This window comes from Nocardia sp. NPDC058244 (assembly GCF_042882065.1).
Lineage (GTDB): Bacteria > Actinomycetota > Actinomycetes > Mycobacteriales > Mycobacteriaceae > Nocardia.
The window spans coordinates 280855-337386 of sequence record NZ_JBHVWX010000005.1; the positions used below are offsets into that span (position 1 = coordinate 280855).

General features: G+C 68.3%; 51 protein-coding genes (2 of these 51 cut by a window edge). 17 read left to right on the plus strand and 34 right to left on the minus strand.

The genetic code is table 11. The features are described 5' to 3' along the window. The 7 genes in view from ACFVW6_RS17665 to ACFVW6_RS17695 are tightly spaced (at most 11 nt apart) and all read right to left on the minus strand, a layout consistent with a single transcriptional unit that may run on beyond the window. Positions 1-528, minus strand: the 5' end (the start) of a protein-coding gene (locus ACFVW6_RS17665) for an MlaD family protein (protein ID WP_378828724.1). It extends 540 nt beyond the left edge of the window; the window shows 528 of its 1068 coding nt (coding positions 1-528); the start codon lies at positions 526-528; its stop codon lies off the left edge, out of view. Further along, a complete protein-coding gene (locus ACFVW6_RS17670; RefSeq protein ID WP_378828726.1) occupies positions 525-1628 on the minus strand; it encodes an MlaD family protein in 1104 nt (367 codons plus the stop codon). Before ACFVW6_RS17670 ends, ACFVW6_RS17665 begins: the two co-directional genes overlap by 4 nt. Next, the gene (locus ACFVW6_RS17675; protein WP_387792110.1) at positions 1625-2617 is read right to left on the minus strand and encodes an MlaD family protein; all 993 of its coding nucleotides are present in this window, start codon (positions 2615-2617) and stop codon (positions 1625-1627) included. The genes ACFVW6_RS17670 and ACFVW6_RS17675 overlap by 4 nt, the downstream gene beginning before the upstream one ends. Before the next feature lie 11 nt (positions 2618-2628). Beyond that, complete coding sequence (locus ACFVW6_RS17680) at positions 2629-3627, minus strand: MlaD family protein (protein WP_378828730.1); 999 nt, start codon at positions 3625-3627, stop codon at positions 2629-2631. Beyond that, a complete protein-coding gene (locus ACFVW6_RS17685; protein WP_378828732.1) occupies positions 3627-4670 on the minus strand; it encodes an MlaD family protein in 1044 nt (347 codons plus the stop codon). Before ACFVW6_RS17685 ends, ACFVW6_RS17680 begins: the two co-directional genes overlap by 1 nt. 4 nt (positions 4671-4674) lie before the next feature. Next, positions 4675-5541, minus strand: a complete 867-nt coding sequence (locus tag ACFVW6_RS17690; protein WP_378828735.1) for an ABC transporter permease — start codon at positions 5539-5541, stop codon at positions 4675-4677. Beyond that, positions 5541-6395: an MlaE family ABC transporter permease gene (locus ACFVW6_RS17695; protein ID WP_378829417.1), complete on the minus strand. Its 855-nt coding sequence runs from the start codon at positions 6393-6395 to the stop codon at positions 5541-5543. The genes ACFVW6_RS17690 and ACFVW6_RS17695 overlap by 1 nt, the downstream gene beginning before the upstream one ends. Positions 6396-6750: 355 nt before the next feature. On the opposite strand from ACFVW6_RS17695, the gene ACFVW6_RS17700 reads away from it, so the two are divergent. Genes ACFVW6_RS17700 through ACFVW6_RS17725 form a run of 6 tightly spaced genes read left to right on the plus strand, consistent with a single transcriptional unit; the run spans position 6751 to position 12408 of the window. Beyond that, complete coding sequence (locus tag ACFVW6_RS17700; protein ID WP_378828737.1) at positions 6751-7956, plus strand: cytochrome P450; 1206 nt, start codon at positions 6751-6753, stop codon at positions 7954-7956. Beyond that, the gene (locus tag ACFVW6_RS17705) at positions 7956-8759 is read left to right on the plus strand and encodes an SDR family oxidoreductase (protein WP_378828740.1); all 804 of its coding nucleotides are present in this window, start codon (positions 7956-7958) and stop codon (positions 8757-8759) included. Before ACFVW6_RS17700 ends, ACFVW6_RS17705 begins: the two co-directional genes overlap by 1 nt. Next, on the plus strand, positions 8756-8977 hold the full coding sequence (locus tag ACFVW6_RS17710; protein WP_378828742.1) for a ferredoxin: 222 nt from the start codon (positions 8756-8758) through the stop codon (positions 8975-8977). Before ACFVW6_RS17705 ends, ACFVW6_RS17710 begins: the two co-directional genes overlap by 4 nt. Continuing rightward, on the plus strand, positions 8977-9528 hold the full coding sequence (locus ACFVW6_RS17715) for a nuclear transport factor 2 family protein (RefSeq protein ID WP_378828744.1): 552 nt from the start codon (positions 8977-8979) through the stop codon (positions 9526-9528). Before ACFVW6_RS17710 ends, ACFVW6_RS17715 begins: the two co-directional genes overlap by 1 nt. Beyond that, positions 9522-10772: a hypothetical protein gene (locus tag ACFVW6_RS17720; protein WP_378828747.1), complete on the plus strand. Its 1251-nt coding sequence runs from the start codon at positions 9522-9524 to the stop codon at positions 10770-10772. Before ACFVW6_RS17715 ends, ACFVW6_RS17720 begins: the two co-directional genes overlap by 7 nt. Positions 10773-10797: 25 nt before the next feature. Continuing rightward, entirely contained in the window at positions 10798-12408 is a 1611-nt protein-coding gene (locus tag ACFVW6_RS17725; RefSeq protein ID WP_378828749.1) for an acyl-CoA synthetase, read from the plus strand. Between the two features lies 1 nt (position 12409). Here the strand turns inward: ACFVW6_RS17725 and ACFVW6_RS17730 are convergent, their stop codons facing one another. Beyond that, positions 12410-12733: a DUF4333 domain-containing protein gene (locus ACFVW6_RS17730; RefSeq protein WP_355272541.1), complete on the minus strand. Its 324-nt coding sequence runs from the start codon at positions 12731-12733 to the stop codon at positions 12410-12412. A 201-nt stretch (positions 12734-12934) separates the two neighbouring features. On the opposite strand from ACFVW6_RS17730, the gene ACFVW6_RS17735 reads away from it, so the two are divergent. After that, positions 12935-13996 (plus strand): fatty acid desaturase family protein, encoded by a 1062-nt coding sequence (locus ACFVW6_RS17735; RefSeq protein ID WP_378828751.1) that lies wholly within the window; start codon positions 12935-12937, stop codon positions 13994-13996. Here the strand turns inward: ACFVW6_RS17735 and ACFVW6_RS17740 are convergent. Continuing rightward, entirely contained in the window at positions 13984-14886 is a 903-nt protein-coding gene (locus tag ACFVW6_RS17740; RefSeq protein WP_378828754.1) for a hypothetical protein, read from the minus strand. The two genes, ACFVW6_RS17735 and ACFVW6_RS17740, sit on opposite strands and share 13 nt — an antisense overlap. Positions 14887-15242: 356 nt before the next feature. On the opposite strand from ACFVW6_RS17740, the gene ACFVW6_RS17745 reads away from it, so the two are divergent. Continuing rightward, positions 15243-16895 (plus strand): ATP-binding cassette domain-containing protein, encoded by a 1653-nt coding sequence (locus tag ACFVW6_RS17745; RefSeq protein WP_378828756.1) that lies wholly within the window; start codon positions 15243-15245, stop codon positions 16893-16895. Between the two features lie 23 nt (positions 16896-16918). Here ACFVW6_RS17745 and ACFVW6_RS17750 read toward each other — a convergent pair whose 3' ends face one another. Next, entirely contained in the window at positions 16919-17701 is a 783-nt protein-coding gene (locus ACFVW6_RS17750) for an SDR family NAD(P)-dependent oxidoreductase (protein WP_378828758.1), read from the minus strand. A gap of 96 nt (positions 17702-17797) precedes the next feature. Between ACFVW6_RS17750 and ACFVW6_RS17755 the strand changes: the two genes are divergently transcribed. Continuing rightward, positions 17798-18433 (plus strand): TetR family transcriptional regulator, encoded by a 636-nt coding sequence (locus ACFVW6_RS17755; RefSeq protein WP_355272550.1) that lies wholly within the window; start codon positions 17798-17800, stop codon positions 18431-18433. A gap of 11 nt (positions 18434-18444) precedes the next feature. Here the strand turns inward: ACFVW6_RS17755 and ACFVW6_RS17760 are convergent, their stop codons facing one another. The 3 genes from ACFVW6_RS17760 to ACFVW6_RS17770 all read right to left on the minus strand — a co-directional run bounded on the left by ACFVW6_RS17760 (position 18445) and on the right by ACFVW6_RS17770 (position 21194). Then, on the minus strand, positions 18445-19653 hold the full coding sequence (locus ACFVW6_RS17760; protein ID WP_378828762.1) for an alpha/beta hydrolase: 1209 nt from the start codon (positions 19651-19653) through the stop codon (positions 18445-18447). A gap of 287 nt (positions 19654-19940) precedes the next feature. Further along, complete coding sequence (locus tag ACFVW6_RS17765; protein ID WP_378828764.1) at positions 19941-20357, minus strand: hypothetical protein; 417 nt, start codon at positions 20355-20357, stop codon at positions 19941-19943. A 111-nt stretch (positions 20358-20468) separates the two neighbouring features. Beyond that, positions 20469-21194 (minus strand): SDR family NAD(P)-dependent oxidoreductase, encoded by a 726-nt coding sequence (locus ACFVW6_RS17770; RefSeq protein ID WP_378828768.1) that lies wholly within the window; start codon positions 21192-21194, stop codon positions 20469-20471. Between the two features lie 105 nt (positions 21195-21299). On the opposite strand from ACFVW6_RS17770, the gene ACFVW6_RS17775 reads away from it, so the two are divergent. Then, entirely contained in the window at positions 21300-22139 is an 840-nt protein-coding gene (locus tag ACFVW6_RS17775; RefSeq protein ID WP_378828770.1) for a LysR family transcriptional regulator, read from the plus strand. Here ACFVW6_RS17775 and ACFVW6_RS17780 read toward each other — a convergent pair. After that, on the minus strand, positions 22136-22564 hold the full coding sequence (locus tag ACFVW6_RS17780; RefSeq protein WP_378828772.1) for a Scr1 family TA system antitoxin-like transcriptional regulator: 429 nt from the start codon (positions 22562-22564) through the stop codon (positions 22136-22138). The two genes, ACFVW6_RS17775 and ACFVW6_RS17780, sit on opposite strands and share 4 nt — an antisense overlap. A gap of 821 nt (positions 22565-23385) precedes the next feature. Here ACFVW6_RS17780 and ACFVW6_RS17785 point away from each other — a divergent pair. Beyond that, positions 23386-24636: a hypothetical protein gene (locus tag ACFVW6_RS17785; RefSeq protein ID WP_378828774.1), complete on the plus strand. Its 1251-nt coding sequence runs from the start codon at positions 23386-23388 to the stop codon at positions 24634-24636. Here the strand turns inward: ACFVW6_RS17785 and ACFVW6_RS17790 are convergent. The 11 genes from ACFVW6_RS17790 to ACFVW6_RS17840 all read right to left on the minus strand — a co-directional run bounded on the left by ACFVW6_RS17790 (position 24633) and on the right by ACFVW6_RS17840 (position 40960). After that, complete coding sequence (locus ACFVW6_RS17790; RefSeq protein WP_378828776.1) at positions 24633-25451, minus strand: alpha/beta hydrolase; 819 nt, start codon at positions 25449-25451, stop codon at positions 24633-24635. The genes ACFVW6_RS17785 and ACFVW6_RS17790 overlap by 4 nt on opposite strands. A gap of 486 nt (positions 25452-25937) precedes the next feature. Continuing rightward, positions 25938-27398: an NAD-dependent succinate-semialdehyde dehydrogenase gene (locus ACFVW6_RS17795; RefSeq protein ID WP_378828779.1), complete on the minus strand. Its 1461-nt coding sequence runs from the start codon at positions 27396-27398 to the stop codon at positions 25938-25940. Continuing rightward, entirely contained in the window at positions 27395-28738 is a 1344-nt protein-coding gene (gene gabT, locus ACFVW6_RS17800; RefSeq protein WP_378828781.1) for a 4-aminobutyrate--2-oxoglutarate transaminase, read from the minus strand. Before gabT ends, ACFVW6_RS17795 begins: the two co-directional genes overlap by 4 nt. 202 nt (positions 28739-28940) lie before the next feature. Beyond that, complete coding sequence (locus ACFVW6_RS17805; RefSeq protein ID WP_378828783.1) at positions 28941-30371, minus strand: aminobutyraldehyde dehydrogenase; 1431 nt, start codon at positions 30369-30371, stop codon at positions 28941-28943. Positions 30372-30380: 9 nt separating this feature from the next. Beyond that, positions 30381-31802 carry a flavin monoamine oxidase family protein gene (locus ACFVW6_RS17810; RefSeq protein ID WP_378828785.1) on the minus strand — a complete coding sequence of 474 codons (1422 nt, stop codon included), beginning with the start codon at positions 31800-31802 and terminating at the stop codon, positions 30381-30383. Positions 31803-32029: 227 nt separating this feature from the next. Continuing rightward, complete coding sequence (locus ACFVW6_RS17815) at positions 32030-33001, minus strand: alpha/beta fold hydrolase (RefSeq protein WP_378828788.1); 972 nt, start codon at positions 32999-33001, stop codon at positions 32030-32032. Continuing rightward, positions 32994-34553: a flavin-containing monooxygenase gene (locus tag ACFVW6_RS17820; protein ID WP_378828790.1), complete on the minus strand. Its 1560-nt coding sequence runs from the start codon at positions 34551-34553 to the stop codon at positions 32994-32996. Before ACFVW6_RS17820 ends, ACFVW6_RS17815 begins: the two co-directional genes overlap by 8 nt. A gap of 537 nt (positions 34554-35090) precedes the next feature. Continuing rightward, positions 35091-36305 carry a PucR family transcriptional regulator gene (locus ACFVW6_RS17825; RefSeq protein ID WP_378828792.1) on the minus strand — a complete coding sequence of 405 codons (1215 nt, stop codon included), beginning with the start codon at positions 36303-36305 and terminating at the stop codon, positions 35091-35093. Positions 36306-36424: 119 nt separating this feature from the next. Then, on the minus strand, positions 36425-37591 hold the full coding sequence (locus ACFVW6_RS17830) for a zinc-binding dehydrogenase (RefSeq protein WP_378828794.1): 1167 nt from the start codon (positions 37589-37591) through the stop codon (positions 36425-36427). An 82-nt stretch (positions 37592-37673) separates the two neighbouring features. Next, positions 37674-38546: a phytanoyl-CoA dioxygenase family protein gene (locus ACFVW6_RS17835; protein ID WP_378828796.1), complete on the minus strand. Its 873-nt coding sequence runs from the start codon at positions 38544-38546 to the stop codon at positions 37674-37676. Positions 38547-38587: 41 nt separating this feature from the next. Further along, a complete protein-coding gene (locus ACFVW6_RS17840) occupies positions 38588-40960 on the minus strand; it encodes an MMPL family transporter (RefSeq protein WP_378828798.1) in 2373 nt (790 codons plus the stop codon). A 194-nt stretch (positions 40961-41154) separates the two neighbouring features. Between ACFVW6_RS17840 and ACFVW6_RS17845 the strand changes: the two genes are divergently transcribed. Both ACFVW6_RS17845 and ACFVW6_RS17850 read left to right on the plus strand, forming a co-directional pair. Beyond that, positions 41155-41772, plus strand: a complete 618-nt coding sequence (locus ACFVW6_RS17845; RefSeq protein ID WP_378828800.1) for a TetR/AcrR family transcriptional regulator — start codon at positions 41155-41157, stop codon at positions 41770-41772. Positions 41773-42024: 252 nt separating this feature from the next. Beyond that, positions 42025-42729 (plus strand): transporter, encoded by a 705-nt coding sequence (locus tag ACFVW6_RS17850; RefSeq protein ID WP_378828802.1) that lies wholly within the window; start codon positions 42025-42027, stop codon positions 42727-42729. 235 nt (positions 42730-42964) lie between these two features. On the opposite strand, the gene ACFVW6_RS17855 is transcribed toward ACFVW6_RS17850, so the two are convergent. Beyond that, positions 42965-43963 (minus strand): helix-turn-helix transcriptional regulator, encoded by a 999-nt coding sequence (locus ACFVW6_RS17855; RefSeq protein ID WP_378828804.1) that lies wholly within the window; start codon positions 43961-43963, stop codon positions 42965-42967. A 111-nt stretch (positions 43964-44074) separates the two neighbouring features. Here ACFVW6_RS17855 and ACFVW6_RS17860 point away from each other — a divergent pair, with 111 nt between their 5' ends. Next, positions 44075-44542: a VOC family protein gene (locus ACFVW6_RS17860; RefSeq protein ID WP_378828807.1), complete on the plus strand. Its 468-nt coding sequence runs from the start codon at positions 44075-44077 to the stop codon at positions 44540-44542. 52 nt (positions 44543-44594) lie between these two features. On the opposite strand, the gene ACFVW6_RS17865 is transcribed toward ACFVW6_RS17860, so the two are convergent. After that, complete coding sequence (locus ACFVW6_RS17865) at positions 44595-44984, minus strand: helix-turn-helix domain-containing protein (protein ID WP_355272565.1); 390 nt, start codon at positions 44982-44984, stop codon at positions 44595-44597. Between the two features lie 78 nt (positions 44985-45062). Between ACFVW6_RS17865 and ACFVW6_RS17870 the strand changes: the two genes are divergently transcribed. Beyond that, a complete protein-coding gene (locus ACFVW6_RS17870; RefSeq protein ID WP_378828809.1) occupies positions 45063-45473 on the plus strand; it encodes a RidA family protein in 411 nt (136 codons plus the stop codon). Between the two features lie 111 nt (positions 45474-45584). On the opposite strand, the gene ACFVW6_RS17875 is transcribed toward ACFVW6_RS17870, so the two are convergent. Together ACFVW6_RS17875 and ACFVW6_RS17880 are read right to left on the minus strand one after the other, a co-directional pair. Further along, positions 45585-48548 (minus strand): tetratricopeptide repeat protein, encoded by a 2964-nt coding sequence (locus ACFVW6_RS17875; RefSeq protein ID WP_378828811.1) that lies wholly within the window; start codon positions 48546-48548, stop codon positions 45585-45587. Further along, entirely contained in the window at positions 48545-48970 is a 426-nt protein-coding gene (locus ACFVW6_RS17880; RefSeq protein WP_378828813.1) for a hypothetical protein, read from the minus strand. Before ACFVW6_RS17880 ends, ACFVW6_RS17875 begins: the two co-directional genes overlap by 4 nt. Before the next feature lie 189 nt (positions 48971-49159). Here ACFVW6_RS17880 and ACFVW6_RS17885 point away from each other — a divergent pair, with 189 nt between their 5' ends. After that, the gene (locus ACFVW6_RS17885) at positions 49160-50308 is read left to right on the plus strand and encodes a serine hydrolase domain-containing protein (protein ID WP_378828815.1); all 1149 of its coding nucleotides are present in this window, start codon (positions 49160-49162) and stop codon (positions 50306-50308) included. 25 nt (positions 50309-50333) lie between these two features. Here the strand turns inward: ACFVW6_RS17885 and ACFVW6_RS17890 are convergent, their stop codons facing one another. The 5 genes from ACFVW6_RS17890 to ACFVW6_RS17910 all read right to left on the minus strand — a co-directional run bounded on the left by ACFVW6_RS17890 (position 50334) and on the right by ACFVW6_RS17910 (position 55776). Continuing rightward, positions 50334-51548: an FAD-dependent oxidoreductase gene (locus ACFVW6_RS17890; RefSeq protein ID WP_378828818.1), complete on the minus strand. Its 1215-nt coding sequence runs from the start codon at positions 51546-51548 to the stop codon at positions 50334-50336. A gap of 488 nt (positions 51549-52036) precedes the next feature. Next, positions 52037-52570 (minus strand): NUDIX hydrolase, encoded by a 534-nt coding sequence (locus tag ACFVW6_RS17895; RefSeq protein ID WP_378828820.1) that lies wholly within the window; start codon positions 52568-52570, stop codon positions 52037-52039. A gap of 167 nt (positions 52571-52737) precedes the next feature. Further along, positions 52738-53841 carry a hypothetical protein gene (locus ACFVW6_RS17900; protein WP_378828822.1) on the minus strand — a complete coding sequence of 368 codons (1104 nt, stop codon included), beginning with the start codon at positions 53839-53841 and terminating at the stop codon, positions 52738-52740. A gap of 276 nt (positions 53842-54117) precedes the next feature. After that, positions 54118-55017, minus strand: a complete 900-nt coding sequence (locus tag ACFVW6_RS17905; RefSeq protein ID WP_378828824.1) for a universal stress protein — start codon at positions 55015-55017, stop codon at positions 54118-54120. A gap of 93 nt (positions 55018-55110) precedes the next feature. Further along, positions 55111-55776, minus strand: coding sequence for a TetR/AcrR family transcriptional regulator (locus ACFVW6_RS17910; protein WP_378828826.1), 666 nt, complete (start codon positions 55774-55776; stop codon positions 55111-55113). 101 nt (positions 55777-55877) lie between these two features. Here ACFVW6_RS17910 and ACFVW6_RS17915 point away from each other — a divergent pair, with 101 nt between their 5' ends. After that, positions 55878-56532: the 5' portion of an SDR family NAD(P)-dependent oxidoreductase gene (locus ACFVW6_RS17915; protein WP_378828828.1), read on the plus strand. 278 nt of this gene lie beyond the right edge of the window; the window shows 655 of its 933 coding nt (coding positions 1-655); the start codon lies at positions 55878-55880; the stop codon falls past the right edge of the window.

Below are 56532 nucleotides of genomic sequence, written 5' to 3' on the forward strand. Positions count from 1 at the left end.
GGCGGTGCGCAGGATGGTCTGGAAATCGGTGACCGCGCCGCTGCCGAGGAAGCTCGACAGTCCGGCCAGGATGTCCTCGATCGGCGGCGACTGGGTGGTATCGGCGAGCGGGATGGTCGCACCGTCGGCCAGCGTGCCCGCGGTGCCGGTGCTCGGCTCGCTCAGCGCGATGTGGACGTCGCCGAGCGGTGTTTCCTGGCGCAGGACGGCGGTGGTGCCCACCGGCAGCCGCACCGATCGGCGGATCTCGACGTCGGCGACCGCGTACCCGGGCCGGGCCGGCCGCTCCGGGGCGACGGCCACCGGGTCGACCAGGGTGACCCCGGTCAGCCTGCCGACCCGGACGCCGGCGGCGATCACCTCGGCGCCCTGCGGCAGGTTCAGCACATCGGCGAACTCGATCCGCAGGTGATAGGCCGGGCCGCCGACACCGGTGCCTGGCACCGGCAGGTCGGCGGGCTGGAACCCGCATCCGGTGCCGGCGAGGGTCATCCCCACTGCCAGCAGACCGCCGAGAACTCGTCTCATCGTGTGCTCACCCCCGCGAGTAGGACCGGCAGTGCCGGTATCGTCACCGTGCCATCGGCCGACGTCGCACAGACCTGCCCGGTGACGGCCTGCACCGCGGCGCAGATTCGCGCCGAGTCCAGCTGGGCCAGTGCGAGTTTCGGTGGCGCGTAGCCGATGGTGAGCTGTCCGCTGACCGGATCGATCGCGCCCGCGAATCCGGTGGCGAGCACGGGCGTCTTCGCGATCACGTCGGCGAGCGAGGAGACACCCGCCGCGATCATCCGGGACAGCTCGGGCACGGAGTCCACCGCGCGCAGCGCGGGCGAGCCGAACATCATGACCACATCGTTGAGCTGGGGCAGCAGCTCGGCCAGCGTGGCGACGATCTGGATGATGGGCGGGAAGGCGATGGTGACGATGTCGTCGAAGGTCTGCGGCAGGCCCGACACCGTGGTCTCCACCTGTGCCCAGCCGTGCCGCGCGCGCTGGGCGAGGGCGCTGAGGGCGTCGAGGAGCTCGCCGATGTGCCCGATGGCGGCGTCGGGTGCCGACAGCGCCCGGCTCAGCGCGAGGATCATGTCGTTGATCTGGTCGCCGGTACCCGCGGTGGCGCGATCGAGCGCGTCGAGTCCGGCGCCGACCGCGGTGCGCTGGGCGGGATCGCCGGCGCCGTCGAGCTGATCGGCCAGACCGGCCAGGGCGTCGAAGGTCTGCGAGAGGCTTTTGGGTGTCAGGGTTTTCGTGATGCACGTGCCCGGGGACAGACCGGGCCCTGCCGGTTCGTCGCCGATGAGGGCGAGCCGCCGGTCGGCGATCAGGGTGTCGCTGACCGTCACCGCCCCCACCTCGAGCGGCAGCCTGCGATCGGCCCGCACGGTGAACTCGACCCGTGCCGACGCCCCGACGACACTGATCCCGGTGACGCGACCGACGGGCACACCGAGAACGGTCACGGCACTGCCCTCGTAGAGGCCGATGCTGTCGGGCATGTCGGCGCAATAGGCGCGCATCGGCGGGTTCGGGGTGCTCAGGCGCAGACCGAGGGCGCCCGCCAGCACCACGACGACCACCACCGCGGCCGACATCAGTCCCCGTGACCCCAGGATCGACTTCGTCAACACGCGCCTCCCGGGAGCGGAATACACACGGCCGGAAGGGTGGCGCCGGAGTGGTCGATCGCGATCCCCCCGCCCTCGGGCAGCAGTGGCGCCAGCAGTTCCTGGAGCGAGCGCACGGCATCCAGCAGCGCACCGAGCCGCCCGCCGAGCTGTTCGAGCGAGGGAATCGCGTCGGCGAGCGGTTGCGCGCGCTGCTTCAGCGAGGCGTCCCAGGCACGACCCAACGGAGTCAGATCCCCCAGCACCACGGCGAGGTCACGCAGGGATTGGGCCACCTGCACCTTGTTGGTCTGGATGATCTGCTCGAGCGTGCCCAGGGTCGTCAGCAGTCGCGCCAGCACGTCGGCGTTGGTGTCGAGCGCGGTCAGGTACTCGTCGGCGATGGCCAGGGTCCGGGAGATGTCGGCGTTCTGTTCGTTCAGGATCTCGACCACATCACCGGCGGCCCGCACCGCCGCGCGCACGGCCTCCGGGCTCCGCTCGAGCGCGGTGGACAACGCCCCCAGGTCCTGGCGGACGACGCCGCCGTCGATCCGGCGCACCGGCTCGATCGCGTCCTGGAACGCCTGGGTCAGGTTGTAGGGCACGATGACTCGCTCCCGGGGGATGACGGCCGCGCCGAGCGGTCGCGTTCCGGCGGGCAGGACGGCGACGTAGTAGCCGCCGACGAAGGTCAGCATGCGGATGTCGAGGGTGGTCTGATCGCCGAGGAACGCGTCCGCGTCGACCGTGAAATCCATCCGGACCCGGTCCGCGAGCAGGGTCAGCGCGCTGACCTTGCCGACCGGGATGCCGGCGATGCGCACATCGTCGCCCGGCCGGACCGCGCCCGCCTGTGCCAGCTCGGCGGTATAGGTCCGCTCGGGCGAGGTCCCGGTGACATACACCGCGCCGATCGCGATCAGCAGCAGCACCGCCGCGCACAGCCCGCCGATCCCCCAGCGCAGATCGGCGGTTCGATCGTCGTGCGCGCGGCGCCGCAAACCCAACCGGCGCATCGTCATCGACGGCACAACACCACCCCCTGCCCGGTCAGCAGCACCCGCAGCGGTTCCGGCACCTCCGCGGTGCCGTGGCTGCACACCAGACCGGGCCCGGTCTGCGGAACGGCCTGCGCCATCGCCTGGATCAGCCCGGGCAGGTCCGCGAACGCGGCCACCGCGTCGTCCGGGTCGGGGAAGGCACGACGCAGGGCGGCGTCGAGATCGCGGTCCCGTTCGCCGGTGACCCCGAGCACGGTGAGCATGCTCCGCAGCGGCTGCAGCACCACCGGGATGCCGGCGGCGAAATCGACCAGGCCGGGCAGTTTCTCGGTGATGGTGACGAACAGGTTGGTCAGATTGGTCAGCAGCCGCATCGCGTTGCCCGACTTCCCGCCGAGGTGATCGGCGACCTGCGCGAGGTTCGCGGCCAGGGTCGACAGGACGGCCTGCCGGTCGGAGGCGTAGCGGCTCAGGGTGTCGATGGCGCCCAGCGCCTGGCCCACCCCCGTGCCGTCGCCCTGGATCACGGCCAGAATGCTGGTCGCGAACCGGTTCAGATCGTCCGGCGACAGCTCGGCCAGGACGGGTTGCAGGCCCTTGAACAATCGGGTGATGTCGAAGTCGGGCACCGTCTCCGCGGTCCCGAAGACCGCGCCCGGATCGCGCGGACGGCCGGGGACCTCGGGTGGGCGGACCTCCAGGTACCGGAATCCGGTGAGATTCTGGTAGCGGATCGCGATCGTGGCGCCCGCGTCGGGCAGGTGGTCCCGGACGACGGTGAACCGAACCCGGGCCAGCGCGCCGTCCAGCTCGACCTCGTCGACCTTGCCGACCTGCACGCCGTGCAGCCGCACGTCGTCACCGTGGCGCAGCCCGTTCGCGTCGGTGAACAATGCTGTGTAGGTGAAGGTTTCGCCGTCGACCGGGCGCTCGATCACCCGGAGCACCCCGACGAGCACCAGGCCCATCGATATGGTCGCCAGGAGCACCCGCAGCAGCAGAGACCGGGTCGTCATCAGCGGCCTCCCGGCAGCAGGGCGGCCAGCGGCCCGGCCAGCCCCGGCACCACGTCGAGGTCGACCGCGGCGCGCAGCACAGGCCCCTGCGGGGTGTCGACGAACGCGGCGCCGAGCCGGTCGAGCAGCTCACCCAACTGCTGCCCGGATCGTTCCGGCGCGCTGATCGAGCCGGTCAGCTGGTCCAGGACGAGGCCGAGCATCGGCAGCAGCCCGCCGAAATACTGCCGCGAGGTACCGAGCAACTCGGTGACGGTCGGCAGCAGCCGGTACTGGATGTCGGAGAACATCCGGCCGAACTTCGCGAGATGGTCCGGCGTGCTGAGGTATTCGTTGGTGTAGTCGGCGTAGAGCAGTGTCAGGCTGCCGGTCAGCATCGGTGGGAGCCCGGTGAGTGCCGAGCCGAACTGCGCGAACAGCTGCGACGGTGGCAGCTGCTGGGTGTCGGCGAAGGACCGCGCGGTCGCGCCGATGGCCTCCAGCAGCGGGCTGAACGCGGCGAGTTCACGGGAGATCGTGGCGAGCAGCTCGGCGAGCCGGGACGTCAGCACCTCGTCGGTGAGCGTGCCGGTGGCGGTCAGCAGAGCCGAGAGGGTGGCGTCGACGACCCGCTCGGCCGCGCGGCCGGTCAGGTCGACCGTCGCGCCCTCGATCAGGGCGGCGCCGCCGGTGCCGGAGTGCAGTTCCAGGGCGCTGATGCCGAAGAGATTGCCCGGCGCGTAGTCGACGCTCAGCGCATCCGAGAGGCCGAACAGCTGAGAATGCCGAAGAGCCAGCGTGATTCGCTGCTGTCCGTAGCCCGCGAAGTCGATCGCCTCGACGGACCCGACCCGCACACCGTCGAGCCGCACCTCGGTCCCCGGTCCGACACCGGCACCCACCCGGCCGACCAGCAGCGCCACCCGGATCTCGTCGTCGGGCCGGTCGCCGGGCAGGGCCTGCCAGGCGGCGAGGGCGAGCAGCGCGACGACGACAGCGAGCGCGCCGAGCAGACGAGCACGCCGCGGCCCGACGTCGGTTCCGGGCAGTGTGTAGGCAGGCATCGCATCACCCGGTGAAGGTCACGGGAGACTGGAATCCCCACAGCAGAATGGTCGCGACCATGTCGAGGGCGATGATCGCCACCAGGCTGGCGCGAATCGCGCGACCCGAGCCGATACCGACACCCTCGGGGCCACCGGTGGCGAAATAGCCCTGGTAGCAATGGATCAGCACGACAGCCACGGCGAACACCATCACCTTCACGGTCGCGGCGAACACGTCCCAGCCCACCACGAATTGGTCGAAGTAGTGGTCGTAGGTCCCCGACGGAGTGCCGTGGATCGTGGTGACGATCAGCGCGCACGAGGTATAGCTCAGGATCAGCGCGACGACGAAAGCCGGTGCCACCGCGATGATCCCGGCGATCACCCGGGTGGTCACCACGAACGGCACCGACCGGATGCCGAGCGATTCGAGCGCGTCGATCTCCTCGGCGATGCGCATGGACCCGATCTCGGCGGTCATCCGGCACCCGGCCTGCGCCGCGAAGCCGATCCCGGCCGCGATCGGCGCGAGTTCACGGGTCACGCCGAAAGCCGAGATCAGGCCACTGAGCTGGCCCAGCGACAGCAGATTCAGCGCGCTGAAGGCCTCGATCCCGATGGAGGCGCCCATGGCCGCGCCGAGCAGCAGCATCAGCGGCACCACCCCGCCGCCGATGATCACCGAGCCGCGGCCCCAGGTCATATCCGTCACCATGGTGACGGTCTGACGGCGGTAGCGCAGCAGGGTGTACGGGACCGAAGAGATGACCTGCCAGGCGAATCCGAGGACGAACCCCAGGGCGTCGACCGGGCCGAGCGGGTGCCATCGGCCGCGCCGCAGGCGTCCGACCCAGCGCAGCCCGGGGGGATGGTACGGAGCCGCCGTCATCACGCCATCCTGACCGGGAAGAACATGGTGACCACCTGGGTGATCACGGTGTTCAGGACGACGGCCGCCGCGATGGACATCACGACCGCGGCATTGACACCGTCGGCCACGCCACGCGGCCCACCCGTGGCCTCGAGCCCGCGCTGACAGGCGATGACCACGACCAGGAAGCCGAAGATCAGCGCCTTGACCAGCGAGACCCACAGGTCGATCGGTGTCGTGAAGGCGCCGAACGAGGACCAGTAGCTGCCCGGCGTCACGTTCAGCGCCGACACCGCGACCACGAAGCCGGACGCGACGCCGATGAAGATGATGAGGATATTGAGCAGCGGCGCCACCAGCATCATCGCCGCGATGCGCGGCACGACCAGCCGCTGCACCGGATCGACCCCCATCACCCGCAGCGCGTCGACCTCCTCGCGGATGGTGCGGGCGCCCAGGTCGGCGGCGATGGCGGCGGCGCCCGCCCCGCCGAGCAGCATGGCGGTGGCCATCGGCGCGCCCTGCTTGATGACGCCGAGCCCGCCCGCGGCGCCGATCATCGAATCGGCGCCGAGTTCGGAGACGATATTGCCGACTTGCGCGGAAACGATGACGCCGAACGGAATGGCCATCAAAATGCTCGGCACCGCGGTGACCCGGATCAGAAACCAAGCCTGGGCGAGCGTTTCGTGGACCTGGAATCGCCACCGGAGCGCGTCCGCGGTGCCGATGGCCACCGCGCTCGCACCGATACGCAATGCGCGTCCGAGGGTGGCCACGCTGGAAAGGACGGTGCGCGAGAAATTCCGCCGCAGGATCTGCCCGGCCCCCACCTGTTCCGGCTCGGGGAATTCCAGGCCACCGGCCCCCATCGCACCGCCGCCGGCCGGTGCGACTTCGCCGTCTACGCGTGCCATGCGGGTGACCGTACCATATGATCTAGACCACATTCCAGACACTGTTCCAGATTGCTGACCAGCTCTCGGCCGAGGCCGAGCGGGCAGCTGCCGCACTCGACCTGTTGATTCGAAAATGTTCATTACCAGCGCCTTTGGCACTCTCCCCCGATGCGGACCACCCTCCCTCGAGACCCGATCGTCCGCGAAACCGTTGTGCCGGGTGCGCGTCGGTGATACCGTCCAGACACATGTCCAGCTACGTGTCTCTCTCGGGTCGCAACCGTCCCGACGCTGTCGGAGACCGCCGATCGGAACCGGGGTGTTCGCGATGACCAGCGCCGCTGTGGAGCCCGTGTATTTCGATCCGTACGACTATCGATTCCACGAGGATCCGTATCCGACGTATCACCGATTGCGTACCGAGGCGCCGCTTTACCACAATCCGGATCTCGATTTCTGGGCGCTGTCGCGGCATTCCGATGTCATCGCGGCTTTCCGCGACAACACTCGGCTCTCCAGCGCCAACGGCGTTTCCCTCGACCCGGCGGCATGGGGACCGCACGCGCATCGGGTGATGTCGTTCCTGGCCATGGACGATCCCCGGCATATGCGTATGCGCAGGCTCGTCTACAAGGGATTCACGCCGAAACGGGTCGCCGAGATGGAGGACCGGATCCGGCAGATCACGCTCGAACATCTCGAGCCCGCCCTCGCGCGGGGACGCTTCGACTGGATCGACGACGTCGCGGGCAAGCTGCCGATGGACGTCATCTCCGAACTCATGGGCGTCCCGGAACCGGACCGCGCCGAGATCCGGCGGCTGGCCGATCTGGTGGTGCACCGGGAGGAAGGCGTCCTCGATGTGCCCGCCGACGCGATCGACGCCTCGATCCGACTGTTCGGGTACTACGCCGACCTGGTCGCCCAGCGCCGGGCCGCCCCCGGGGACGACCTCACCTCGGCCCTGCTCGATGCCGAGATCGACGACGACACCCTCACCGACGAGGAGATCATCGGGTTCATGTTCCTGATGGTCGTCGCCGGAAACGAAACCACCACAAAGCTTCTGGGCAATGCCCTCTACTGGGCCGGGGTCGACCCCGGCGAGTACGCCAAGGTCGCCGCCGACCCCGACCTGGTCACGGACTGGGTGGAGGAGACGCTGCGCTACGACACCTCGAGCCAGCTCGTCGCCCGCACCGCGGCGGTCGACCTCGAGTACCACGGCACCACCATCCCGGCCGGGGCCAAGGTGCTGTTGCTGATCGGCGCCGCCAACCGGGATCCGGCGGCCTTCGCCGACGGCGACAACTACCGGATCGACCGCAACGACGGCGGCACGCTGGCGAGTTTCGGTGCGGGCGTGCACTTCTGCCTCGGCGCGCATCTGGCCCGGCTCGAGGCGAGCATCGTGCTCGGCGAGTTCGCGCGGCGGGTGGCCGCCTACGAGATCGACCCGCAGGGCATCGAACGCGTGCATTCGACCAATGTCCGTGGCTTCGCCAAACTCCCCATCACAGTAGAGGTCCGCTAGTGCCCCGATTCGAACCGAACCCCGAACGCAGGCCCGCGCTGGTGGCGGGCGCCTCCTCCGGCATCGGCGCCGCGACGGCCGTCGCCCTGGCCGCGCTCGGCCATCCGGTCGCCCTCGGCGCGCGCCGGGTACAGCGGTGCGAAGACCTCGCCGCCAAGATCCGCGCCGACGGTGGCGAAGCCTTCGCCCATCCTCTCGACGTCACCGATCCCGGATCCGTGGACGCGTTCGTGACCGCCGCCGAAAGCGCGCTCGGACCGACCGAGATCCTCGTCTCCGGCGCGGGCGACATCGAATTCGCGCTGGTCGGCGAAATGGACCCGGAACGCTTCCTGCACCAGGTGCAGGTGCATCTGGTCGGCGCGCAACGCCTGATCCACCGGGTGCTGCCCGGGATGACGGCCCGGCGCCGCGGCGATCTCGTGGTGATCAGTTCCGACTGCGCGGACAACCCACGTCCCCGCAGCGGCGCGTACAGCGCGGCCAAGAACGGCCTCGAGGCGATGGTCGGACAGCTGCGCATGGAGCTCGAAGGCAGCGGAATCCGGGCCTCGCTGGTGCGTCCCGGCCCGACGCTGACCGGGATGGGCATGGACTCCACCCCCGAAATCGTCGGACCGCTGCTACAGGACTGGAAGGACTGGGGCTTCGCCCGGCATCCGTACATGCTGCGCCCCGAACACCTGGCCGACGCGGTCGCCACGGTGGTCTCGGTGCCGCGCGGCGCCCACATGGTGCTGGTCGAGGTGCAGCCGGAGGCGCCGTTGCGCCCGCTGCCCGCCGAGGGCGGGAGTCCGTCATGAGAATCGTGGTCGACGCGGACCTGTGCCAAGGGCACGGCGTATGCCAGGACGAGGCACCCGCGGTCTTCACCGTGCCCAAGCGCGGCACGGTCCAGATCACCGATCCCACCCCCGCCCCGTCGGAACACAGTGCCGTCCAGGCCGCGATCCGCTGGTGTCCCACCCGGGCGTTGTCGATCACCGACGACGCCGACTCCCCCTCGAAAGGCACGGACTGATGGCAGGTTTCGAGCGCACCGAACTCGACGAGATGGTGCGGCGCTGGGTCGTGGAGAACCAGCGGTGCGAGGAGAAGGGCGACTGGAAGCCGCTCGCCGACATGTACACCATCGACGCGACCTACGGCTGGAACTACGGCCCGAAACAGGAATTCATGGCGGTGGGCCGCGAGGAGATCCGCGAGCTGGCCCTCGGCCAGGAGATGGCCGGGCTCGAGGGCTGGACCTATCCGTATCAGGAGTTCGTCGTCGACGATCGCAGCGGCACCGTCATCGGGTTCTGGAAGCAGATCAACGAGGGTACCCGCGCCGACGGGCGCCCCTACTCGCCCGAGGGCATCGGCGGCAGCTGGTTCCGCTACGGTGGCGACTTCCAGTGGTCGTGGCAGCGCGATTTCTTCGACTTCGGCAATGTCTCCGCGATGTTCCTCGACATGATCACCGATCGGGCGCTCTCGCCCGGCATGCAGAAACGCATCGAACGTTCGGTGTCGGGTGACCCGCTGCCGGGCTGGTACCGCGTCGGCGAATCGCCCGCCTCCCTGTGGTGACGCCCGTGAGCAGATATGACGAGCTCTCCCGGGACCAGCTGGCCGCGCTGGTCCCGGAGCTGCTGCTGACCGGTCATCTCATCGACCGCTCCGGCATGGCGCACACCATCGCCGCCTTCGGCCGGGCCGGGATGACCGAGGTCGCGATCGAGGAGTGGCAGCTGGCCAGTCCCGTCTACACCCGGCGCATGCGGCGCGCGCTGGGCATCACCGGCGACGGGGTGGAGACGATCTTCAAAGGGCTGCAACTCGATATCGGCGCACCACCGCAGTTCATGGACTTCCGCTTCCGCGTCGACGACCACGATCACGGGGAGTTCTGGCTCGATCACTGTGGCGCGCTGGCCGATGTCGAGCCGATGGGCGAGGAATTCGTGGTCGCCATGTGCCACGACATCGAGGACCCCACCTTCGACGCGACGGCGCTGGCCACCAATCCGCACGCCCAGGTGCGGCCGATCCACCGGCCGCCCCGGGTGCCCGCCGACCGCACGCCGGTCTGCGCGTGGACGGTCGTCATCGATCCGTCCCATGTGCCGCCCGCCGTCCCCCGCCATGCCGCGATCGTGGCGAACTCGGCGGCGGCGCGACTGGAACTGGCCCCGATCGACCCGGCCGAGGAGGGCATGTCCGACTACGCCGGACCACTGCTCAGCGATCTGCGTTTCACCGATTTCTCCCCTTCGGCGCTGCGCCGGCTGGCCGACGAGATCTGCGTGCAGCAGCACCTGCTGACGCTGGGCTTCCTGATCGCGATCCGGGAACGCACCGACCCGGCGACAGCGGTCGAGATCGGACGGAAACAGCTCGCCGGGATCGCCGGACTCACCTCCGAACGGATCGGCCGCTGCCTGGCACCGGGCGACGATCCGGACGCGCTCGCCACGGTGATGCGGGTCCATCCCGCCCTGAACCCGCTGAGCTACACCGGCATCGACATCACCGTCTCGGGTTCCGGTGTGCGCGTGCGCTTTCCGTCGGCAAGTCCGGCCATGGCCGACGGCGCGTGGCCCGCCCTGCTGACTCCGGCGGATCTACGCCCCCTCGATGCCCTGATCCGGGGCGTCAATCCACGGTTCGTCGCGCGGGTCGGCGCGGTGGACGAGCACGGCTGGACCGCCGAGATCGAGCTGGCCGAGCAGCCGTTCCGGGAAGCGTCCGAGGTGGCCGTGACCCGCTTCAGCACCGGCGCCGGCTTCGCCTTCGCCGACCGCGGGAAACCGTTGCCGCTCACCGTCGTGTGAGCGGACCGCACAGAGAGGGCCCGAGATGGCCAACAACTTCGCCGACCTGTTCGAGCACGCCGCCGACGCCATGCCCGAGCGGGTCGCGCTGATCCAGGGCGATCGCCGGCTCACCTACCGCGAACTCGACATCCGGGCCAACCGCTTGGCCGATCAGCTGACCGCGACAGGTGTGCGCCGCGGCACGCACGTCGGCTTCCAGATGCACAACAGCATCGAGACCATGGAGACGTTGATCGCCTGCTTCAAGCTCGGCGCCGTCCCGATCAACATCAACTACCGGTACGGGCCGGCCGAACTGGCCTACGTCTACGCCAACGCCGACCTCGACGTGCTGGTCTACCACGCGAGCTATGCCGACGCCGTCGAGGCGGCGCTGGCCCGGACACCGACCGTCCGGCAGTCGATCTGCGTCGACGACGACCGCGTCGTCGGCGCCCCCTCCGGTGGCACGCTCGCGTACACGGCGCTCATCGAGACCGGAAAACCGTTCCGCCCCACGGTGCATCGCACCGGCGACGACCTGTTCATGATGTACACCGGCGGCACCACCGGCCTGCCCAAGGGCGTCATGTGGCGTCAGGAGGACATGTGGCGGGTGCTCGGCGGCGGCGTCGACTTCTACACCGGCGAGCCGGTGCGCGACGAGTATCAGCAGTCCGAAACCGGCGCGCAGGGTGTGCCCGCCGTCTGGTTCGTGCTCCCGCCGCTCATCCACGCGGCGGCGATGATGCCGACCTTCACCGCCCTGTGGTCGGGCAACGCGGTGATGTTCGAACCGCGCTTCGACCCGGCCGCGATCTGGCGGGCCGTCGGCACCCATCACCCGCACGTCATGGTGATCACCGGCGACGCCATGGCCCGTCCGCTCATCGACGCCTTCGACGACACCCCGGTGGACGCGTCCTCGCTGCTCGTCATCGCCTCCGGCGCGGCGCTGCTGTCGCAACCGGTGAAGAACGCGCTGCTGGAGAAGTTCCCGTCGACGATGGTCTCGGATTCGATCGGGTCCTCCGAAACCGGTTTCGGCGGTATCGGTTTCGCCCAGAAGGACGACAATCCCGCCCGGGGACCCCGCGTCCAGACCGGCCGAGGCGCGGTCGTCGTCGACGCGGACGGGCGACCGGTCGCACCGGGCGAGGAAGGCTGGCTGGCCAAGACGGGCGCCGTGCCGCTCGGCTACTACAAGGACCCGGAGCGCACCGCGCGGCTGTTCAAGACGGTCGACGGCGCGCGCGTCGTGGTCACCGACGATCGGGCCAGGGCGGAGTCCGACGGCTCGATCACCCTGATCGGGCGCGGCAACATGGTGATCAACACCGGCGGCGAGAAGGTGTTCCCGGAGGAGGTCGAGGCCGTCGTCAAAGCCCACGACGCCGTCTACGACGCGGTCGTCGTCGGAGTCCCCCACGAGCGGTGGGGCCAGCAGGTCGCCGCCGTGATCGCCACCGGCCCGGACGTGCCGATGGACTTCGACGCTCTGCGCGCCCACATCCGCGCCCACCTCGCGGGATACAAGGTGCCCAAACGGATCTGGGTCGCCGAGACCATCTCCCGCTCCCCCAGCGGCAAACCCGACTACCGCTGGGCGACCGATTACGTCGCGGGGCGCGCCGCCGACCACGCGGCGGACTGAGCTAGTTGGGCGTGTCGGCGACCTCGATGTCGAACTTCGTGTTGTCGCCCTCGACCGAGGTGACCGTCACCTTCACGTCGTAGGTGGCGCCCTGCTCGGTGAGCGTGCAGGTCATCGTCGCGCCCTTCTCGGCCTTCAGGTCCTCGGGGCAGGTGACCTGGTCCGGGGTCTCGCCCACCTGGTTCGCGAGCTGGGTGCTGATCTGCTCGGCCACCGCCTCCTTGTCGACGGTGGCGGTGCCGACCGAGACCGAACATCCGGCGGATACGGCTGCCGCCGACAGCAGTGCCGCGAGGACGGCGGGAACAGTGCGCGGTGCCCTCATGATCGAACCTCACTCATGCCGAGGGAAAAGCAGGTTAGCTGCAAAGTTACTCCCGGATCCCCCGTCCGGGAGGAAATTCGGGGGCGACGTTGTCGAACTGTGCAATTTTGCGGCACGAGCCGAAAGATCACTCCGCAGTCCTATTCGTTGTCATACCGCAGGATTACGAGAGGCGAGAATTCCGCCGATAACTTCGGGATCATGACGACGTCCTCCCTGGTTCCCGCCTCCTCTCCACCGGCACCGCGGCGTGGCGCCGACGGTGACTACGCCCGCCTGCTGCGCCGCATTTCCGAGGCCGGGCTGATGCGCCGTCGGCCCGGTTACTACGCCGTCCGGCTCGGCCTCGTCGGGACCGCGTTCGTCGGCGGGTGGGCGGCGTTCTTCCTCGTCGGTGATTCCTGGTGGACCCTGCTGGTCGCCGTCTTCCTGGCCGTTGCCTTCGCGCAGATCGCGTTGGTCATGCACGATGTCGCCCATCGCCAGGTCTTCCGGCTGCGGCAGCCCACGGAAGTGATGGGCCGCGTCGTCGGCAATGCCGGTATCGGTCTCGGCTACGGCTGGTGGCAGGACAAGCACACCCGCCATCACGCCAATCCCAATCACGAGGAACTCGACCCCGATGTCGCGCCCGACATTCTGGTCTGGTCACAACAGCAGGCACGCTCCAGCCGCGGTCTGCCCCGCCTCATCGGCCGGGCGCAGGCCTTCCTGTTCTTACCGCTGCTCCTGCTGGAGGGCTTGAATCTTCACGTGGCCGGCGTGCGCGCGCTCGCGAATCGATCGATGAAGCACCGCGCGATGGAGGGTGCGCTGCTGTTCGGCCATTTCGCCGGGTACGCGACCGCGGTCTTCGCGGTGCTGCCCGCCGACAAAGCCATCGCCTTCATCGCCGTGCACCAGGGGCTTTTCGGCCTGTACATGGGGTGCATCTTCGCCCCGAACCACAAGGGCATGCCGACCCTGACCGGCGACGATCGTCCCGACTTTCTCCGTCGTCAGGTCCTGACCTCCCGCAACGTGCGTGGTGGCCTCGTGACCGACCTCGCGCTCGGCGGGCTCAACTATCAGATCGAGCATCATCTGTTCCCGAGTATGCCGACCCCGAATCTGGGTCGCGCCCAGGTGATCGTCCGGGACTACTGCGCGGACATCGGCGTCCCGTATCACGAGACCGGGCTGGTCGCGTCCTACCGGGAGGCGCTCGTCCACCTGCATCGCGTCGGCGCGCCCCTGCGCGAACCCGACCGTCAGCCGAAGTAGCCCGCGTAGTCGCGGTACGGCACCTGGCCGGTGGGGCTCGCCTTGATCGCCTCGGCCACCTGCGGCGGGATCGGGGCCCAGTAGGCGGGCATCCCGGCCGCCAGCGTGGGGTTCAGGATGTAGATCAGGGCGAAGTTCACGATCCACAGCGGCGGCGCCATCGACATGCCGACCTCGACGCTGACACCGCCCTTCGTGTTGGTCACCAGCTGCGCGGCACCCGACATCTGCTGTGCCGCAAATCCATACGCGGCCTGGACCGTGTAGGCCGAGCGGTAGAGCGCGGTCAGGCTGTGGAGCGCGCCGTTGTCCCGCAACCAGTTGCCGACGAAACCGCCGGGCGCGATGAGGGTGTTCACCTGCCGGGTCGGTGCGTCGGCATTGGCCGGGCTCTCCAGCAATCCACTGGGGTTCACGTACAGCCCGTAGCTGCCCAGCACCGAGGTCACGCTCTGCCCGTCGACCTCGGAGTAGACGGGGCGGCCCACCGTATTGGTGAGGATCTCGACGCAGGCGACGATCACCGCGGCCGCGTCGAGGTTCCCGCCGACGCCGCCCCCGGAGGTGAGGTCGAGATACTGCTGCTCGCTCAGCGCGTCGGCCCGGTGGAGACCGATCTGGCCCGCGATCGTGTCGGCCCACTCCTGACCGAGTGGCTGATTGAGCTGGTCCGGACTCGTCAGTTGCGTCGGCGCGACGTATTCGTAGGCGGGCGCTCCGGAGAAGGGAATCGAGAAGCCGGTGCCGTCGCCGTTTGCCACCGGGTGGCCGGAGACCGTCTGAGTCCCCACGACCGCGAGGAGGCACGCACCGATCAGTGCCACTATCAGGTGGAACCTGTGCCCGACAGCCGACCGCCGCGCCGGGCCCGCCCACGATGTGCTGCGCATTTCTACCCCTCAGACAGTGTCGAACGAGGTGAAACCAGCTTCCTGGTCAGTCAAAGCCGTGGTCGTCACCGTGTCAACCCCGAGGCAGCCGCTCCCGGCTCGATGGTGCCGAGAAGTTGCCATCACCCGGGTTCCGCGGTGACCGGGGCGTCGGCGATATTCCGTTGCCGACGCCGCAGGGCCGCCGCTAGGGTCGATCCCATGTGTGGCACCGCGATGATGAAGCCCTGGTCGTTCCGCTGACGGCGGCGACCGGACCTTTCTGACACCCCTTCTTCCGCCGCCGTCCGAGCAGTCCCGCCGGGCGGTGTCTCCTGTGCCCTGCCCGGCTCCTTCCTCGAACGACGGAGCCCTCCATGTCGAATTCCCCCGCGCCACGCCGCGGATCCGCCGACGACCTGCCCGCGGGCGCGAGCGCGCACATCAGGGCGATCGGTGTCCATCACACCCTCGGTGATCGTGCGGTCCTGACCGATACCTCGATCACCGTGGCCGCCCGGTCACGGCTGGCGATCGTCGGCGAGAACGGTCGCGGCAAATCCACCCTCCTGCACGTCCTGGCCGGGCTGATCCGGCCCGACGCCGGATCCGTCACCCGGGTGGGCACCCTCGGGATCGCCCGCCAGTCCATTCCCTGCCGAGCCGGGGAGACCGTCGGCACGCTGGTCGCGGAGACGATCGGCCCCGCGTTGCGGGCGCTGCGGGCCCTCGACGCGGCGACTCTCGCCCTCACCGAGAGTGTGCCGGGCGCCGATGACGCCTACGCCGACGCGCTCGACGCCGCCACCCGGCTCGACGCCTGGGACGCCGAACGCCGGGTCGAGATCGCCCTGGCCGCCCTCGGCGCGTGCACCGACCGGGTCCGCGCGCTCGCGACGCTGTCGGTGGGCCAACGCGCGCGCGTCCGGTTGGCCTGTCTGCTCGGCGCGGCGCCGGACATCATGCTGCTCGACGAGCCGACGAACCACCTCGACCGCGCCGGTCTCGAGTTCCTCACCGAACGGCTGCGCACCCATCCCGGTGGGGTGGCCGTGGTGAGTCACGACCGGGCCCTGCTCCGCGAGGTCGGCACCGAGTTCCTCGACCTCGACCCCAGCCTCGACGGCCGACCGCGGCTGTTCAGCGGCGGCTACGCCGGCTGGCAGGACGGCAGGAATCGGGCACGGGCGCACTGGGAGCAGGAATACGCCGACCAGACGGCCGAGCACGCGCGCCTGCGCGAGGCGATCGCCGAGGCCCGTGATCGGCTCAGCACCGGGTGGCGCCCGGAGAAGGGACACGGCAGGCACGAGCGACAGTCCCGGGCGCCCGGCCTGGTCCAGGCGCTGAACCGGCGCAGGGACGCGCTGGCGGCACACGCGGTCACCGTGCCGGAACCTCCACTGCATCTGCGCTTTCCGGAACCGGAGGTGCGGCCGGGAGCCGCGCTGGTGCACGCGCGGGGTGTCACGGTGGCGGGCCGCCTCGACGTGCCCGCGACGGTGGCGGTGGCGACCGGCGAGCGGCTGCTGGTGACCGGGGCCAACGGGGCAGGCAAATCGACGCTGCTGGCCGTCCTCGCCGGTCGGCTCGACCCGACCGGTGGTGCCGTCGACCGGCGGCCGACGGCCCGGATCGCGCTGATCGGCCAGGAGGTTCCCGCATGGGACCCCGCGCTGACGGCCCAGCAGCTCTACGACCGCCACCTCGGCGCGCTCGACGACGCCGAGCCGGTGCCCCTCGCCGCCACCGGACTGCTCGAGCGGCAAGCACGGCACACACCGGTGGGCAGGCTCTCGCAGGGGCAGCAGCGCCGACTCCAGCTCGCCGTGCACCTCGCCGCCCGCCCGGAACTGCTGCTGTGCGACGAGCCGACCAATCACCTGTCGGCCACGCTCGTCGACGACCTCACCGCCGCCCTCATCGACACGGGCGCGGCGGTGGTGATCGCGACCCACGACCGGCAGCTCCGCGCCGACCTGGCCGACTGGCCACGCCTGGAGCTCACCCCGGCGCTGGTCGCCGGGTAGCGCGGGCCGTCAGCGGTGAGTGGTCAGGTGTGGGCGGCGCCGTCGATCCGGATCTCGGTGCCACTGATGAAGCGGCCGTCGTCGGAAACGAGCATGGCGATCACGCCGGCGACATTCTCCGGACCGGCCAGTTCCTCCGGGTTGTCCTGCGGGACAACGGCGATCAGGCGGCTGAACAGCGACCAGTCGGAGTCCTGCGGGAGGTAGCCGGGCGTGGCGTCGGTGATGCCCGACTTGATGCCGCCGGGGGCCACGCTGACCGCGCGCAGGCCCTGCTTGCCGTACTCGAGGGCCAGCACGTGGGTGAGGGATTGGACGCCGCCCTTGCTCGCGGAGTACGCGGCCATGTACGGATGCGCGAAGGTCGCCGAGGTGGAGCTGAAGTTGACGATGGTGCTGCTGGAGTTGGCGAGCAGGGCGGGCAGGGCCTCGCGGGTCACCAGGAAGGTGCCGGTGAGGTTGATGTTGATGATCTGATTCCACAGATCCAGGGACGTCTCGTGGGTATGCGCGGCGCGGAGCACGCCCGCGGCGTTGACGAGAGCATCGAGCCCACCGAGGGTCTCGACGGCGCTCGCGACACCGGCGACGACATCGGACTCGTCGCCGATGTTCATCTCGAGCGCGGTGAATCGGGTGTCGGTGCCCGCTTCGGCGGCGCGCTTGCCGGTCATCTGCAGGCCCTCGGCATTGACATCGGCACCGACGACGACCGCACCCTCGGACAACAGGCGGAGCACGGTGGCCTGGCCGATGCCGGATCCCGCTCCGGTAACCAGGATGCGGCGCTGTTCGAGACGGTTCATGAGATCTCTTCCTCGTCGTTCAGGGTGTTTCTGGCACAATATGCCACAAATGACACGACGTGCAAGGAAGTCGCCGATGCTGGGTATAGTGCGCCGGTGACCAGGCAACGGAACCAGGCAGCGACCGCACCGGGGCGGCCTGCGCTCAACGAGATCCGCCGCGCGGCCACCCGGCGCGAGGTGGCCATGGTCGCGGCCCATCTCTTCGCCGAGAACGGCTACGCCGCGACGACCGTCGAGGACATCGCCGCGTCGGCGGGGATGGGGTTGCGGACCTTCTACCGGTACTTCTCCGGCAAGGAGGACGTCGTCGCCCCGCTGCTGGCCATCGGCACCCAGGCCTGGGCCGACGAGCTGGCCGCGTGCCCGCCCGAGTTGTCGCTGCGTGAGGCGCTGAGCCGCTCCTACCGTGCCGCTACCACCGCGGCCCTGGTCGACGCCGACGTCGCCGACAAGCTCCTGCACCCGCTGCTGCGTGCCGCCACCGAACTCCCCGCCCTGCGGGCGACCTGGCTGCGCGTCCAGCAGGACTGCGAAGCCAGCCTGATCCCCATCATCGCGGCCCGCACCGGCCGCTCCCCCGACGACCTCGACGTCGCGCTCGCCGCCGCCATGGCCAATACGGCCGTGCGCCTCGGCACCGAACGGTGGGCCGCCGAAGCGGAGCCCGGCTCGGCCGCCGACGTCGTCGACACCTGTCTGGCCCGCCTAGCCGCCCACGCACTCCTGTAGCGGCGGGTCGCTCAGGTGAGCGCTTCGTCGGCGAGGGCGCGGGCCGCCTCGTCGGGCGCGTAGCTCGCCAGTGCGACGACGAGGCTCCTGATCCCCGTCCGCGTGGATCGCGGCAACTGCGCGTGACGGGCCACATCGAGCTCGTTGGCCATCGTCAGCACGGCGAAGTCATGCAGTTCAGCGCCCTGGACCAGCCGGGAACCGCCGGTGAATCGGTCGGCTACCGCCAGCGGCTGTCGCCCGAGATCGCGGTAGGTCCGGTCGCGGTCGCAGCCGCCGTAGAGGTACACCAGAGCCTCCGCGTCGTGCCCGATCACGTCCGCGAGGCGCCCCCGATCGGTGGTCGGCAGGAGGGCGGTCGCGAATCCGTCCGTGCCGTAGGACGCGTGGCAGATCGCGGCCAATCGGGTTCGCGGCGCGGCGTTCCACTCGACCACGAGGTCGTGCACTCGATGCAAGTGTGCGTGCAGTGCACCACCGGGATGGTCGATCTTCTCGGCGCCGAGGGCTCGCTGCAGGTCGAACGCGTCCCGCACCACCCCGGCGGCCGCGACCCAGCGGGCGGCCTGCCGTGCGACGATGCGCGCGAGCTCGGTGGGGGCGTCCCGCGCGACGAGATGACCGGCGTCCGGCACCCAAGAGACCGGGACACCGCGGTCGGCGAGAAACCGGTCCACTTCCGCGTCGGTCAGCGGCGACCGGCCACCGCGCACGAGCAGGAGGGGCACGTCCGATCCGACGGCTGTCGCGTGCAGCGCGGACCCCGCCGCGAGGCTGTCGTCCACGAGCTCGGCGTGCCGATCGCGCAGCCCGATCTCGCCGAGCCAGGCACGCACCCGATGCGGATCGGATCTCGGAACCACGTCCACCAGCACCAGCCCGGCCACCCGATGCGCGATATCCGCTTCGCCGAGAGCGGCGATGGCCGCGAGCCCGCCGACCGAGGCCCCCACCACGACGACCGGCCGCGGCTCGCGCCGCACCATCTCGGCCACATCCTCAGCGACCACCCGAAGATCTACCGCCTCCCCCGTGCTCTCACCATGACCACGCAGGTCGAAGGCCACCGCCCGGAATCCGGCCGCGGCGACCCGCGACGCGACCGGACCCCACACGCCGCGGTGCTCACCCCCGGCATGGAGAAACAAGACCGTCGGGCCCGCGCCGGTCACGGTGCCCCGCAGGAGGGCCCCACCCAGGGTGAAGCTGACGGCGGTCACGGGCGATCCGATCGCTCGATGTCACCGCTGACACCGGACAGCCTCGGATCGCCCTTGCGCACAGCAGAATCAGCCGCATTCATCGATGCTCCTCGCCGACCTAATGACGGGGTTCCGTCACGGACTTCGGGTCGACACACACCCGCATACTCCGTCCCGAACGGGTCGGAGCAGGGGACGAGTTGCCGCCCTGTGCCCACCACGATCATCAGCGACCTACCACCAACGGGTCAATCCTGTTGTCCAGGCACCACCTTCGCCGATGGCGCGCCACACCCCGCGCCTGGTCAGACCCGGCGCATGGTGGCGTCGTAGGCCGCCTCGGCCATGTCCGGACGGTCCGGGTCGGGCAACCACGAACCGGTGATCGTGGCACCGTCGGCGCTGATGGTGCCGGTGTAGGTCATTCCGAGACCGGCATGCACGAGAGTGTCTCCCTGACGGCTCCACCGGTAGTTCAACGGTGCGCCGGAACCCGAATACACATGCGCGGCGAAGCCGGAGGCGGCCTCGTCCGGCCAGATCAGTTCCAGGCTGTGGATCTCGGTGTCCCCGATCCGCATCCTGCCGTCGAGCCGTAGGAGCCCGCCGTCCAGGATGCGTGTCGCGGTGAGTTCCCCGGTGATGTCGTCGTGGTCGGACTTGTGGGTGCGCCCGGTGAGCTCCCAGGCGCCGAGCAGTACATCGAGATCGTTCGCGGTCATGTGCTTCCTCCCTCGGGTAGGTCGTCCGGCTTTTGTCGGCCTTCTCATCCGTAGGTCGAACAGGAGCCGTGGAGATCGACACCCTTGCCGACCGAGGTGCCGGGCGTTTCCTCACCAGGGCACTGGTCCCGCGTCGTCGAAGAATCCACCGGTCGGTCCGTCGTCGGGCAGGGTCGCGAGGTGAATCGCGATCGCCGCGCCCTGCCGGGGTGTGCGGACGCCACGGAAATCGGTGAGGTCGGTGGCGGTGAAACCGGGGCAGGCGGAGTTGATCAGGATCTTGGTGTCGCTCAGCTCCTTCCCGTATTGGATGGTGACGGCGTTCAGGAAGGTCTTCGACGCCAGGTACGCCACGGGAATCGGGCCCATGTCGATACCGGGCGTGGTGTGCAGGGCGAGCGAGCCCGCGCTGCTGGACATGTTGACGATGCGCGGTGACGCCGAGCCGCGCAACAGGGGCAGCATCGCGTTGGTGACCCGGAGGACGCCGATCACATTGGTCTCCACCACGGCTCGCACCGTCGCGGGATCGACCGTGGTGGGAGTCTGCGGCAGAGCACCGCCGATCGCGGCATTGTTGACCAGCACGTCGAGCCCGCCGGCCTGATCGGCGATCAGCTCGGCCGCGGCCGCGACACTCGCGTCGTCGGCCACGTCGAGCGGGACGGCGAACGCGTCGGTCCCCGCCGCACGCAACTTCTCCACCGCGGCCTCGCGGCGTCGCCGATCCCGCGCGCCCACCCCGACTCGCCAGCCGAGAGCGCCAAGGCCCGCCGCGATCTCGTATCCGATTCCTTTGTTCGCGCCGGTCACCAGCGCGATCGTGGGCAAACTCATGCCGTTGATCATGTTGCGGGCTCGGTGCCGCGTCCAAGACCGACTGGGTGGCCGCCGATACCGCACGGGTATCGGTGGTGGTGAACGCCCGGATACGATCACCCGGTGGAGACGCGGGAGTTGCGATACTTCGTCGCGGTGGCCGAGGAGTTGCACTTCGGGCGGGCGGCCCAGCGGCTCGCGATGGCACAACCGCCGCTGTCGAGGGCGATCCAGCAGCTCGAACGACGGCTCGGAGTCGTGCTGCTGCACCGTGGTTCGCGCGCGATCACCTTGACCGAGGCCGGGGCGGTGCTGCTGCGGGAGGCCCGGCTCGCGCTCGACGCGGTCGACGCCGCCGAGCGCCGCACCCGCCGCGCCGCCGCCGACCTGCCCGGTGTCGTGCTCGCCACCAAGGCGGGAGCCGCCAGCGAGCTGCTGTCGAAGCTGCTGGACGCCTACGCCGCCGAGCCCGGCGCCGTCGCCGTCGAGGTGATGCTGTGTGGCCCCGGCGAACCGGAACGACTGCTACGCAACGGAAGTGCCGACGTCGCGCTGCTGCACCGCCCCTACGACACGACGACCGGATTCGACACCGAGGACCTGCACACCGAACCGCAGATCGTGGTCCTGCCCGCCGGACACCCCCTCGCCCACCGGCCCCACCTCTCGATGACCGAAATCAATGCCCTGACCGACCTGCCCCTGCCGCGCTGGCCCCGACGAGACGGCAGCTACCCGGACGGCCCCGGCCCGCAGGTTCGCGACCACACCCAATTGGCCCAGCTGATCACCCTCGGACGGGCCTGCGCGATCGTCCCCGAATCGCTGCGCGCCCAACTCCGCGCCGACCACGCCACCGTGCCGGTGCTGGACGCGCCAACCGTCACGACCGTCATCGCCTGGCCGCCACACAGCACATCCCGAGCCGTCGCCGACCTCGTCCGTACGGCGACACCCCTCTAGCCTCCGCCCCGCAGTTGAACGGCGCCCGGGGCGATGAGCAGCCGGTGAATGTGCAGCGGATCCGCCATGTCGTTGATGACGAAAAGCGTTGCGGGAGTGACGAAGGTGGCGGGGATCGGAATGATCCCGATTTCCACGTTGGTTCGGGCAGCGAGGAATTCGCGGAGGAACCGGATCTGGGATGCCATCACCAGCGGGCTGCCCACCGTGCGCAGCAACGCGGCCTCGCTGAACAGCAGCCGGAAGCGGTGGTCGTGGGCGTCGAGTAGGGCTTGCCGGTGCAGGCGGGCGGTCTCCCCACCCTCGAGGCCGTTCGGTCTCAGCGCTGGGATCGCTGACGGCCTCGAGGTATTCGGGTGGTTTCGGTGTGCGGTGTGATCAGTAGGGGCCGTGGTTTCGGGGCTTGGCGGCGTCCAATAGTTCACGCACGCAGGCCAGAACGGTGGTGTCGGAGGGACGGAACGGTGTGGTCGCGGGGGCTACCCAGGTGCGGGCGATGTGGTGCTCCGGTCCCGGGGATGGCAATGCGATCTCGCTGTCTCGGACTACGGCTACGCAGGCCACAGAACTTGCGGTAGAACAGGCTTCGCGTCTGCGGCGAATCCTGTGTGGCGGCGGATGTGTGCGCGTGCGTCACGAATTCACTCCCGCGATGACTTGTGGCCGAGGATCGTGGTGGTGAGCCCGAACGCGATGGGGCGACGGTTCCCGAACGTTCCGTCCGTGAGGTCACCGGTGCCGGGAGCGGATTCATCCCGGCACCGGGACGATTGTGAGGCCCATGCGCGGACGGCGGCGGTGACCCGGGCCACCTCTGTCCGCGGAGCACCGATGTAATCGTTTGGGAGGGAACCGAAACCGGGCACGTACCGACCGGGGCTGCGCTGCGGCAGTGGCAGCGGCAGCAACCGGATCAGTCCGAGGCGCTCCAGACTTGCGAGCACTTGTGAAAGGTCGCTACCGCCGGGTCGGGGTTCGGGAGTCTGCCTGGTGGGGTAGCTCATTCGGGCCTCCTGATAGCGCGTCCTGCGGGGATGGGGCTGCGTCTGCTGATTCGTCGCTGGTCCCCCGTGTTGGTTCTGCTTTCATCGTGGGTGTTCGGTGGCATCGCCAGGAACCGCGTAGCGGAGGGGTACCGTAGGCGTATCGTGTGTATTTCCCAGGTCAGAGGCTGGAGACGTAGGTAGCGGCGATGATTCGAGGGCGGGGCTGGACAGGGTTTGAAGCGGCGGCGCTGCAGGAGGCGATGCGGAAGTCGATCCGGGAGTTCGCCGCGTTGCTGGGCGTCGAAACAACCACGGTCAACAACTGGCGTTCGGGATTGAGCAGGGTGAAACTCCGCTCGGAAAAGCAGGCGATCCTGGACACGGTCTATCTGCGCCACGCGACCCCAGAGGATCGGGTGCGGTTCAATGAGATCGTGGCCGAAGGCGAGGACACATGGAGAAGCCGCCATCAGTCGCCCAAACGTGTGACTCCCCCGGCGCTCAAACCCACTGACGCGCTAGCGCTGGCACATTGGTTGACGAGCGACGGCACCGGTATCCCGCCGATCAGCCGAAGTGACGATCTGGAGCGAGTGAGCCTGGCGATGGACCGCGCCCGGCGATACTTCGATGGCTCCGTTCTGGATTTCTTCCGTTCCCAGCTTGCACGCTGCAAAGCCGACGACGGTTCCCTCGGTCCAGCGGAGGCCTTGCCGCTGACGCTCGCCGTTGTCGGCGCAATTCGACGGCACAGCAATGACGTTCCCGCCGAACTGCGTCGGAAGTTGCTAGCCATCGGATCCGACGGCGCGGAGTTCGCGGGCTGGCTGTACCGCGACCTCAACGACCCCGTGACGGCCACATTCCTGTACGACCGCTCGATGGAATGGGCCCAGGCAGCGGGCAGCCTGCCCATGCAGGGATACGTTCTGCTCAAAAGGTCCGAGATGGCATACGACTCACGCGACGCAGGGACGCTGCTCGGACTCGCACGGGCTGCGAAAGAGGGGCCGTGGCAGCTCCCCCGTCGAGTGCAGGCGCAAGCCGTGCAGCAGGAAGCACTAGGGCTCGCAATGACTGGTGAACCAGTCGCAGCGGTCGAGGAATGCATCGGTCTGGCAGAGCAACTCCTCGAGCAGGCCGATGGTGCCGATGACCGTGGGCTAGTCAGCAACTTCGACGAGAGCACGCTGCGGGTGCGCGCTGCGGTGTGCTACACCGAGGCGGGCAAACCGCAGCGGGCGACGGAACTGTTCGGGCAGGTGCTGACGGCTGGAGGGTTGTCCCGGCGCGATGCCGGCTTCTTCAGCGCTCGACAGGCCAAGGCGCTCGCACTCAGCGGTGAACCGGACGAGGCTGCTGCCGTCGCAACCAAGTCGGTCGCCGTAGGGATCGAGACCCGGTCGGAGCGAACGATCAAGGTCGTGGTGGACGTCTTGCGGACGCTGGCCCCGTGGGATCACCGGCCGGGAGTGCAGCAGCTGCGCGAAGCTGTGGAAGCGTCCGGCTAGGTTGTCAGCCAATCCGCGACGATCCGGATCACTTCAGCCTGGTACTCCAGGCTTTTCGGGTTGAGGTATCGCGGGTCGTCGTGGACGGCGAATCCATGTTGGGATCCGTCGATTTCGACCAGCTCGACGGGCGCAGTGAACTGGGCGACGGCGGCGCGGGAACCGTCGATCGGGACCAACGTGTCAGCATTGCCGTGCACGATAAGGGTGTCCACCGTGATCTCGCCGAGCACTTCGTTCGGCTTCAGCCAGAAGACTTCGTTGAGCAGCGGCCGACCGTGCTTCAGCGTTGGGGTGAACTGAATGGCTCCGGTCGCGTTGAGCTCATCGGCCTTTTCGTCGTTGATGACCTCGTCGGTCCAGTAATCGCGAGTGTCGATGGTGCGCTTCTTGTAGTCGAGCTGCGGATTCAGCAGCACCAGTCGACTGAGGTCTGCTGGCCGTTTTGCGGCGTAGTACCCGCAGACACCGCCACCGAAGCTGGCGCCGAGTAGTGCGAGGTCATCGGCACCGGTGGCGGCTTCGACGGCGGAGAGGCCGGCGCGGATGTCGTTGAGGATGGTGGAAAGGGTCAGTTCTTCCTGTCGGCCTTCGCTGTCTCCGTGACCGCGAAGGTCGAACCGCAGCGAGGCTATGCCCGCGCTGGCGAGGCCCTCTGCGAGCCGGGTGAAGAACCCTCCTTCCTCGCGGGTGACACCACCACCGTGCACCATCACGACCGCTTTTCCACTCGGCCGGTCGGCGGTGACGAGTGTGGCAGCAAGGTGCAGGCCGTCGAAGGTGCGAACGCTGGTGATGGTGCTCGTCGAAACCACGGCCTTCACTCAACCAGACCGGGCGAAGGCGGCGCTACCAGTCGACCCCGTGGCCGGGTCCGTGGTGGCGATGGTTGTTCCCGCGATGGGTTCGATGCCGTCGATGCCTCGGACGGAGGGCTCGTCGGTTATCCAGGTCGGAACGCGGAGTCCTCAGCGTGGAACGTTCCCCTCGCTACCGCGGACGACGAGATCGAGGCCGGCGTAGAGGTTCGGGTCGATCGGCTCGGTTCTTCCTCGGCGGTGGCGCCGACTTCGTCGTGTACCGACAGAGTGTTGACACCGGAGTCGGGATCGGTTCCGGCAGAGCGGACTTCGATATCCCACGTTCCGATCCAGCGGGCAGGGCTGTCGATGTGGTTCGTCCGATCGGTGTCGTGGTCCGCAGGCGCTTACCGGGGAGGTGCGGTCGCCGGGCCGGCTCGTCGAGCGTGCGGCGGCTCGCCCGCGAGGGCGGACCGCGGTTCGTGACCGGAACCGGAAACCCTATTGCAGTGCAACGTATTTGGTATCGAGGTATTCGTCGATACCTTCGCTACCGGCTTCCCGGCCGAGGCCGGATTCCTTGATGCCACCGAACGGGGCAGCGACGTCGGAGATGATCCCGCGGTTCACACCGACCATCCCGGCTTCGAGTGCATCCGATACCCGCAGTGCTCGGTGCAGGTCACGGGTGTAAATGTAGGCAGCCAAACCGTATTCGGTGTTGTTGGCGGCGGCGATGCCCTGCTCCTCCCCATCGAAGCCGGTAATCGCGGCGACCGGCCCGAATACCTCTTCACGCAGAATGCGTGCGTCGGCGCTGACGCCGGTCAGCACGGTCGGGGCGTAGAAGTAGCCGTCGCCGTCGCCGTCGGCGTAGGCGCCGCCGGTGGTGACTAGCGCACCCCTGGTGACGGCATCGGTCACCAGTTCGTCGACCGCACGTCGCTGTTTGTCGGTGATCAGCGGGCCGACCTGCACGCCGTCGAGGTGGCCCGGGCCGATGGTAAGCACCCGCATGCGTTCGGTGAGCCGAGCAGTGAATTCGTCGCGGGCCGTGTTGTCGACATGGAAGCGGTTCGCGGCGGTACATGCCTGGCCGGTGTTGCGCATCTTGGCGGCCATCGCCCCCTCGACCGCGGCGTCGAGATCAGCATCGGCGAACACAACGAACGGCGCATTGCCGCCGAGTTCCATCGAGGTGCGCAGCACCGAGGTGGCTGCGCGGGCGAGCAGGTGTTTACCGACCGCGGTGGATCCGGTGAAGGTGAGCTTGCGCAGGCGCGGGTCGGCCAGCATCGGGTCGGTCAGTTGCGCTGATCGCGAGGTCGGCAGGATCGACAGGACACCGGCCGGCAGACCGGCATCGGCGAGAATCTGGCCGAGCAGCAGCATGGTCAACGGCGTTTCGGAGGCGGGTTTGACCACCATCGTGCAGCCGGCGGCGAGCGCGGGGCCGATCTTGCGGGTGCCCATGGCCAGCGGGAAGTTCCACGGCGTGATTGCCAAGGTCGGACCGACGGGCTGTTTGGTCACCAGGATTCGACCGGTCCCCGATGGCGAGGACGTGTAGCGGCCGTTGATCCGAACGGCTTCCTCTGCGAACCAGCGCAGGAATTCACCGCCGTAGCCGACCTCGGCGTAGCTGTCGGGTAGAGGCTTGCCCATTTCCAGGGTCATGAGCAGTGCGAAGTCGTGTCGGCGTACGGTCACCAATTCCCATGCTCGGTGCAGGATTTCCGCGCGCCGTCGTGGCGCTGTCGCCGCCCACGCCGGTTGCGTTGCGGCTGCAATGGACAGGGCCTGTGCACCGTCGGCGGTGTCGGCGTCGGCCACTTCGACCAGGATCTTTCCGGTGGCCGGGTTGTAGACCGGGAACCGCGACCCGCCGGCCGCCGGAACTTGGTGCCCGCCGATCCACAGGTCGGTCGGCAGCGTGGCCAGGAAGGCGTCGATGTCGGTCATCGGCTGCCTGCCGCGGCGTGCAGGACGTCGTCGAGCACCGTGATGGCCTCGTCGAGCAGGGCGTCGCTGATCACCAGGGGCGGCAGCAACCGGATCACGTTGGAGTGGGTGCCGCAGGTCAGCAAAACCACACCTTGGGCGAGGGCTTCGGCGGCGATCCATTTGGTGAGGTCGGGGTCTGGATCGGTGGTGTCTGGGTGGACGATCTCGATGGCCAGCATCGCGCCGCGGCCACGAACGTCGCCGATGATTCCGGTCCGATCGGCCGCTTCCTGCAGCCGTGGTTTGATCGCGTGCTCGATGGCCCGTGCCCGGGCCGGCAGGTCGAGGTCGTGCATCGTGCGCAAGGTGGCCAGGGCGGCCGCGCAGGACACCGGGTTGCCGCCGTAGGTGCCACCGAGACCGCCCGGATGCACCGCGTCCAGGAGTTCGGCGCGGCCGGTGATCGCGGCCAGGGGCATACCGCCTGCGATGCCCTTGGCCATGGTAATGATGTCGGGCTCGATCTGCTCGTGTTCACTGGCGAACCAGGCGCCGGTGCGGGCGAAACCGGTCTGCACCTCGTCGGCGATGAACACGACACCGTGCTGTTTGGCCCAGTCCGCCAGTGCGGGAAGAAAACCCGGGGCCGGGGTGATGAAGCCGCCTTCGCCCTGGATCGGTTCGATGATGATCGCGGCCAGTGATTGGGCGCCGATCTGCTTGTCGATCTGTTCGATGGCGCGGCGTGCGGCGAGTTCGCCGGTCAGCCGATCGCGGTAGGGGTAGGAGGTCGGCATCCGGTAGACCTCGGGCGCGAACGGCCCGAACTGGGCCTTGTAGGGCATCGACTTGGCGGTCAGTGCCATGGTCAGGTTGGTGCGGCCGTGGTAGGCGTGGTCGAAGGCGACGACCGCGGTCTTGCCGGTGGCCAGCCGCGCCACCTTGACGGCGTTTTCCACGGCTTCGGCTCCGGAGTTGAACAGGACCGTGCGCTTGTCGTGTGCGCCCGGGGTCAAGGCCGCGAGGTGTTCGGCGACCTCGATGTATCCCTCGTAGGGGGTGACCATGAAACAGGTGTGAGTGAAACGGCGGGCTTGCTCGGCCACGGCGGCGGCTACCTCTGGGTTGGCGGCGCCGACGGTGGTCACCGCGATCCCTGAGCCGAGATCGATGAAGGAGTTACCGTCGACGTCGACGATCACCCCGCCATCGGCGTCGGCGGCATACACCGGTACCGCGGACCCGACCCCGGCCGCGACGGCCTGGCCGCGCCGGTGTGCCAGTGCGGCTGAACGCGGCCCAGGCAACGCCGTGACAAGAGAGCGCTGTTGCGCGAGACGATAGGCGATATCGGTCATCAGAGAACTCCAGGTGAATGGATCGGAGGGCGCCGCGCGGCCTCGGAATCGGCAAATGGTTCGCGCGGACGGTCCGGCGGCGAGCAGGGATGTCGTTCAGGTGCCAGTGGTCGAACTCTGCTCCACACCGATGTGATTCGAGTAAATCCTGGCGAGAACCCCGCCTGGGCGGCGCCTACGCAGGGGCAGGGCTGTCCAGCCGTCAGTGGAGGGTGCTCATGACATGCTTGATCCGGGTGTATTCCTCGACGCTGTAGGCGGAAAGGTCTTTGCCGTATCCGGAGTATTTGAATCCACCGTGTGGCATTTCGGCGACCAGCGGGATGTGGCAGTTCACCCATACCGCGCCGAAGTCCAGTGCCCGGGTGAGGCGTTCGACGGTGCCGTGGTCGCGAGTCCACACGCTCGAGGCCAAGCCGTAGTGCACGTCGTTGGCGTAGTCGATGGCCTGGGACTCGCTGGTGAAGGCTTGCACGGTCAGCACCGGCCCGAAGGTCTCCTGCTGGACGATCTCGTCGTGCTGATGGACGCCGCTGATGATGGTGGGTTCGAGGAAGTAGCCCAGGTCTCCTACCCGTTTGCCACCGAAGACGATTCGGGCGTGCGATGGTAGCGCGTCGAGTCTGTCGGTCACCGTGGTGAAGTGGTCGATGTTGTTCAACGGGCCGTAGTAGGCATTCGGGTCATCGGGCAGTCCCGGCCGCAGGGCCTCCGCCTTTTTCACCAGCGTCTCGACGAGTTGATCGTGGACGGAGTGGTGGACCAGGACCCGGGCAGCGGCGGTGCAGTCCTGTCCGGCATTGAAGAAGGCCGCCTCGGCGATGCCGGCGGCCGCCTTGTCGATGTCGGCGTCGGCGAACACCACCGCCGGCGCGTTGCCGCCGAGTTCGAGGTGTACGCGTTTGACCTGCTCTGCTGCCGCGGCAGCGACGGCGATCCCGGCCCGCACCGACCCGGTGATCGAGACCAGGCCGAGAGCGGGACGTGACACCAGCGCCGCGCCGGTGCTGCTGTCTCCGAGTACGACGTTGAAGACCCCGTCGGGCAGGATGTTCTTGCTCAGCCGGGCAAGGACCAGGGTGCTTTCGGGTGTGGTGTCGCTCGGTTTCAGGACGACGGTGTTACCGGCGGCCAGGGCGGGTCCGATCTTCCAGATCGCCATCATGAACGGGTAGTTCCACGGCGTCACCTGACCGACGACCCCGATCGGTTCCCGCCGCACGTAGGAGGTGAATCCCTCCATGTACTCCCCCGCGGCCTTCCCCTCGAGCAATCTGGCGGCTCCGGCGAAGAAGCGCAGCTGGTCGGCGGCCACCGCCACCTCCTCGGTCGCGATGACCGCCCGCGGCTGACCGGTGTTGCGGCACTGCGCTTCGACGATGTCGTCGCTGTGCGCCTCGATCGCGTCGGCCAGTTTCAAGAGCACCGTCTGTCGGAAGGCCGGGGTGGTTTTACCCCAGGTGACAAACGCTCGTGACGCGGCAGCGACCGCCGCCTCGACGTCCTCACGAGTCGAGATCGGTGATCGGCCCACCACGCGCTCGTTGACCGGATTGACCAGGTCCAGGGCCTCGGTGGATGCCGAGGCCACGAACAAGCCATCGATGTAGTTGCGCAACAGCGCGATCGACATGATTCCCTCTCAGTGTTGTGCGGTGGTGACGGGGACGGCGGGCGAGGTCGGCGTGTTCTGCGACAGTGCGCGGCCGGCGTCTTCGGCTGCTCGCTGTCCCGCGCTCACCGCGCCGTCGATGTAGCCCTGGTTGACGGTGGCGGTCTCGGTGCCTGCCCAGTGGATGCGCCCGACCGGTCGGCGGTCGGCGTCGGTGTACTGGGTGATCACACCGGGTGGGCGGGAACTGACGCACCCGCTGATCCACGGTTCGTGCGTCCAGTCCTTTTCCAGGTAGGCCCGCGGGTGGGCGGCCTCGGGACCGAAAAGAGTCTCGAGGTCCGCCAGGAACATCGCGCGGCGCACCTCGGGGTTGTCGAGGATCTCATCGCTCCAGTGCAGGCCGTATCCGGATCCGGCGGTGCCGAGGAAGGTGAGCAGGATGCCGACGCTGCCGTCGGGCGGGGAGTTGTCGACGACGTAGTTGGCGACTCGCAGGTCGGTGATGGCCTGGCCGTTGAATCCCTTGTCGCGCCAGAACGGTCGGTCATAGATCGCGAACAGTTTGCTCTCGGTGCCGTTACACCAGCGGCGCTGCAGCATGGCCCGGCGGGTGGGCAGGTCCGGCGCGAACCGGATGCGGTTGGCGTCCGAAGGGGCCATCGCGACGATCACCTGGTCGGCGCGAACATCGGCACGGGCGGAGGACACCAGCACCCCGGTCTCGTCCTGGGTGATGTTCGAGACCGGCGAATCGAGCAAGACGTTTCCGCGCAGCGCTTCGGCCATGCGCGTCGAGATCAGCTGGGTGCCCCCCACCACCCGGGATTCCTGAGCACCGCCGGTGACGTTGACCAGGTGTTCGATCCCGCCACAGCCGGCGATGCGGGCCAGTTGCACCAGCAGCGAGGTGCTGTGCAGGTCTTCGCCATCGGTGACGGTGAAGGCCAGCTTGAACAGCAGCCGGACTTCCTTGGTGAAGGAGTTCGCGTCGATCCACTGGCCGAAGGTGATGCTGTCCCAGCGGCGGGCCTCGGGGGCGTTCCATGGCGCGTCGAGCGGGACGGTTTTCGCCATCCGCTCCAGCCGCAGCTGCATCTGGGCGTAGTCGGCCAGCACCATCGGGTTCAACGGCGGGATCGTGCCCTTGTACAGCTTCTTCTTGCCTTTGCGCAGATAGATCGACTTGCCGTCGACGTAGGTCTTGAACGTGTCGAGGCCGAGTTCGTCCAGCAGCGCCAGCACGTGGTCCTGGCCGGGTCCGACCCACTGCCCGCCGCCCTCGGTGATCACGCCGGGGGCGACATCGAGGTTGAGGGTGCGGCCGCCGACCCGGTCGCCGGCTTCGAGCACGACGACGGAATGTCCGGCTTGCTCGAGTCGGCGGGCTGCGGTGAGACCCGATACTCCGGCACCGACGATGACGACGTCGGCTGTCAGTTGCTCGCTCATGGTGTGACTCCTTTGTCTATCGGAAAGCGGACAGCGCCGGACTCTGGGCAGGCGGGGATTCCTGTCAGCGATGCGGCGGTCGAGATGGTGGGAGAATCGATCGAGTCGCTACGCTGCGTGGACCGCCGTTTGAGCCCGAAGTGGGCGAGGAAGCGAACCGTGGCTGGTGGCACCACACTGCGTGGAAACTGCGATCTCGTCGACGGCGCCGGTATCGGTGCTCATGTTCATCGGTTTCCTCCAGATCGCCTTGTGGCAGTGGCGCGTCCGCGACGACGGGTCGGCTTCTGCGTGGCGCGCTGCTTGTCGATATGCGCGGTGATGCGTTCGACGATCAGATCGACCAGCGAGTCAGGGATGTGGTGACCCATTCCTGCGATGACGAGGTGGCGGGCGTTGGGAATGGCGGCCACGGTGGCCTCGCCCCCGGAAGGGTCGACGAGGGGGTCACGTTCACCGTTGATGACGAGCGTGGGGACCTGGATCGTGCGCAGCTCGGCGGTGCGGTCGCCGGAGGCCAGGATGGCTTGTAGCTGACGTTGCATGCCTGCGGGGCCGTCACCGGCTGTTCTGTCCCATTGGGTGGCTGCGTGCTCGGCCTCGGCGAGCTCATCGAGGGGATAGCCCGCGCCTGCCAAGTTGGCGGTCAGGCGCAGGTGCGCTTTGATCGCCTGCGGTTTCGTCCTGGGCGACTGAGTGGCAAGGATGCAGGTCGTCTTCAGCGATGCTCGCCCGACCGTCGGGTTGCCCGTTGTCGAGTAGATCGAGGTCAATGACGCTGCGTGGGTGGGGAATTCGGCGGCGACCGTCTGCGCGATCATGCCGCCCATCGATCGCCCGACCAGATGAGCCGGACCGATACCGAGGTGCGCGATCAGGTATGCGCAGTCGGTGGCGCAGTCGGTGAGGGTATAGGCATCCGAGCGGGGGCGCGACGAGGCCAGCCGTAGTACTCCCGGGGCGGGATCGGAGACGAAGGTCGACCGGCCGCTGTCGCGGTTGTCCATCCGGATGACGAGGAAACCGCGGGATACGAGTGCTGTCACGAAGTGCTGGGACCACATGGTCAGGTCCTCACCGAGACCACCGATGAGCAGCACCGCGGGTTGGCCCGGCCGACCGTCGACGCGATAACAGACACGGATGCCGTTGGGCAGGCGTGTGAACTGATCCGTGCGCACCTCGGACCGCTCAGACATTGCCGGATTCCTGTGCCGCGCCGGTCAGTTGCCCGAAAGTAGAGGTGTCGCCGGTGAAGGGCTGGTCGGTGCTGGCGCTGAGGTGCAGGCTTTCGTCGAACAGCGCGCCCCGCAGGAGTTTGGCGTCTTCGGGGTAGGACAGTCCCATCCGCCAGGGCAGTTCGGTTCCTTGGCGGGGCACGGTGTGCTGGGACCGCAGTACGTACCCGGCGTTGATGTCGAGCACGGGCCTGGTCTGCATGCCGGGCTCGGCCACCGCGACCGCGGTGTCGTAGCCGTGGAGGTCCATGTGCGCGAGCAGGTCACAGAAGTAGCGACACATGAGGCTGATCTTCAGCGTCCACGACGAGGTCGTGTAGCCGACGGCGATCGCCCAGTTGGGGACGCCGGAGAGCAGCATGCCGCGGTAGGCGATCGATTCGGCGAGGTCGACCGGAGTGCCGTCGACTTGCAGGTCCATGCCGCCGAGCAGCTGCAGGTTCAGCCCCGTGGCGGTGACGATGACGTCGGCGGGCAGCTCGCGACCGGATTCGAGCAGGATGCCGGTCTGGGTGAATCGCACGATCTTGTCGGTGACCACCGAGGCGTCGCCGTTGCGGATCGAGGCGAAGAAGTCGCCGTCGGGTGCCAGGCACAGCCGCTGGTCCCACGGATCGTAGGGCGGGTTGAAATGGGTGTCGACGTCGAAGCCCTTCGGCAGCAGGCGTTTGTTGACGCGGCGAATCAGCGAACGCCCGGCCCGGGGGAACATGCGCAGGCCCTTCACGACGCTCCGGTCGAGCCAGATGTTCTTGAACCGGGTCAGCGCGTAGCCGCGCTTTTCTCCGAATAGCTTCGTCAGTGTCAGCGCCAGCGAGTCCACCCGGGGCAGCGACATTACATAGGTCGGTGTGCGCTGGAGCATGGTCACGTGCGCAGCCGCGCCCCGGCCAGCGGCCATCGACGGAACGAGCGTGATCGCGGTGGCGCCGCTACCGATCACCACGACTTTCTTGCCGGCGTAGTCGTAGTCTTCGGGCCAGTGCTGGGGATGGAGGATGTCGCCGCCGAAGTCGTCACGTCCGTCGAAATGCGGGGTGAAGCCTTCGTCATAGCGGTAGTAGCCGGTCGCGGCGAAGACCCAGTTCGCCTTGATCTGCTGGTGGGTGATCGAGTCGCCGCCATTGTCGATCCGGACCCGCAGTGTCCAGGCCGCCTCGGTCGTGGACCAGTCGGCCGAGATCACTCGGTGCCGGAAGCGGATCAGCTTTTCGAGGTCGTTCTCCTGCACGGTTTCGCGCAGGTAGTCGCGGATGAGGGGGGCGTCCGCGATCGCGGCCCTGTCCTTCCACGGCTTGAATTCGTAGCCGAAGGTGTGCAGATCCGAATCGGATCGAATACCGGGGTAGCGGAACAGATCCCACGTTCCACCGATATTGTCGCGACTTTCCAGCACGAGGACGCGCTTGTTCGGGAAGGCTTTCGTGACGTAGCGGGCGGCGCCGATTCCCGAGATTCCGGCACCGATGATCACGATGTCGAACTCTTCGTTGACGATCGTCGACGTGTTCATCACATTCACCCCATTTTCCGTTGGTTAGGCGTTAACCCACTTTCCCCTCGGCGCTGCGTCGCCAACTACAGCGCTGTGCCCCCACCGGAGACTTCGATAGGTGCACAGTGCACACCGTGCGTTTTGGGTCTCACCGGACGGAACTCGTAGCCGGGGGCGTCACGACCGAGTCGTCGGCCGCCGCCGAGCGGAGTAGGCCGCGAGTGGGTGATGCGGTGTGTCACATCGGCGATGGACGAGGGTGCTTCGCGGTGTGGCCGCCGGCGAAGCCGAGTCGCCAGGCAGCGCGCATGCGAGAATTTCATTAGTTCAGCGCATGGCGACGAAATCGGCCGTTACTGCGAATTTGGTCGGTAACCGCCTTCTCGAGCACCGTCACCTACGGGTCATCGATCGAGCTTTCCTGAGGTCGGTTCATCCCGATCGCCGCAAGGCTGCTGCGGCGAATTCTCGCCACCGAATTACGACCTCACCGGCTAACTTCGAAAGGCTCGCGGGTTGCCAAGCCGGTCTTTTCCAGATCCGGCGGCGACATGGTCAATGGTCGTCGCGCAGCTGCAGATACATCAGTGCGGCGACCACACTGGTCGCATTGTCGAACAGTGGTTTCGGCAACAGCCGGTCGACGCGGGCCAGGCGGCGCTCGATGGTGTTGCGGTGGGTGAACAGGCGCTCGGCAGTGCTGGTGGCGTTGAAACGCTCTTGCACGTAGGTCAGGGCGGTCTCCCGCAGCACGGTGTCGGCGGTCGCGAATTCGCCGAGGGTGTCGGTGACGAACTGTTCGGCTTGGGCCAGGTCGGCAGACAGGGCCGCGACGAGCTGGATGTCTTCGTAGCGTACGACCTGGCGCGCCGAACCCAGCCGTGCCAGGACTCGCTGTGCGGTGGCCGCATCCAGGTGGGTGCGGCGAAAGCCCTCGATGTCGCGTCCGGGCCGGCCCAACGCCACCCGTACTCCCGACAATGTTTCCAGCTTCGACGCCGATGGGACCTGATCGGTGGGAATCCACAACCAGAGTGCATTCGAGCTCGCCACCAAGGTCAAACGTCTTCCGGCGCCGCAGGCCCGCATCACGTGCTCGGCTGCTGCCTCGAGGGACTCGGAGCGTTCACTGGAGTCCACCCAGACGATGGCGGCCACATGGGTGCCGGTGAGGGCATAGCCTAGGCGCGCCTCAGCGCGCGCACGACTGATAGGGGCGCCCTCGATCAACAGCTGCGCGGTGGCGTGCCGTTCGGCGTGGGCGCTGCGGGCGAGGTCGGTGCGTTCGGCTTCGACATATTCGGCCAGAGCCGCCATCGAATCATCGACGAAGGTGATGATCGAATACCCCGATACCTGCAAGGTCTCACGCAGCAGTTCGTGATCACTGGTCGCGGCGAAACACTCGTCGGTCCACCGTCGCCACGAGACCCGCTGGCCGGCACGCCACGACCCCAGATCACTGGTGTCCAACCCTCGCCGCACGAGGTCACGGGCGAAACTCAGAGTCTCGGGATCCTCGCACGGCGGAACGCGCCGACCAGGATTCTGGATGGTCGCGGTGAGCCAGTGGATGAGATACGTCTTGTGCATGCGCCGGTCCCCGGCTGCGAGCACCGGATCCTCGACGACGAACTGGTATTGGGTCCTGAGCTGGGAGGCGGAGAAGACCTCGTCGACGAGCTCCTCGGTGATGGGCAGGATTCGTTCGGCAACGCCGCGCATCAGCGCACACACCCGCTCGCTCGGCATGGGCCACAGTTCCTCCATGGGTGCACTGTTCACCATCGGTGGCTCGATTGCACCCGACTCTCCGAGAACCGCCACGACGGCCTCAACTCCCCCGCCGTAGCGATTGTCGGCAATAACGGGCGATTGTCGGCGCCGGACTAGTCCGTCAGCCCCTCGCCGGCGTCGCGGCCGGGCAGCAGGAGTTGGCGCAGGGCGTGGCCGTCGGCCAGGTCGGCGAGGGCGTCGGCAGCTTCCGACAACGGCCGACGGGCGGAGATCATCGAGGCTAGATCGAGGCGGCCTGCCATCATCTCGTCCACCAGTTCCGGGATGTCGCGGTGCGGGATGGACGAGCCGTAATTGCAGCCGAGAATGCGCTGGTCGGCTTCGGCGAGCGCGAGTGGATCGAAGGTCGCGTATTCGCCTTGCGCGGGAAGGCCGACGATCACGGCCGCGCCGCCGAGCCCGAGTGCGGCGATCGCCTGCTCGGTGGTGCGGATCTTGCCGATCGCATCGAACACGTAGTCGTAGCCGTCAGGGACGGCCGAACGGAGTGCGGCGACCACGTCGGGCACCGTGGCGGCATCGACGGTGTCGGTCGCTCCGAGTGTGACGGCCAGCTCGAGTTTGTCGGCCACGACGTCGACCGCGACGATGCGGGTTGCCCCCGCGAGTCTCGCGCCCTGGATACACGCCAGACCGACTCCGCCGCAGCCGATCACAGCGACGGTGGACTCCGGCCGGACGGCCGCGGTGTTGCGGACCGCACCGACACCGGTAGCGATGGCGCAGCCGATGATCGCGACGTCCTCGAGTGGGGCGTCGTCGCGAATCTTGATGGCGCCGGAGGCCGGGACCACCACTTCCTCGGCGAACGAGGACACTCCGAGATAGTGGTGGATGGGGCCGGTCGCGTCCGACAAGCGGGTCGTGCCGTCGTAGAGCACCCCGCCGGGCGCGACGACAGTGGCCACCAGTGCGCACTGCGCGGGCCGTCCGGCACGGCAGGTGCGGCAGTCCCCGCAGCCGGGCACCCACGACAGCACGACGTGGTCGCCGATCTCGAGGTCATCGACCGCGTCGCCGATCGCGGTCACGATCCCTGATCCTTCGTGCCCCAGGACAACCGGATGCGGTACCTGCCATGCGCCGGTGGTGACGTGGAGGTCCGAATGACAGACCCCGGCCGCGACGATCCGGACCTGTACTTCGCCGGGACCCGGGGGCGCCAGATCAACGTCCCTGAGCGTGATCTTGCCGTCGTCGTCGAGGACGACGGCGCGGACGGGAGTCAGCTGGGAATTGGTGGTGTCGCGAGTAGGCATGTAGTGGTTCCTGATTCGTTGAGCTGTGGTGGGCCGCGCCGGCGCTTGTGGCACTGCCGTGGCGGCCCGTCGAGCGGGTGTGTCAGAGGCCCAGGCGATCAGCGATCTCGTGGGCATCGGCTGTCCACAGGCCCGGTGATCCCACGGGATACTGCGAGCGGAAGCCGAGTAGTTTCTGGACCCGCACGGAGAGTTCGCGGACCGTGTCTCGGTCGATCAGCAGCGCGTGTGCCTCCTCTGGAGTCAGAAACGATGCCTGAACGGCAATGCTCACTGCCCGTCGGCACTGGTCGTGGGTCTGGTTCGCGCCGCCCCCGTGCAAGACCTTTCCGGAGAAGTACAAGGCGTCACCGGCGCTCATCTCGGCCGCGACAGTGTCTTCGGGATCTCCGCGCATCCCGAAGTCGTCGGCCAGATGAGTTCCCGGCAGCACTCGGGTCGCGCCATTGGCGTCGGTGAAATCGGTCAGCGCGACAAGGAGATTGGCGCTCACCTCGGGTGCGTACCTGCCCATGGCAGCGAAGGCGGGATAGTTCTCGTTATCGCGATGCAGGAACTGGGCCCGGTTACCGGGACCGATCTGAATGACCTGCCCGGTCGAGAGCCACCAGTCCCCCAGTTGATCGCGGAATGTTCCCTCACCCAGGGCGTGCAGGAGGTCATCATCGAGGATTTCGCTGCGAAATGTCGGACTCTGCGCGACCAGGCCGGTCATGCGTTTGGTGTTGGCGCCGTGGAACTCCTGCATGATCGGGTTCCAATGCTGCGATCCGGCCGCGACATCTCCCAGTGCGGGGTCGAGTTCGGCGTTGAACCGGCGGACCTGATCGGCCGACAGGAATTCGCGGATGATCACCGCCCCGTCCTCGGCCACGATCTGCAGGATCTCCCGCACATCCGTCGACCGCGTTACCTTACGCAAGAGCCGTGACCGGCTGTTTGCCGTCGATGCCATGGTTTCACCTTCGTCTTGACTGAACGGACTCACCCACACAGCTATGAGGTCGGACGTTGTTGTTCACCACGGAGTTCTGTGTCCGACGTGGGTTCCTGGAATACCCGCGGTTCGCGACCGCCGGCGTAATGCCACTTTGCCTGCGGCGGCGTGTGCCCAATACAGCGTGGTGCCCAAGGATGCACCTGAGACTGGTGCACGTTGCACACCTCGGTCTCCGACAGTCCGATAGCACCCCGGTGCCGGCCTGGCTGCCGCCGTGCATCCTCACTTCGACCCGGCTCCGCAGCTGGTGCGGGCAGGGTTTCGCCTTCGATGTCGACGTGGGGCATCAGGCGTTCGAGTGGTGCGGGTAGCCACCAGGCGTGGCGGCCGAGCAGGGCCATGACCGCCGGGATGAGTGTCATGCGGACGACGAGTGCGTCGAACAGCACGCCGATGCCCATGGCGAAGCCGATCGGCCCGATCATCGTGTTGTGGCTGAACAGGAATCCTGCGAAGACCGCGATCATGATCACCGCCGCGGCGGTGATGACGCGGGCGCTGCCGGCGTATCCGATGCGCACCGCCTCCAGCGCCGTGCTCTTGCCGCCGACGTAGGTTTCCCGCATTCGGGACATGAGGAAGACCTGGTAGTCCATCGCCAGGCCGAACAGCACACCGATGAGCAGGATGGGTAGGAAGGCCAGGATCGGGGCGGGATGGTGCACGTTCAGCATCGAGCCGAACCAGCCCCATTGATAGACCGCGGTCGTCGCGCCGAGGGCGACCGCCAGCGACAGCAGAAATCCCAGTGCTGCGGTCAGCGGAACCAGCACCGATCGGAACGCCAGCATCAGCAGAGCCAGCGCCAGCCCGACCACCACGAGCAAGAAGGGCGCCAACGCATCGGAGAGCTTGCGGGCCACATCGATACCGATCACGGTCTCACCCGTCAGGTGCAGAGCCGCCCCCTGTTCGGCATGTAGGGTCCCTGCGGCTTCCCGGATGGCGCGCACCAGGTCGGCGGTGTGTTCGGAAGCGGGTGCGGTAGTGGGGACGACGACGAACTGTGCCGTGTCGCCGGTGTGGTTGATCTCCGGCGGCAGAACCATCGCGACCCCGGGCAATGCGGTAATCCGCTGTACCGCGGCCTCGGCTTGGGCGTGGATACGGCCATTCTTCCCCTCGACGACGGCAACGAACGGCCCGTTCAGCCCAGGGGTATAGGCCGTGGCGAGCACGTCGTAGGACGTGCGTGACACGGTTCCCGTGGGGTCCTGACCCGCATTCGGCAATCCCAGCCGCAAGTCGGCCACCGGCAGCGCGAGCACCACCAGCGCGGCGATCCCGGTGACGAGCGTGGCGATCGGATGTGCGGTGACTATCCGACCCCAACGATTGGGCCGCCGCGCCCCCTCGATCGCGCGCAGCCCGCGCCCGCGGGGAATCAGCCGCTCACCGGCGAATCCGAGCAGCGCCGGCAGCAAAGTGATCGCCAGCGTCACCACGACGCTGACGCAGGCCGCCGCCGCCAAGCCCATGCCGGTCAGGAACGGGATTCCGGCGATCGACAAACCACACAGGGCGATGAGCACTGTCGCACCGGCGAAGACGACTGCGCTGCCGGCGGTACCGATCGAGCGAGCCGCCGACTCGCGCACCGCCATGCCGTCGGCGAGCTGCTGACGGTGGCGGGAAACGATGAACAGCGTGTAGTCGATACCGACCGCCAGGCCCAGCATCAACGACAACGCCAGTGTCGCCGAGGACGCGTCGAACAAGGTCGAGAACGCCACCACCCCACCGGTACCGACAGCGACACCGACCAGTCCGACCAGGATCGGCAGACCCGCGGCCAGCAACGACCCGAACGTCACCAGCAACACGCCCATCGCGATCGCGACCCCGACCGCTTCGGCCGGACCGACGAACGACGCCTCCGAGTAGTACGGACCGCCGGTCAGCAAAGGCCGCAAACCCATCGCCTGAAACGTCGTGTGCACCTTGTCGACCGCGGCCTTCGCCGCCGGATCCACCGGCCTGGCGAAGCTGATATCGGTGAAGGTGACATCACCGCGCTCGGCAACGGTGAGCGAAGCCGGGCTGACCGACTCGATGCCCCGGACCCCGTTCAGCGTCGACAACTCAGCGTCGATCCGTTCCAGCGGCAGCCCTTGCCCCGCCGGTGCCCGCACGACGAGGCGGGCGGCCGCCTCACCCGGTGTCGTCGGCGCGCCCTTTCCGAAGCTGTCGGTCAGCACCTGCTGGGCGCGATCGGATTCGGTACCCGGAATCTCGAACTTGTCGGACACCTTGGCGCCCAGCGTGAGCCCGACCGTGCCAATGACGACAGTGACCAGCGACCAGGCCGCGATCACCCACCACCGGTTACGGAAACACAGATCGCCCAGGCGATAGAGAGCACGAGCCATGCCTACCCCTCCAGAAGAATTAACCTACATACGTCCGTTTACCTACAATTGTAGGATTGCCTACAGTTGTAGGATAGAAGGAAGAGGTGAGGGTAGGTCAACGTGTCGCGCAGCACAGAAACCAAAGATGGGAAGGTGAACAGGTGAATCGAGAGCAGACGGCCCAGCGCAAACCCGCACCCGATGACGCGCGTGTGCTGCGCAGCCGCGGGCTGCTGCAAGGCGCGATCCTGAAACTCGGTACCGAGGGCCCGGTGGACGGCATCTCGATCTCCGACATCACCCAACGCGCGGGCGTGAGCCGCAGCACCTTCTACGACCACTACACCGACAAGGAGACACTGCTCGCCGATGCCATCGAGCGACAGGCGCTCGACGCCGGCGTCTCCCTGCGCACCGAAGGCCTCGACGACGGGCTACCCGATACGCCGCCACAATTCCTGATCGACTACCTCCAGCACATCAGCGACCACGCCCAGCTCTATCGCAATGTGCTCGGAGCGCACGGTTCAGCCGCAGTCCACGCTCGGCTGGGCCGCAGCTTCGCCACCATCCTCGTCGAAGGGATCGGCCTCCTCGACGAGCATGCACCGACCCCAGCCCCGGTTCCCGCCGCCGTCGACGCCGCCGCACTCGCCGGAGCGATGCTCGCTGTCATCACTTACTGGCTCGATCAACTGCCGCAGACACCGACGCCCGATGTCGCGGGATGGATCTGGGAGATCATCACACGCGAACGAACCACGTCGTCGACACCGAGCCACTGCACTGGGCGGCAGGCCATCGACGACCAGTTGCACCGCGGCCCGTGAATCGACCTTCTCGAGTGGGTGGTGTCCTCTATAGCGCCACGATGAGACGTTCCAGTCGAAGCTTCAGCGTGGGAGTTCGCAGCTGGCGACCTGAGGCCGCCGCTCATACGTCATTCCCAGGCCAGGGATCCGTGGTGCAGTGTGTTGCAGCCCTCGCGATATGTGGTTGCACGTCGACGTAGCTGGAGTCCCCGCAAGCCCGCCACTGTGGAAGCCGCACGAGATCACGGTCACACTCAAGGAGGCGCGAGGATGCGCGAGGTACTCTTCGCGGCGGCGGACATCTGGATGCTCGCCATCGGACTCATCTGCGGCGTGAAATTCATTCGGGGACATCACAACTATTTGATCGGCCTCGAATGGATCATCATGGGCATGTCGGGAGTCAATTTCCTGATCTACGGGTTGACGATGGCCGGCCCCGATTCCCCGATGTTCCACATCGCCTTCTTCCTGGACGCGTTCTCGCGCTCGATCGGGTTCACGCTGATCCTGGTCCTCGGATTGCTCGTCGTCACCCACGGGTACCAGCCTTCTGCTCGCGTCGAGGTGAGCGCCTTCGCCCTCGCCGCCGTTCTCGGGTTCTTCCTCTCGGAATACGCCCAGGAGATCGGCACCCCCGGCAAGGTGTTCTTCCTGATCACCGCGCTCGCGACCTCCGGCTTCCTGTGCTACTTCGCCTGGAGACTCTGGCAGATCGGAGAGCGCGCACACGCCGGGGCGGTGGCCGGCGCTACCACATTGAACGTGGCCGTCGCCTCGATCTATGACTTCTGGCGGATCCCCGGCGACGACGCCCACTACACCCTGTTCTACACCCTCGCACTGTTCACCTGGGGGCTGGCGATGCTCGTCGTCTACCGGTCTTACGGTGCGTTCGCGGCCCACAACAAGCGGGTCAGCGCAGGCATCGACCCCTTCACCGCCCCCACTGCCCGAGGAGCTGAAGTCGCATGAGCACCACTGCCCGGCGTTGGTGAAACCACTCAGGCATTAGGTTTACCCGACGATCCGCATGCGCGCGGCTGCCTCCGATAGTCCGGCGGCCCACGCCGTCCGCTTGTCCGCCAGCCTGCGTCGGCCGGTTCCCCGGCGAGACCGGCAACCGCCGCGACGCGATTCTGGTGGTCATCGACTCCGCCACCGCTCCCGCCCGATGAATTCTCCCAGTACCCAACATCTTTGGATAGGGTCACGGCCTCGGGCGGGCGGCGCGTGCGGCGCGCCGGGAGAGCGTGGCGAAGGCGTCGCGGAGTTCGTCGGGCCCGATGACTTCGATCTCGGTGTCGAATCGGGCCAGGGTCGCGGCGAGCGCGGCCCAGGACCAGGAACCCGTCAGGAGCCTGGTGCGCGCGGAGTCGAGTTCCTCGACGGTGCCGTCGCCGGCGAACGGTGCCACCCGGGCGGCGGGCAAGTCGAGAATCACCTCGCCGCGACACGGCCAGATGTTCTCGGTGCCGGACCCTTTGAACCGCGCGGACAGGAAGGCGGCGATGTCGCCACCCGGCACCTCGCGTGGGGTGAAGCGGGGGCCGTTGGGGATGCGCAACACCATCCGATCGGCGCGGTAGGTTCGCCACTCCTGCCGCTCGGGATCCCAGCCGATCAGATACCAGCGACCACCGCGGGCCACGAGGTGGTGTGGTTGCACCCGCCGCGCCGGCGGCGACTGCGCGGGTGTCCCCGCCGCGGACCGGTAGTCGAACCGGACCTCCTCCGCGGCGCGCACCGCGGCGCTCAGGACGAGCAGAACAGTGGGGTCGACCTGCGGATCTGTTCCGCGTCCTGCCGATTCGACCGCGGTCACGTCGAGCGCGTCGACACGGTGACGCAGGCGCGCTGGCAGGACCTGCCGCACGGTCGTCAGCGCACGGGCGGCGGCCTCTTCGATCTCCGCGCCTGTTCCGACCGCGACCCGCAGCGCCACCGCGAGCGCGACCACCTGGTCGTCGTCGAACAGCAGCGGCGGCATTGCGCTCCCCGCCGCGAGCCGGTAACCACCGTCGGGGCCCTTCGCCGCGTGAATCGGGTAGCCGAGTTCGCGCAGCCGCTCGACGTCGCGCCGCACCGTGCGTTCACTCACGGCCAGCCGCTCGGCCAGCACCGCACCCGGCCAGTCGCGGTGGACCTGCAACAGGGACAACAGCGCGAGCAGGCGACGAGAGGTCACGGTCGAGGACGCGATCGGCATGCTGACCAGCCTGCCACGAATAGCGGACGTTCCCTGTCCGGTACTGCTGACACGGTGGACTTGTCGCCGGAGCCTCCGGCGACGAAACCACTTCCGAAGGGACCGCTCACCATGTCGGTAAACACTGTCGCGCACTTGAACTTCCACGGTCAGGCCCGTGCCGCCCTGGAGTTCTACCAGTCGGTGTTCGGCGGGCAGCTCACCGTCGCCACCTACGGCGACTTCGGGATGCCCGCGGCGCTGCCCGATGCCGCCAAGGTGGTCTTCGGTCAGATCGTCGCCGACACCGGGTTCCGGGTCATGGCCTACGACGTGCCGGGCACGGACGCGCCGGTCGCCCTCGACCAGCCGACCACCCGCCGCGAGAACGGCACGACCCTGACCGCCGAGCGGTTCTTCCTGTCCGTCCGCGGCGACACCGTGGCGGAGGTCGGCGCGCTGTGGGAACGCCTCGCCGACGGAGCGAGCGTCATCGAGGACTTCGGCCCGGCGCAGTGGGCGCCCGGGTTCGGGATGCTGCGCGATCGCTTCGGCGTGACCTGGATCCTCGACGTCGCCACCGAGTACGCCCAGGCCTGATGCCCGTTCCCGGGGTGCGGCCATCGCGGTCGCACCCCGGCGGGATGGTCTGCTATCGCAGCGTCCCGGGGTCGTTCTCGCCCTGGTGATCGTCGAAGCGCGCACGTGCCTGCTGGACCGCGGGCAGGGTGTCGGTGGTCCAGAGCAGCAGTGCGTCGATGAGTCCCTGCAGGGTCCGGCCGATCGGCGAGATCCGGTACTCGACAGCGATGGGCCGGGTGTGGGTGATCACTCGATCGACCATGCCGTTGCGTTCGAGACGACGCAGCGCCGAGGTGAGCGATTTCTGTGTCACCTCCGGGATCGCCCGGCGGAGCTCGTTGAACCGCAACGGCTGATCACACAGCGCCTCCATGATCTGCAACGACCATTTGTCGAGCATCTGGTCGAGCAACTCACGGTGCTGCGCGGTGAGCTGAGCGGCCTCGTCGGTTTCCTGCATGACACCTAGTCTCGTTGAAGTGCCCTTCGAATACCACGTATACAAGGGATACCTAGTCGATCCGCGAAGGGAACCACCGTGCCCGTGCAGCTCCTCACCCCGCCGAAGATGTTCGGTCCTGTTCCGTACCACCATGTTTCGATCAGCACCGGAACCCGCCACATCCACGTCGCCGGTCAGATCGCCCGCGACGCCGACGGCAACCCGGTCGCCCCCGGTGACCTCGCGGGCCAGCTCGCCCATGCCCTGCGGAACACCGCCCGCGGCCTGGCCGGGGCGGGCGCCACCTTCGCCGACGTCGTCCGTCTCAGGTTCTTCGTCACCGACTGGACTCCCGACAAATACACCGACTTCCTCGACGGCATCAACCAGGTCGCCACCGAACTCGCCCTCCCCGATCCCCTCCCCCCGGTGTCCGCCATCGGCGTCGACTACCTCTTCGAACCGGATGTCCTCGTCGAAGTGGAGGCCTACGCCGTCCTCGACTGACGCACTCCTACACGGCGGCCTGGTCGACACTGAATTCCCCTCGCCGAGGGACGGATTGGCCCGGCGACAGCGCGGCGCTCGCCGAACACCTGTGGGACCGGCCCCTGGGCGTCAGTCCTGGGCGGCAGCGACGCGCCACGCGACCAGGCGCCGGGTGGCATCGTCGTGTTCGGCGGCGCCGAGCCGGTCGTAGAGCGCGACCGCGGCCGAGAGGTGCGCGAGGGCTTCGTCGATGGCCCCGCGCCGGCGCGCGACCTCGGCGAGCCCGGCCAGTGCGTGCGCTTCCTCGTACGTATCGTGCAGTCCGGCCGCGTCGGCGAGTGTGCCGGTGAACAATTCGGCAGCGGTGTCGAGGTCGTCGCCGCGTGTGGCGAGCCCCGCCAGGAAGTTGACCGCGTAGATCTCACCGGCGCGCGTGCCCACCGAGCGGTAGATGTCGCGTGCCTCGGAAAACAGTCGACCCGCCTCGTCGCGGTCGTCGTCCAGATCGCGGATCCGACCGAGCGCGACCAACGCGTTCGCTTCACCGAAACGGTCGCCCGCCGCACGGTAGTCGGCCAGTGCCGAATCGGCGTGCGCGGTGGCAGCCTCGGCATCGCCTGCCGTGCAGTGCAGATGGGCCAGCTCGACGAGCGCGCTGGACGCGCAGATGCGATGGCCGACCTCGCGTCCGATGGTCAGCGAGCGGGTCTGGAGGTCGAGGGCCTGTCGGTAGTCGCCGCGACGTCGCAGGACGAGTCCGAGTTCACCGAGTGCGTAGGCTTCGCCGACCAGGTCACCGGCCTGCGCGTGCAGCCGCGCTCCGTCTGCCAGCAGCTCGGTGGCGGCGGCGAAATCACCGGTCAGCCGGTGGACGCGACCCTGTTCGACCCGGCAGTTCGCCTGCAAGGCGGGATTCCCGGTATCGCGGGCGAGCGCGCTCGCCACATCCTGCTGGGCGACAGCCGCGGGGTAGTCGGCGGCCAGCCGGTGACCGATGCCGAGGTGGTGGACTGCGTCGGCCTCGCCCCTGCGGTTGCCCAACTGCCGGAACGCGGCCACGGCGCTGCGGTGCACCTCGATCGCGGCCGGGTAGTCGCCGGTGATCTGGTGCAGGATGCCGATCGCGTGCAGGGCCTGCGCCTCGCCGAGCGGGTTGCCGATGGTGCGGCACAGGTCGAGTGCCTGCTCGTGATAGGCGACGGCGGCCGGGTAGTCGCCGCTCAGTCTGCTCAGCGTGCCGAGTTCGTTGACCGTCTCGGCCAGGCACAGCGGCTGATCGATCGCCGCATAGAGCTCGCGGGCGGCGGTCAGCTCGGCGGCAGCGGTCCGATAGTCGCCGGTGATGATGGCGACGAGTCCGAGGTTGTATCCGGCGGTGGCCCGGCCGAGCCGGTCGCCGGACTCCTCGAAGATCGCCAGCGCCGCTCGCAGCAGGCTTCGGGCGTGGTCGAACTCGCCGAGTTCGTGCAGCACGTGACCGATGTTGTTGAGGGCGTTGCCCTCTCCGGTCCGATGTTCGATCCGACGGTAGGTCTCGAGCGCTTCGGTCAGCAGATCTCGTGCCTCGGCGTGTGCACCGGTGAGATCACGGACGACGGCCAGATCATTGAGGGCGTTGCCGTAGGCGAGCTGGTCGCCGCCGGTCCGCGCGTATTCGGCGACCCTGCTGTGCAGACGGGCCGCCTGTTCCCAGGGACCGTCCAACCGGAGCAGGCCCGCCAGGGACGAGGTCAACCGGAAGAGGTGCTCGAAATGTTCGATGCCCCAAGCATACTCGACGCAAGCGAGCAGGTTGGCGCGTTCCGCGCGCAGCCACCGGAGAGCGGCGGCGAAGTCACGGGGGCCGGAACGGCCGGTTGGGGCAGTCCCGACACCCGCTCGGCGGGTAGGGCGCGTGGTGGCGCCCAGAAACTGCTCCGCGAGTTCGGCGATGTCGGCATAGTGGGCGATGAGGCGGCGCACCGCTTCGGCGGATTCGAGCGCGGGATCGCGCGCGAGCAGGGTGCGCGCGTATTCCCGCAGCAGATCGTGGGTGCGGAAGCGGCCAGGTGACTTCTCGTCGACGAAGTGATCCTCGTAGAGCGCTTCGAGTTCGCGCCGCGCGGTGGCGACGCTGCAGTCGTGGAGAGCGGCCGCGGCGTGCGCGTCGATGTCGGTTCCAGGATGCAGGGCCAGCCGCCGGAAGAACTGTTGCCGTCCGGTGGGAACGGCGCGATACGACATCTCGAACGCCGCGCCGACCGCGCGGGTCCCGGAGGTCAATTCACCCAGACGATCCTCGGCCCCGGTGAATTCCGCGGCGTAGTCCGCGATCGACCAGCTCGGATGATGGGCGAGGCGACCGGCCAGCAGGACCAGGGCCAGCGGCAGGCCCTCGCAGCACTCGACCAGCTGGACGACCGCGGCCAGATCCGCCGCCGGCCATGTCCGGCGTCCGGACAGATTCCGGAACAGCTGGGCGGCATCCTCCGTGGGCAGCATGTCCAGCGGTGTCGGGACGGCGTCGTCCATGGCGACGAAGCGGCGCCTGCTGGTGACGAGGGTGAAGCAGTGACTGCCACTGGGCAGGAGGGGGTCGACCTGCCCTTGATCGCGCGCGTCGTCGAGGACGACCAGGATCCGCTGATGGCTGACGCGATCCCGCCACAGATCGCGTCGGGCGTCCAGGCCGTCGGGAATGTGTCGCGGGTGGATGCCCAGATCGATCAGGAGGGTGGCGAGCACGTCGGCGGGTTCGGCCGGTGTCGCTCCGGGCCGGTGGCCGCGGAGGTCGACGAAGAACTGGCCGTCGGGGTAGTGCGGTACGAGAGCATGCGCTACCCGGATGGCTACCGCGGTCTTGCCGATCCCCGCCGTGCCGCTGATGGTGCCGATGGCGGTGTGCCCACTCGCCGCGCCGGTCACCAGGGACGCGATGACTTCTTCCCGATCGACCAGCGTGCGCAGGTCCCGCGGCAACAGATGTACGGCCGGTCCCCGTGGCGCGAGCGCCGTCTCCTGGACAATGGTCGCGTGGACATCGCGGCCGGCTTGGATGCTGGTGCCGCCGTCCACCGAGGCCACGAGCTCGACCCGGGGCGGTTCGGCCGTCACAGCAGTGGTGGCGGACCGGAGAGGTGGGCGTCACGCCCGGCCTGGATGCTGATACCGCCGCTGACCTCCGCGTTGAGCGTCACCGAATGGTCCTCGACCGGAACCGCGCCCGGCGCTGCGGGCCGCAGGTTCTCGTCGAGGACTCGCCGCAGTTCGACGGCCAGTTCCGGGTCGTGCTGGAGCAGTCGACGGAGGCGGTGCTGCCATGATTCGGCCAGCACGGCCTCGATGGTGGTGTCGCCCGCGGCCTGGGCTGCTTCCAGACCGGGGCGCTGGCGTTCGAGATCGCGCCCGACCTCCTCGGCCTCCTCCGGATCACCGTGCCGCCACAGGCCCACGATCGCATCCCGCGCCTGTGTCCAAGTCTGGGTGGTCAACGCGGTCACCAAGGCGGACCCGGCAGCGATGATCAGTTCATCCATTGAGAGTCCTTAGAACACAGGATGTTTCGATCGAGAATACCGGGCCGGAGCCTTCTGCGGTCGGAGCTCGACCTCGGTCATCGATCTTTCCGGTTCGCCGGGGCCGCACCGTGGTCACAGCGATTCGGGGACTCGGGTCCGGGTTGTCCCTGATGTGCCCAAAGGCCTTGCGATGCAAGGGTGTCAAGCATGCATCTGCGTAGGTTCGTGCTGGTGGCCGGGGTCGCGACGCTGCTCGCGGGCGGCGGGCAGGTCATCGCCCACGCGACACCGGCCGACCAGCTCCGCCGCGACACCGCGGCCCTCCACGCCCTCGGCGTCAGCGGCGTCCAGGCCAGGATGATCGCACCGGACGGGCGGCACACCGTCGCCACCAGCGGCACCGCCGACCGCACCACCGGCCGTCCGGTCCCGGCGGACGGCTACTTCCGGCTGGCGAGCACGGCCAAGGCGTTCGTCGCCACGACGGTGCTGCAACTGACCGCCGAGGGCCGGGTGTCCCTGGACGACACCGTCGACCGGTGGCTACCCGCGGTGGTGCGCGGCAACGGCAACGAGGGCTCGCGGATCACCGTGCGCCACCTGCTCCAGCACACCAGCGGCCTGCACGACGACCTGCCCGGATACACCACGCCGCAGGAGTACTACGAGCAGCGTTACGACGTGTACACGCCCGAGCAGCTCGTCGCCCGAGCCATGGCGCATCGGCCGGACTTCGCGCCCGGCACGGGCTGGGGGTACTCGAACACCGGCTATGTTCTGCTCGGCATGATCATCGACCAGGTCACCGGCCGTCCGGTGCACCAGGAGATCGAGGACCGCATCCTGCGCCCGCTCGGCCTCGACCAGACCAGCTGGGCGGGCACCTCCCCCACCCTGCCCGTGCCGCATGCCAGGGCGTATCAGCTGTTCGGGCCCGACGCGGAAGTCGATGTCACCGAACAGATCCCGGTGGATCCGGACATCCTGTCGTTCGTCACCACCACCCGCGACGTGAATCTCTTTCTGCGCGCTCTGTTCACGGGGCGCCTGTTGCCCGCCGAACAGCTGGCCCACATGCGCCAGACCGTCCCGGTGAGCGAGGACCTGCAGCAGCTGTGGCCCGGTGGACGGTACGGGCTCGGCCTGGTCGAACGCCCGCTGAGCTGCGGCGGCAGCTACTGGGGCCACGAGGGTGGCGACGGCGGCTACATCACCCACAACGGCGTCACCGCCGACGGCGCACGCAGCGTCGTCGTGTCCATGTCCGAAGCGTTGGGCGATACCCCCGAACACATTCGGGCGCAGGAGAATGCGGCGAGCACACTGGTCGATCACGCGCTGTGCGGCGAGCTGTGATCGCGACACCACCGCCGATCAGCGGCTAGTTGTTGGCGCGTTGGATGGCACGGTGGACCAGGCCGCGGATGCCGGGGAGCTGGATCGCGCGGAGCATCATTTCGCCCGCCCAGACATGAGTGCGCGTCGGCGGGGCGAATCGGCCGATTCCCTTCCGCGCCAATGCCTGTCGCTTGTCCACCTCCGGCCGCAACGCTGTCTCCCAGGCGTCGAGCGCGGCGGGGATGTCGTCGCCGTGTTCGGCCAGCGCGGTGCCGAGCCGGTCGCCGCCGTCGAGAGCGAGGGCGGCGCCGTAACCGGCGAAGACCGTGACGCACCAGGCCGCGTCGCCGAGCAGCACGATCCGGCCCTGGCTCCAGCGGTCCATCACGATCTGGCCGACCGAATCGAAGTAGGCGTTGCCGGGCTCGGCGGCGAGCTGACCGAGTGCGTCGGCGACACCGCCGCCGAGATCCCCGAACGCCCGGGTGAGCGCGGGTGCGGCGCCGAGATCCAGTTCGGTGGCGGAGTCGGCGTCGGGGCAGCGGTAGGCGAAGAACGCCGAGGACCTGCCCGGCCCCAGGTTCATCACCGCGGCCGTGCGGCCGGGACCGATGAACGTGGTGCCCACCCCATCGGGCATCCGGGTGGGTGGTGTGTCCAGCGGAAACGCACCGACCATATGGCCCAGGTCCACGAAGTACTCGGACTCGGCACCGAAGACGAGCTCTCGAACCCGCGAGTGCACGCCGTCGGCACCGATAAGAAGTTCGGCGCGAAGGTGGGTGTCGTCGCTGAGGGTGACGTCGACCTCCCCCGGAGTCTGGGTGATGGCCAGCACCGTGGTGCCGAAACGAATATCGGCGAACTCGGCGACGGCGTCGTACAGCGCCGACTCCAGATCGCCACGGAACAAGCTCAAGGCCCGGTCCCCGACAGCGGCCTCGGCGACGGCAGCGGGAATCCGGAGTTTCTCCCGGCCGTCGGCGTGGACGAGGACCGAGGTGAAGAATCCGATATCGCGCGGGTTCAACGCCGGGAGCAGCCCGAGCCGCTCGGCCGCGTCATATCCGGGCCCGTGCAGGTTCACCAGGTAGCCACTACTGCGGCGACTCGGCGCACGCTCGACCACGACGACATCCCAGCCCTGCTGACGCAATCGCAGCGCGGCCGCCAATCCTGCGATCCCCGCGCCGACGATCACCGCCCGCCTGCCCGATGGCTCGGCTTGCCTGCGCGCAGCGCTGTCGAAGGTTTCCATGACGACTCCTCGGTTCGATGGGATGTCGGCGAAACCCCTCACGAACTTCCGCCGTGCGTCAACTAGTAGTTGACGCACGACCTATCGTCAACCACTAGTTGACGTATGGTTCGACAGGTACCCCTGGACGCCGCCGCGATCGGACTGCTCGGTCGAGCTCGGATGGAGCAGGCTTCAGAAGCTCCAGACCAGCGGCGTTGACCCACCAGAGCACCCCGCCCGCGTACTCGCGGTACTGGACGAGGCGCAGGCGGTGCAGTTCGCCGAGGTAGGCGCCCGTCTGATGAGTGTCGTGACGCAGCGCAGCGGCGAGCTCGTACACCGTGGCGCCCTGACGGCGAGCCGGTGCGACAGCGGCGAGCGGCCGGCCTCTGCGAAGTGGCGCCCACGCGGACCGGCGCGTACCTCCGGGATGTCCGGGCGCGTCTGGCCCCGCATGACGCGCTGCCCGTTGCGGGCGACTTTCGACAGCGCGTGACGGCGAGCGTCTAAGTCAGCGACAACGCGCGGTAGATCCCGACTACCGTTGCCGCGCCGACGATCTCACTGCGGTCGATCATCTGCACCGCTTCGTCGAGCGGCACCCAGCGAACCTCTTCGGCCTCGTTGATGTCCGGTGCTGCACCAGTCGGCTCGGCACCGCGCGCCAGGTAGATTTCCTGCGGCTGATCCAGCGTGCCGATCGCGGGCTGATACGTAACCAGGTGCTGCATCGACGTGGGCCGCCAGCCGGTCTCCTCTTCGACCTCACGGGCGGCAGCTGCGGCGACATCCTCGGCGCCGTCGACGTAGCCACCGGGGACTTCCCACACCCACTGGTCGATCAGGAACCGGTGCCGCCTCATCAGCAGCACCTCGCGGGAGCCGTTGAGCACCAGGGTCATCGCGCAGCGTGGCAACTTTGCGGTGTACTGCGTGAATCGGACGCCATCGGGCAACTCGATGTCCACCGTCGTCAGGCGGATGTGGCGGTTCTCGTCCACCAGGGTCTCGCCGAGGATCTTCCACTGTGTGTCGCTCACGCCCTCGACGGTAGCGCGGTCACCGCCGCCTATGGTGCGAGTGATCGCACTCGTCGGTGACCGGCGGCCAGTAGACGACGGCGTCACACCGACGGCAAGGCTGCCAGCGGTGCGGGCCACCGGCGGCCGAGCACGCGAAAGTCCCCACGAGTGCCCTTGTCAGGCAGTCACATCGGGTAGCGCAGGATCGCCGCGGCCGGACCGCCACCGGGTACCTCCGACCCGCGCACCGCGAGCACCCGGCCGTCCGTGAGCAGCACCCGGCGCGCGATCTCGTCGAGCACGTCGAGACCTTCTGCATCGGAACCGAACTCGACCGCACCGTCGTCGGCGGCCAGCGTGCCCGGTAGCGCGGTCTCGATGTCGACGAAGAGGATGCCGACGATGCCGAACGTCGCCGCGCGGGCGATGTCGGCGATATCGGACAGCGCACGGCCCTCCGACATCCGCTTGTCGAACAGCGTCCTCAGGTCGGCGAGCTGCCCGGCGTAGTAGCGGTCCAGGATCGGTCTCGCCTGGGCGGCGAGCTCGTCCGGGCCGAGGTGCTCGGGGTTGCCCGCCAGGCTCTCGTCGAGCAGATCCGGGTAGCTGTTCACCGACCGGAACAGTGCATCGGTGGGCTCCGTGGCGGCGAGCACCAGCGGGACGTCACGGCCGGTCAGGGTGGTCCGCAGCTGCTGGTCCACGGCGCGCGCGTACTGCCGCACCCGCATCTTGCGCCCCTCGTATCCCTGGACCCGCCCCTTCGGCGCCCGATCGCCCAGCGAGGACTTCCCGGCATGGTCGGAGGCGCTGCTCGGCAGTTCGCGAGGGGTGACGTCGACCGCGGGGCCCTCGGCGTCGACATCGATCAACCGGGCGGCGCCCTCCGACAGGGCGAGAACATAGGCCGACTGCGGAAAAGTCACCGTGCGCAGCAGCGGCTTGAGCAGGAATCGGTCGGCGACCGTGGTGGACGCCGGCAGCCGATTCGGCAAACGGTAGATCCGGATCCGCTCGGGGGTTGCCAGCACGACGAGCGTGCGCGACTGGAACCGCCAGAACTCGGGATCGTCGAGCAGGTCGTCGAATTCCTCCGACAGCGCCGCCCGCTCCCCCGCCGAGGTGACCCGCTCGAGCGCGTCACGCACCTGATTGGAGAAGGCGACCCGGCTGATCTCCGGTTCGGCGGGATCGACCTCGGTGGGTGTGTAGATCGACACCGACCAGGGCGCGGTCATCGCGGCGAGGACAGCGATCTCACGGCGGGTGGGGACATCGGTGTGCAGCACGCGGACTCCTCGATAGTGTCGCTTTCAGGTGCACAGGTCGTCGAATAACCAGTATGTCCAGACCGTGCCGGCGTTCGGGCTACCGAAGACCGAGTTGTTACCAAGTGGTTGCCAGGACTGTCGAGTATCGGGTCCGGAATGCCTGACTGGTACCGATTCCCCCGTTTCGTCCTGGCTGAACGGCCGATATTCGAGACGGCCACCTCGATTTCCCGCGTCGCTGGATAGTCGCCGAACAGCGGAGAACCACTCGACGATGATCTTCGATCGGGACGTTCAGTGCTCTGCCGCGCGATGAACGACCATGACCGGGCACCGCGCGTGCTGGACCAGCGCATTGCTCGTCGACCCCAGCAACAAGCCCCGGAAACTACCGCGCCCGCGGCTCCCGGTGACCACGAGCTGCGCCTCGACGGACCATTCGAGGAGATGATGGGCCGGGCTGTAGCGATAGACCCGTTCCTCGACGTCGACCGCGGGGTGCGCGGCCCGGCCCGGCGCCAGCACCTCGGTCAGCAACCGGTGCGATTCCGCGATCGAGTCGGCGTCGTCGACCGGATCCGGCAGAGCGGCCGCCTTCTCGTAGCGCAGGTCGTCCCAGGTATGGACGGCAACCAGGCGCACGCCGCGCAGCGCAGCCTCGGCGAAAGCCGCTGCCGCCGCGGCACGACTGAGATCGCTGCCGTCCACCCCGACCACGACCGGTAGGTCGGTGCGCGCGCCGAGATCGCCACGCACCGCGACGACGGTGCCGGCCGCGTACGCGGACACCGCGAGCAGCGTGGAACCCAGCCGATTCCCCCCACGCCCGGCGCCGATCACCGTGAGATGGGCGCCGCCCGATCGCGCGACGAGCGCGTCGGCGGCGTCGTCGTCAGTGAGTTCGACCGCCACCGCCAAGCCGGGATCGATGGTGCCGACCAGTCGACGCGCATTCTCGAGACGTTCCTCGCCCTGCGCGCGGACGGTATCCGACAATGAGGGCGTGAACAGGTCGAAACGTCCGAAAACCGACTGTACGGAGCTGATTTCGAGAGCACAGAGCAGATGGAGCGGACGCCGCCGAGCCACGGCCGCGCGGGCGGCCCAACGCACCGCCGAATCACTGTGCCCGTCGACACCCACCACGACCGGCGCCGACTCAGGATCCGGAGTATCCGATACCGGGCTGCCCATGGTCGCGACCTTTCGCGTCGACGAGACGAGGTGCTCCTGGTGATGCTCGACCCATCCTAGAAGCTCCCGGCCCGAGGACGAGAACGGAAAGACTCAGGCGCGTGGCAGAACTCCCAGCAACGACGACGTGAAGGACGCTCGGAGAGCGTCACGCAGATCCCGGTGGAGCACACCGAGGGCGGGCTCGTCGGCGTAGGCGGCGAGCACGCTGGGCGGCGGCGAGGCGTACGCCGACAGGGCGCCCGCCGAGACGAGGCCCATCAAGCAGAACAGCTGCGCCTGGTCGTCGCCGAGCTCGGGGACGTGACGGCGCACGAGCTCGGTCATGGCCGCGAGTCGCGCGAGGGAAGACCGCTTGTGCCGCTTGACCACCTCGACCGAAACGTTGTGCTCGAGGACGCCACCCTGTGCGCCGAAGAGGTCGCACAGGACGACCCGGTCCGCCAGTGAACGACTGAGAATCTCGGCGAGTTGGCCGGCCCGCACTTCCGGCGGCTCCTGCGCGTCGATGCCCGCAGCCAGTTCGTCGGCGAGCGCGGCAAGCCAGTTCTCCAGGAAAAAGTCCAGCAGTTCGAGCAGCGCCGCCTCGCGCGACTCGAAATACCGCAGGACATTCGACTTGGCCAGGCCCACCCGCCGGCTGAGCTCATTGAGGCTCACCGCGGCTACCGGCATCTCGGCGAGCATCTCCGCCGCCGTGTCCAGTATCGCCTGTCGGCGGATCTCTCGCTGCTCCGCACTGCGCGCTCGCTGAAACATCACGCCGTCATCCTAGCTTAGAGACCGCCGGTCTCTTGACATCAGACCACCGGTCTCTTACGTTGGATTCATAACAGACCGACGGTTCTTTAGGAGAAGTCATGAGCAGCAACTGGACTGAGCAGCACATCCCCGATCAGCACGGCCGGGTCGCGATCGTGACCGGAGCCAACACCGGACTGGGCTTCGAGACCGCTCGGCTGCTCGCCGCGCGCGGCGCGACGGTGGTGCTGGCCGTCCGCGACGTCGAGAAGGGCAGGCGAGCGGCCGCCCGCATGACCGGCGAGGTCACCGTCCAGGCACTCGACCTCACCTCCCTGGAATCGATCCGGTCCGCGGCGGCCGACCTGCGCGAGGCCCACCCTCGCATCGACCTCCTGATCAACAACGCGGGCGTGATGTACACCCAGCGACAGACCACCGCGGACGGCTTCGAATTGCAGTTCGGCACCAACCACCTCGGCCATTTCGCCCTCACCGGCCTGCTGCTCGACCGACTCCTGCCGGTCCCCGGCTCCCGCGTGGTGACGGTCAGCAGCACCGGCCACCGCATCCTGGCCGGCATCCATTTCGACGACCTGCGGTGGGAGCGCTCGTACAACCGCGTCGCCGCCTACGGCCAGTCCAAACTCGCCAACCTGATGTTCACCTACGAATTGCAGCGTCGGCTCGCCCCGCACGGCACCACTGTCGCGGTCGCCGCCCATCCCGGCGTGTCCAACACCGAACTCGTGCGCAACTCGCCCGCCGCGTTCC

What these genes read in the sequence shown, in the direction of transcription:
- gabT (WP_378828781.1), bottom strand. Translation starts at nt 28,738, where the DNA reads ATGACCGATATCGCCTATCGTCTCGCGCAACAGCGCTCTCTTGTCACG.
- ACFVW6_RS17785 (WP_378828774.1), top strand. Translation starts at nt 23,386, where the DNA reads ATGCGGAAGTCGATCCGGGAGTTCGCCGCGTTGCTGGGCGTCGAAACA.
- ACFVW6_RS17880 (WP_378828813.1), bottom strand. Translation starts at nt 48,970, where the DNA reads ATGGATGAACTGATCATCGCTGCCGGGTCCGCCTTGGTGACCGCGTTG.
- ACFVW6_RS17750 (WP_378828758.1), bottom strand. Translation starts at nt 17,701, where the DNA reads ATGAACCGTCTCGAACAGCGCCGCATCCTGGTTACCGGAGCGGGATCC.
- ACFVW6_RS17710 (WP_378828742.1), top strand. Translation starts at nt 8,756, where the DNA reads ATGAGAATCGTGGTCGACGCGGACCTGTGCCAAGGGCACGGCGTATGC.
- ACFVW6_RS17740 (WP_378828754.1), bottom strand. Translation starts at nt 14,886, where the DNA reads ATGCGCAGCACATCGTGGGCGGGCCCGGCGCGGCGGTCGGCTGTCGGG.
- ACFVW6_RS17830 (WP_378828794.1), bottom strand. Translation starts at nt 37,591, where the DNA reads ATGCCTACTCGCGACACCACCAATTCCCAGCTGACTCCCGTCCGCGCC.
- ACFVW6_RS17765 (WP_378828764.1), bottom strand. Translation starts at nt 20,357, where the DNA reads ATGACCGCGAACGATCTCGATGTACTGCTCGGCGCCTGGGAGCTCACC.
- ACFVW6_RS17690 (WP_378828735.1), bottom strand. Translation starts at nt 5,541, where the DNA reads ATGACGGCGGCTCCGTACCATCCCCCCGGGCTGCGCTGGGTCGGACGC.
- ACFVW6_RS17680 (WP_378828730.1), bottom strand. Translation starts at nt 3,627, where the DNA reads ATGACGACCCGGTCTCTGCTGCTGCGGGTGCTCCTGGCGACCATATCG.
- ACFVW6_RS17885 (WP_378828815.1), top strand. Translation starts at nt 49,160, where the DNA reads ATGCATCTGCGTAGGTTCGTGCTGGTGGCCGGGGTCGCGACGCTGCTC.
- ACFVW6_RS17840 (WP_378828798.1), bottom strand. Translation starts at nt 40,960, where the DNA reads ATGGCTCGTGCTCTCTATCGCCTGGGCGATCTGTGTTTCCGTAACCGG.
- ACFVW6_RS17745 (WP_378828756.1), top strand. Translation starts at nt 15,243, where the DNA reads ATGTCGAATTCCCCCGCGCCACGCCGCGGATCCGCCGACGACCTGCCC.
- ACFVW6_RS17695 (WP_378829417.1), bottom strand. Translation starts at nt 6,395, where the DNA reads ATGGGGGCCGGTGGCCTGGAATTCCCCGAGCCGGAACAGGTGGGGGCC.
- ACFVW6_RS17730 (WP_355272541.1), bottom strand. Translation starts at nt 12,733, where the DNA reads ATGAGGGCACCGCGCACTGTTCCCGCCGTCCTCGCGGCACTGCTGTCG.
- ACFVW6_RS17820 (WP_378828790.1), bottom strand. Translation starts at nt 34,553, where the DNA reads ATGAACACGTCGACGATCGTCAACGAAGAGTTCGACATCGTGATCATC.
- ACFVW6_RS17735 (WP_378828751.1), top strand. Translation starts at nt 12,935, where the DNA reads ATGACGACGTCCTCCCTGGTTCCCGCCTCCTCTCCACCGGCACCGCGG.
- ACFVW6_RS17700 (WP_378828737.1), top strand. Translation starts at nt 6,751, where the DNA reads ATGACCAGCGCCGCTGTGGAGCCCGTGTATTTCGATCCGTACGACTAT.
- ACFVW6_RS17905 (WP_378828824.1), bottom strand. Translation starts at nt 55,017, where the DNA reads ATGGGCAGCCCGGTATCGGATACTCCGGATCCTGAGTCGGCGCCGGTC.
- ACFVW6_RS17855 (WP_378828804.1), bottom strand. Translation starts at nt 43,963, where the DNA reads ATGCCGATCGCGTCCTCGACCGTGACCTCTCGTCGCCTGCTCGCGCTG.
- ACFVW6_RS17805 (WP_378828783.1), bottom strand. Translation starts at nt 30,371, where the DNA reads ATGTCGATCGCGCTGTTGCGCAACTACATCGATGGCTTGTTCGTGGCC.
- ACFVW6_RS17825 (WP_378828792.1), bottom strand. Translation starts at nt 36,305, where the DNA reads ATGGAGGAACTGTGGCCCATGCCGAGCGAGCGGGTGTGTGCGCTGATG.
- ACFVW6_RS17795 (WP_378828779.1), bottom strand. Translation starts at nt 27,398, where the DNA reads ATGACCGACATCGACGCCTTCCTGGCCACGCTGCCGACCGACCTGTGG.
- ACFVW6_RS17850 (WP_378828802.1), top strand. Translation starts at nt 42,025, where the DNA reads ATGCGCGAGGTACTCTTCGCGGCGGCGGACATCTGGATGCTCGCCATC.
- ACFVW6_RS17815 (WP_378828788.1), bottom strand. Translation starts at nt 33,001, where the DNA reads ATGTCTGAGCGGTCCGAGGTGCGCACGGATCAGTTCACACGCCTGCCC.
- ACFVW6_RS17835 (WP_378828796.1), bottom strand. Translation starts at nt 38,546, where the DNA reads ATGGCATCGACGGCAAACAGCCGGTCACGGCTCTTGCGTAAGGTAACG.
- ACFVW6_RS17860 (WP_378828807.1), top strand. Translation starts at nt 44,075, where the DNA reads ATGTCGGTAAACACTGTCGCGCACTTGAACTTCCACGGTCAGGCCCGT.
- ACFVW6_RS17725 (WP_378828749.1), top strand. Translation starts at nt 10,798, where the DNA reads ATGGCCAACAACTTCGCCGACCTGTTCGAGCACGCCGCCGACGCCATG.
- ACFVW6_RS17910 (WP_378828826.1), bottom strand. Translation starts at nt 55,776, where the DNA reads ATGTTTCAGCGAGCGCGCAGTGCGGAGCAGCGAGAGATCCGCCGACAG.
- ACFVW6_RS17890 (WP_378828818.1), bottom strand. Translation starts at nt 51,548, where the DNA reads ATGGAAACCTTCGACAGCGCTGCGCGCAGGCAAGCCGAGCCATCGGGC.
- ACFVW6_RS17685 (WP_378828732.1), bottom strand. Translation starts at nt 4,670, where the DNA reads ATGCCTGCCTACACACTGCCCGGAACCGACGTCGGGCCGCGGCGTGCT.
- ACFVW6_RS17810 (WP_378828785.1), bottom strand. Translation starts at nt 31,802, where the DNA reads ATGAGCGAGCAACTGACAGCCGACGTCGTCATCGTCGGTGCCGGAGTA.
- ACFVW6_RS17715 (WP_378828744.1), top strand. Translation starts at nt 8,977, where the DNA reads ATGGCAGGTTTCGAGCGCACCGAACTCGACGAGATGGTGCGGCGCTGG.
- ACFVW6_RS17865 (WP_355272565.1), bottom strand. Translation starts at nt 44,984, where the DNA reads ATGCAGGAAACCGACGAGGCCGCTCAGCTCACCGCGCAGCACCGTGAG.
- ACFVW6_RS17770 (WP_378828768.1), bottom strand. Translation starts at nt 21,194, where the DNA reads ATGAGTTTGCCCACGATCGCGCTGGTGACCGGCGCGAACAAAGGAATC.